General features: G+C 68.2%; 54 protein-coding genes (2 of these 54 only partly in view). 33 read left to right on the top strand and 21 right to left on the bottom strand.

Going from position 1 to position 55,729, the window contains the following annotated elements; translation table 11 throughout:
* The 9 genes from KIT25_16455 to KIT25_16415 form a co-directional block, all read left to right on the top strand.
* Positions 1-92 carry the 3' end of a hypothetical protein gene (locus KIT25_16455; GenBank protein ID UYN93636.1) on the top strand. The gene continues 841 nt to the left of window position 1, outside the view, so only the last 92 of its 933 coding nucleotides appear in the window; its start codon lies beyond the left edge, outside the window; the stop codon is at positions 90-92.
* Between the two features lie 7 nt (positions 93-99).
* Complete coding sequence (locus KIT25_16450; GenBank protein ID UYN93635.1) at positions 100-996, top strand: adenylate/guanylate cyclase domain-containing protein; 897 nt, start codon at positions 100-102, stop codon at positions 994-996.
* 31 nt (positions 997-1,027) lie between these two features.
* Positions 1,028-2,836: a protein kinase gene (locus KIT25_16445; protein ID UYN93634.1), complete on the top strand. Its 1,809-nt coding sequence runs from the start codon at positions 1,028-1,030 to the stop codon at positions 2,834-2,836.
* Positions 2,833-3,366 (top strand): hypothetical protein, encoded by a 534-nt coding sequence (locus KIT25_16440; GenBank protein UYN93633.1) that lies wholly within the window; start codon positions 2,833-2,835, stop codon positions 3,364-3,366. The genes KIT25_16445 and KIT25_16440 overlap by 4 nt, the downstream gene beginning before the upstream one ends.
* An 80-nt stretch (positions 3,367-3,446) precedes the next feature.
* Positions 3,447-4,301 (top strand): isocitrate lyase/PEP mutase family protein, encoded by an 855-nt coding sequence (locus KIT25_16435; GenBank protein UYN97965.1) that lies wholly within the window; start codon positions 3,447-3,449, stop codon positions 4,299-4,301.
* A complete protein-coding gene (locus tag KIT25_16430) occupies positions 4,298-4,582 on the top strand; it encodes a hypothetical protein (GenBank protein ID UYN93632.1) in 285 nt (94 codons plus the stop codon). The genes KIT25_16435 and KIT25_16430 overlap by 4 nt, the downstream gene beginning before the upstream one ends.
* A gap of 80 nt (positions 4,583-4,662) precedes the next feature.
* Positions 4,663-5,733, top strand: coding sequence for an HlyD family efflux transporter periplasmic adaptor subunit (locus KIT25_16425; protein ID UYN93631.1), 1,071 nt, complete (start codon positions 4,663-4,665; stop codon positions 5,731-5,733).
* Entirely contained in the window at positions 5,730-8,432 is a 2,703-nt protein-coding gene (gene rbbA, locus KIT25_16420; GenBank protein UYN93630.1) for a ribosome-associated ATPase/putative transporter RbbA, read from the top strand. Before KIT25_16425 ends, rbbA begins: the two co-directional genes overlap by 4 nt.
* Positions 8,433-8,435: 3 nt before the next feature.
* Positions 8,436-9,557: an ABC transporter permease gene (locus KIT25_16415; GenBank protein ID UYN93629.1), complete on the top strand. Its 1,122-nt coding sequence runs from the start codon at positions 8,436-8,438 to the stop codon at positions 9,555-9,557.
* Here KIT25_16415 and KIT25_16410 read toward each other — a convergent pair.
* From KIT25_16410 to KIT25_16400, 3 genes are read right to left on the bottom strand one after another with little or no spacing between them, the layout of a single operon-like run.
* A complete protein-coding gene (locus KIT25_16410; GenBank protein UYN93628.1) occupies positions 9,554-10,984 on the bottom strand; it encodes an FAD-binding oxidoreductase in 1,431 nt (476 codons plus the stop codon). The two genes, KIT25_16415 and KIT25_16410, sit on opposite strands and share 4 nt — an antisense overlap.
* Positions 10,981-12,450: an FAD-binding oxidoreductase gene (locus tag KIT25_16405; GenBank protein UYN93627.1), complete on the bottom strand. Its 1,470-nt coding sequence runs from the start codon at positions 12,448-12,450 to the stop codon at positions 10,981-10,983. The genes KIT25_16410 and KIT25_16405 overlap by 4 nt, the downstream gene beginning before the upstream one ends.
* Before the next feature lie 23 nt (positions 12,451-12,473).
* Positions 12,474-13,574, bottom strand: a complete 1,101-nt coding sequence (locus tag KIT25_16400; GenBank protein UYN93626.1) for a threonylcarbamoyl-AMP synthase — start codon at positions 13,572-13,574, stop codon at positions 12,474-12,476.
* Between the two features lie 686 nt (positions 13,575-14,260).
* Between KIT25_16400 and KIT25_16395 the strand changes: the two genes are divergently transcribed.
* Complete coding sequence (locus tag KIT25_16395; GenBank protein UYN93625.1) at positions 14,261-15,022, top strand: 5'-methylthioadenosine/S-adenosylhomocysteine nucleosidase; 762 nt, start codon at positions 14,261-14,263, stop codon at positions 15,020-15,022.
* On the opposite strand, the gene KIT25_16390 is transcribed toward KIT25_16395, so the two are convergent.
* Complete coding sequence (locus KIT25_16390) at positions 15,015-15,890, bottom strand: S-methyl-5'-thioadenosine phosphorylase (protein UYN93624.1); 876 nt, start codon at positions 15,888-15,890, stop codon at positions 15,015-15,017. The two genes, KIT25_16395 and KIT25_16390, sit on opposite strands and share 8 nt — an antisense overlap.
* Before the next feature lie 57 nt (positions 15,891-15,947).
* Here KIT25_16390 and KIT25_16385 point away from each other — a divergent pair, with 57 nt between their 5' ends.
* The gene (locus KIT25_16385) at positions 15,948-16,793 is read left to right on the top strand and encodes an SDR family oxidoreductase (protein ID UYN93623.1); all 846 of its coding nucleotides are present in this window, start codon (positions 15,948-15,950) and stop codon (positions 16,791-16,793) included.
* Here KIT25_16385 and rpiB read toward each other — a convergent pair.
* The 3 genes from rpiB to KIT25_16370 are packed head-to-tail and all read right to left on the bottom strand — an operon-like array spanning position 16,790 to position 18,987.
* Complete coding sequence (gene rpiB, locus KIT25_16380) at positions 16,790-17,236, bottom strand: ribose 5-phosphate isomerase B (protein ID UYN93622.1); 447 nt, start codon at positions 17,234-17,236, stop codon at positions 16,790-16,792. The genes KIT25_16385 and rpiB overlap by 4 nt on opposite strands.
* Entirely contained in the window at positions 17,233-17,733 is a 501-nt protein-coding gene (locus tag KIT25_16375) for a gluconokinase (GenBank protein UYN97964.1), read from the bottom strand. The genes rpiB and KIT25_16375 overlap by 4 nt, the downstream gene beginning before the upstream one ends.
* A gap of 12 nt (positions 17,734-17,745) precedes the next feature.
* A complete protein-coding gene (locus KIT25_16370; protein UYN93621.1) occupies positions 17,746-18,987 on the bottom strand; it encodes an LLM class flavin-dependent oxidoreductase in 1,242 nt (413 codons plus the stop codon).
* 69 nt (positions 18,988-19,056) lie between these two features.
* On the opposite strand from KIT25_16370, the gene KIT25_16365 reads away from it, so the two are divergent.
* Positions 19,057-19,788, top strand: a complete 732-nt coding sequence (locus KIT25_16365; GenBank protein UYN93620.1) for an SDR family oxidoreductase — start codon at positions 19,057-19,059, stop codon at positions 19,786-19,788.
* Positions 19,789-19,792: 4 nt separating this feature from the next.
* Here the strand turns inward: KIT25_16365 and arsB are convergent, their stop codons facing one another.
* Positions 19,793-20,818 carry an ACR3 family arsenite efflux transporter gene (gene arsB / locus KIT25_16360; protein UYN93619.1) on the bottom strand — a complete coding sequence of 342 codons (1,026 nt, stop codon included), beginning with the start codon at positions 20,816-20,818 and terminating at the stop codon, positions 19,793-19,795.
* Positions 20,819-20,879: 61 nt separating this feature from the next.
* Between arsB and KIT25_16355 the strand changes: the two genes are divergently transcribed.
* Genes KIT25_16355 through KIT25_16320 form a run of 8 tightly spaced genes read left to right on the top strand, consistent with a single transcriptional unit; the run spans position 20,880 to position 28,718 of the window.
* On the top strand, positions 20,880-21,731 hold the full coding sequence (locus KIT25_16355; protein UYN93618.1) for a metalloregulator ArsR/SmtB family transcription factor: 852 nt from the start codon (positions 20,880-20,882) through the stop codon (positions 21,729-21,731).
* Between the two features lie 11 nt (positions 21,732-21,742).
* Positions 21,743-22,786 (top strand): ArsJ-associated glyceraldehyde-3-phosphate dehydrogenase, encoded by a 1,044-nt coding sequence (locus KIT25_16350; GenBank protein ID UYN93617.1) that lies wholly within the window; start codon positions 21,743-21,745, stop codon positions 22,784-22,786.
* 1 nt (position 22,787) lies between these two features.
* On the top strand, positions 22,788-24,020 hold the full coding sequence (arsJ, locus tag KIT25_16345; GenBank protein ID UYN93616.1) for an organoarsenical effux MFS transporter ArsJ: 1,233 nt from the start codon (positions 22,788-22,790) through the stop codon (positions 24,018-24,020).
* 51 nt (positions 24,021-24,071) lie between these two features.
* A complete protein-coding gene (locus KIT25_16340) occupies positions 24,072-24,392 on the top strand; it encodes a helix-turn-helix transcriptional regulator (protein ID UYN93615.1) in 321 nt (106 codons plus the stop codon).
* 42 nt (positions 24,393-24,434) lie between these two features.
* A complete protein-coding gene (locus KIT25_16335) occupies positions 24,435-25,796 on the top strand; it encodes an NAD(P)-binding domain-containing protein (GenBank protein UYN93614.1) in 1,362 nt (453 codons plus the stop codon).
* The gene (locus KIT25_16330) at positions 25,796-26,893 is read left to right on the top strand and encodes a TauD/TfdA family dioxygenase (GenBank protein ID UYN93613.1); all 1,098 of its coding nucleotides are present in this window, start codon (positions 25,796-25,798) and stop codon (positions 26,891-26,893) included. Before KIT25_16335 ends, KIT25_16330 begins: the two co-directional genes overlap by 1 nt.
* The gene (locus KIT25_16325) at positions 26,890-27,477 is read left to right on the top strand and encodes a 2-hydroxychromene-2-carboxylate isomerase (protein ID UYN93612.1); all 588 of its coding nucleotides are present in this window, start codon (positions 26,890-26,892) and stop codon (positions 27,475-27,477) included. The genes KIT25_16330 and KIT25_16325 overlap by 4 nt, the downstream gene beginning before the upstream one ends.
* Entirely contained in the window at positions 27,477-28,718 is a 1,242-nt protein-coding gene (locus KIT25_16320) for an MFS transporter (protein ID UYN93611.1), read from the top strand. The genes KIT25_16325 and KIT25_16320 overlap by 1 nt, the downstream gene beginning before the upstream one ends.
* Positions 28,719-28,756: 38 nt before the next feature.
* On the opposite strand, the gene KIT25_16315 is transcribed toward KIT25_16320, so the two are convergent.
* The 4 genes from KIT25_16315 to KIT25_16300 all read right to left on the bottom strand — a co-directional run bounded on the left by KIT25_16315 (position 28,757) and on the right by KIT25_16300 (position 31,744).
* Complete coding sequence (locus KIT25_16315; protein UYN93610.1) at positions 28,757-29,002, bottom strand: type II toxin-antitoxin system prevent-host-death family antitoxin; 246 nt, start codon at positions 29,000-29,002, stop codon at positions 28,757-28,759.
* A 368-nt stretch (positions 29,003-29,370) separates the two neighbouring features.
* A complete protein-coding gene (locus KIT25_16310; protein UYN93609.1) occupies positions 29,371-30,321 on the bottom strand; it encodes an AAA family ATPase in 951 nt (316 codons plus the stop codon).
* 153 nt (positions 30,322-30,474) lie between these two features.
* A complete protein-coding gene (locus KIT25_16305; protein ID UYN93608.1) occupies positions 30,475-30,963 on the bottom strand; it encodes a hypothetical protein in 489 nt (162 codons plus the stop codon).
* A gap of 16 nt (positions 30,964-30,979) precedes the next feature.
* Positions 30,980-31,744: an SDR family oxidoreductase gene (locus KIT25_16300; GenBank protein UYN93607.1), complete on the bottom strand. Its 765-nt coding sequence runs from the start codon at positions 31,742-31,744 to the stop codon at positions 30,980-30,982.
* Positions 31,745-31,795: 51 nt separating this feature from the next.
* Here KIT25_16300 and KIT25_16295 point away from each other — a divergent pair, with 51 nt between their 5' ends.
* On the top strand, positions 31,796-32,587 hold the full coding sequence (locus tag KIT25_16295; protein UYN93606.1) for an SDR family oxidoreductase: 792 nt from the start codon (positions 31,796-31,798) through the stop codon (positions 32,585-32,587).
* On the opposite strand, the gene KIT25_16290 is transcribed toward KIT25_16295, so the two are convergent.
* The 3 genes from KIT25_16290 to KIT25_16280 are packed head-to-tail and all read right to left on the bottom strand — an operon-like array spanning position 32,588 to position 34,843.
* On the bottom strand, positions 32,588-33,142 hold the full coding sequence (locus KIT25_16290) for a dual specificity protein phosphatase family protein (protein UYN93605.1): 555 nt from the start codon (positions 33,140-33,142) through the stop codon (positions 32,588-32,590).
* 10 nt (positions 33,143-33,152) lie between these two features.
* Positions 33,153-33,890: a sulfite exporter TauE/SafE family protein gene (locus KIT25_16285; GenBank protein ID UYN93604.1), complete on the bottom strand. Its 738-nt coding sequence runs from the start codon at positions 33,888-33,890 to the stop codon at positions 33,153-33,155.
* On the bottom strand, positions 33,887-34,843 hold the full coding sequence (locus KIT25_16280; GenBank protein ID UYN93603.1) for an alpha/beta hydrolase: 957 nt from the start codon (positions 34,841-34,843) through the stop codon (positions 33,887-33,889). Before KIT25_16280 ends, KIT25_16285 begins: the two co-directional genes overlap by 4 nt.
* Before the next feature lie 143 nt (positions 34,844-34,986).
* Between KIT25_16280 and KIT25_16275 the strand changes: the two genes are divergently transcribed.
* The 3 genes from KIT25_16275 to KIT25_16265 are packed head-to-tail and all read left to right on the top strand — an operon-like array spanning position 34,987 to position 39,014.
* Positions 34,987-37,779: a glycosyltransferase gene (locus tag KIT25_16275; GenBank protein ID UYN93602.1), complete on the top strand. Its 2,793-nt coding sequence runs from the start codon at positions 34,987-34,989 to the stop codon at positions 37,777-37,779.
* A gap of 3 nt (positions 37,780-37,782) precedes the next feature.
* Positions 37,783-38,382, top strand: coding sequence for a ribose ABC transporter permease (locus KIT25_16270; protein ID UYN93601.1), 600 nt, complete (start codon positions 37,783-37,785; stop codon positions 38,380-38,382).
* A complete protein-coding gene (locus KIT25_16265; protein ID UYN93600.1) occupies positions 38,379-39,014 on the top strand; it encodes a CoA pyrophosphatase in 636 nt (211 codons plus the stop codon). Before KIT25_16270 ends, KIT25_16265 begins: the two co-directional genes overlap by 4 nt.
* Positions 39,015-39,299: 285 nt before the next feature.
* On the opposite strand, the gene KIT25_16260 is transcribed toward KIT25_16265, so the two are convergent.
* From KIT25_16260 to KIT25_16250, 3 genes are read right to left on the bottom strand one after another with little or no spacing between them, the layout of a single operon-like run.
* Positions 39,300-40,193, bottom strand: coding sequence for a Gfo/Idh/MocA family oxidoreductase (locus KIT25_16260; protein UYN93599.1), 894 nt, complete (start codon positions 40,191-40,193; stop codon positions 39,300-39,302).
* On the bottom strand, positions 40,190-41,464 hold the full coding sequence (locus tag KIT25_16255; GenBank protein UYN97963.1) for an LLM class flavin-dependent oxidoreductase: 1,275 nt from the start codon (positions 41,462-41,464) through the stop codon (positions 40,190-40,192). Before KIT25_16255 ends, KIT25_16260 begins: the two co-directional genes overlap by 4 nt.
* A 14-nt stretch (positions 41,465-41,478) precedes the next feature.
* Positions 41,479-42,858 (bottom strand): beta-lactamase family protein, encoded by a 1,380-nt coding sequence (locus KIT25_16250; GenBank protein UYN93598.1) that lies wholly within the window; start codon positions 42,856-42,858, stop codon positions 41,479-41,481.
* A gap of 62 nt (positions 42,859-42,920) precedes the next feature.
* Between KIT25_16250 and KIT25_16245 the strand changes: the two genes are divergently transcribed.
* From KIT25_16245 to KIT25_16235, 3 genes are all read left to right on the top strand, one after another.
* On the top strand, positions 42,921-43,769 hold the full coding sequence (locus tag KIT25_16245) for an SMP-30/gluconolactonase/LRE family protein (protein ID UYN93597.1): 849 nt from the start codon (positions 42,921-42,923) through the stop codon (positions 43,767-43,769).
* A 368-nt stretch (positions 43,770-44,137) separates the two neighbouring features.
* On the top strand, positions 44,138-44,542 hold the full coding sequence (locus KIT25_16240; protein ID UYN97962.1) for a DUF1428 domain-containing protein: 405 nt from the start codon (positions 44,138-44,140) through the stop codon (positions 44,540-44,542).
* 94 nt (positions 44,543-44,636) lie between these two features.
* Positions 44,637-44,918, top strand: coding sequence for a hypothetical protein (locus KIT25_16235; protein ID UYN93596.1), 282 nt, complete (start codon positions 44,637-44,639; stop codon positions 44,916-44,918).
* On the opposite strand, the gene KIT25_16230 is transcribed toward KIT25_16235, so the two are convergent.
* Entirely contained in the window at positions 44,915-46,711 is a 1,797-nt protein-coding gene (locus KIT25_16230; protein ID UYN93595.1) for a hydantoinase B/oxoprolinase family protein, read from the bottom strand. The two genes, KIT25_16235 and KIT25_16230, sit on opposite strands and share 4 nt — an antisense overlap.
* Positions 46,708-48,786, bottom strand: a complete 2,079-nt coding sequence (locus tag KIT25_16225; GenBank protein UYN93594.1) for a hydantoinase/oxoprolinase family protein — start codon at positions 48,784-48,786, stop codon at positions 46,708-46,710. The genes KIT25_16230 and KIT25_16225 overlap by 4 nt, the downstream gene beginning before the upstream one ends.
* An 89-nt stretch (positions 48,787-48,875) precedes the next feature.
* Here KIT25_16225 and KIT25_16220 point away from each other — a divergent pair, with 89 nt between their 5' ends.
* From KIT25_16220 to KIT25_16205, 4 genes are read left to right on the top strand one after another with little or no spacing between them, the layout of a single operon-like run.
* On the top strand, positions 48,876-49,892 hold the full coding sequence (locus tag KIT25_16220; protein UYN97961.1) for an ABC transporter ATP-binding protein: 1,017 nt from the start codon (positions 48,876-48,878) through the stop codon (positions 49,890-49,892).
* Between the two features lie 14 nt (positions 49,893-49,906).
* Positions 49,907-51,190 carry an extracellular solute-binding protein gene (locus KIT25_16215; GenBank protein ID UYN93593.1) on the top strand — a complete coding sequence of 428 codons (1,284 nt, stop codon included), beginning with the start codon at positions 49,907-49,909 and terminating at the stop codon, positions 51,188-51,190.
* A 52-nt stretch (positions 51,191-51,242) separates the two neighbouring features.
* A complete protein-coding gene (locus KIT25_16210) occupies positions 51,243-52,097 on the top strand; it encodes an ABC transporter permease (GenBank protein ID UYN93592.1) in 855 nt (284 codons plus the stop codon).
* 1 nt (position 52,098) lies between these two features.
* The gene (locus KIT25_16205) at positions 52,099-52,941 is read left to right on the top strand and encodes an ABC transporter permease (GenBank protein ID UYN93591.1); all 843 of its coding nucleotides are present in this window, start codon (positions 52,099-52,101) and stop codon (positions 52,939-52,941) included.
* A gap of 21 nt (positions 52,942-52,962) precedes the next feature.
* Here KIT25_16205 and KIT25_16200 read toward each other — a convergent pair whose 3' ends face one another.
* Positions 52,963-54,042, bottom strand: a complete 1,080-nt coding sequence (locus KIT25_16200) for an HNH endonuclease (protein UYN93590.1) — start codon at positions 54,040-54,042, stop codon at positions 52,963-52,965.
* Between KIT25_16200 and KIT25_16195 the strand changes: the two genes are divergently transcribed.
* Entirely contained in the window at positions 54,025-54,915 is an 891-nt protein-coding gene (locus KIT25_16195; GenBank protein ID UYN93589.1) for a polysaccharide deacetylase family protein, read from the top strand. The two genes, KIT25_16200 and KIT25_16195, sit on opposite strands and share 18 nt — an antisense overlap.
* Before the next feature lie 64 nt (positions 54,916-54,979).
* A protein-coding gene (locus KIT25_16190) for an ABC transporter substrate-binding protein (GenBank protein UYN93588.1) crosses the window boundary here: on the top strand, positions 54,980-55,729 show its 5' portion. The gene runs 828 nt beyond the window's last position; only the first 750 of its 1,578 coding nucleotides appear in the window; the start codon lies at positions 54,980-54,982; its stop codon lies beyond the right edge, outside the window.

The following is a 55,729-nucleotide window of genomic DNA, read 5'->3' as shown; positions in this document are numbered from 1 at the left end:
GACCGGCCGTGCTGCCGGCCGGCAAGCTCGCCGCCCAGAGCGCGAAGCAGCTCGCGGAGGGGCGCGAAATCGAGATTTGGCCGCTAAACTAGGATGATCATGGCCACCACGCAGCGCCGCCTCGCGGCCATCGTCCATGCCGATCTCGCCGGTTTCACCCGCATGATGGAGGGGGCGGAAACCCGCACGTTCCGGCATCTCAAGGCCGCCCAGATCGACGTCTGGCGCCCCGCCATCCAGGTGGGCGGCGGCAGGCTCGTGGGTACCGCGGGGGACGCCATGCTGGCCGAGTTCGGTTCGGCCGTGTCGGCGGTCGCCGCCGCCATCGACATTCAGGAGCGCATGGCCCGCTTCAACGACACGCTCTCCGAGGAGCAGCGCATGCTGTTCCGGGTCGGCGTGCATCTGGGCGAGGTCATCGTCGACGAGGAGGACCAGAACATCTTCGGTGACGGCGTGAACCTCGCCGCGCGCATCCAGGCAATGGCCGAGCCGGGCGGCATCGCCGTCTCGCGGGCGGTGCGCGACGTGGCCGAGCTCAAGGTCGAATATGCTTTCGTCGACGGCGGCGAGCACCAGCTCAAGAACGTCAGCCGGCCGGTCCAGATCTATCACATCCGCGTCGTGCGCGAGGCATCGGTCAAGACGACGACCAAGGTGCTGCCGCAGATCAACCTGCGCTTCGAGGGCGTCGATTCGATCGGCCAGAAGTTCGGCTTCGACGTTCCCCTCGACAAGCTCATGACGGCGGCCCAGGGGATGGTGATCGGCCGCTCGCCCGATCAATGCGACTTGGTCGTCGGCCACGCCACCGTTTCGCGTCGACATGCCCGGCTCACGCTGGCCGGCGGCGAGGCGCTCAAGATCGAGGACCTGGGATCGACCAACGGCACCGCCGTCAACGGCGCGGCGGTGCCGGCCGGTGCGGCGCTGCCGCTGCAGACCGGCGCCAAGGTCAAGGTCGGCGACGTCGAGCTCGTGATCCGGCAGCTATAGAAGCGGCGGCGATGCCCGATCGGTTTGCACCATGAGCGATACCCGCGATCCCTCCGCCGGCGAACCGGATGAGGAGGATTTCGTCGCACTCAAGCCGGGCCAGACGATCGGCCGCTACGAAGTGATCTCGGTTCTCGGGCAGGGCGGTTTCGGCATCACCTACCGGGCACGCGACGGCCAGCTCGGCCGCGAGGTCGCGATCAAGGAATATCTCCCCTCGGCGTTGGCCGTGCGCAAGGGCGACACGACGGTGCGGCCTCGCAACACGCGCGTTGCCGACGATTTCGGATGGGGACGCGACCGTTTCGTCTCCGAGGGCCGCACGCTCGCCACCCTGCATCGCGCGCCCGCCATCGTGCATGTCTTCGACTTTCTCGAGGCCAACGGCACCGCCTACATCGTCATGGAGCTGCTGAGCGGCGAGACGTTGGAGGATCGCCTCAAGCGCGACGGCCGGCTGGGGCCGGCCGACATCGACGGCATCCTGTGGCCGCTGCTCGACGGACTCGAGCAGGTTCATGCCGCAGGCTTCCTGCATCGCGACATCAAGCCGGCCAACATCCTGCTCGACACCAAGGGAGCGCCGACCTTGATCGATTTCGGTGCGTCGCGGGCGGCCATGGCAGACCGCACCACGGCAATGACGGCGATTTTCACGCCGGGCTACGCCGCCGCCGAACAGATGACGTCGGCGAAACAGGGTCCGTGGACCGACATCTACGGTCTGTCGGCGACGCTCTACCACGCCATCACGGGTTCGCCGCCGCCGAGCGCCTTCGACCGCCTGCTGAACGACTCCTATCGACCCCTGGCCAAGTCGGCTCCGGCGGGTTTCTCTCCCGGCCTGTGCACCGGAATCGACGCGGGGCTCGCGGTTTCCGCCGCGGAGCGGCCGCAGAACGTCGCGGGCTGGCGCGTGATGCTGGGCCTGGCGGTGGCGCCCGAGGGACAGGCGACGGTCGTCATGGGGCGGCCCGGATCGCCGTCGCCGTTGGCCGTCCCTGCGTCGGCGCCCGCGCCGGCCGAAGGCCCGAAGGGGAGGGGCGCATGGCTCGCCGTCGCGGCGGTCGTGGCGGCTGCCGCTCTGGGCGGCGGATACTATGCCTACTCCAACCGCGGCCCCGATCCCGAGACGATCAGGGCGCTCGCGCTCGCGGAAGCCGCGGAGGCGGCGCGGCTCAAGGCGGAACAGGATGCGGCGCAACTCCGGGCCGAGCAGGAGAGGCAGGCCCGCCAGCAGCAGGAGGCGGTCGAGCGCCGCCGGCTCGAGGAGGAAGCGGCTGAGCGCCAGCGTCACATCGAGGACGAACTGCGCCGCCGCTTCGAGGCCGAGCAGGCCGAGAAGAAGCGCCTGGAGGAGGAGGCCCGGCGCAAGCAGGAGGAGGAGATCGAGGCGAGGCGCCGGGCCATCGAGTTCGTCGAGGGTGACTTTGGCCATTTCGGCCGGACGCTTCTCATGATCGGGCTGGCCGGACGGCCCGACGAAATACGGCTGCAGGGCATCGACATCGTCAACGATCCGGCGTTGCGTCAGCTCGCGGCCAATGCTCTGGCATCGGAGCCGAGGCACCTGCGGTGTCGCCAGACTGATCGCCTGACCGACGGCACGCCGCTGTATCGCTGCCTGGTCACACCGCTCGGCGCCAGGGCGCCGGTTGGCCAGGTGCCGGACAGCGAGCGCGTGGATCTCGCCCTGGCCCTGGTGCGCAACGGTCTGGTGCTGGCCTCGTGCGATGCACCGAGAAGTTACGCAGACGCTGAAGACGAAGCCCGTGGCCGCGGCCAGTCCTTGTGGAGTAGGGTGAAGGTTCAGGAATACAAGCGGAGATGCACCAGATGACTGCCGTCCCATCCAAGATCGCGTTGCGGACCGCCGGCATGGCGGCTGTGCTCGTGCTGGCGACCGGCTGCATGACCGGTCGCGACGGCGGGCCATCCAACCAGACCATGGGCACCGTGTTGGGGGCCGGTATCGGCGGTGCGGTTGGCGGGTTGGCGTTCAATTCGGCAGGCGGTGTCATTGGCGGAGCTCTGGTGGGTGCCCTCGCCGGCAACCTCGTCGGTCGGGCGCTCGACGAGCAGGAGCGCCGGCGGCTGGCCGAGGCGACCCAGCGCGCCTTTGTCACCGACACCAACGAAGCCACCGTCTACACCGTCGAGCCGACGAGCGCGTCCTCGACGGGCGCTCGTTCATCGACGCCGGCGACGGTTGTGGCAGCCAAGCCGGTCGGCCCACGAGCGACGCGCACGGACGGCAGCACCTGCCGGCCGATCGAGCTCACGGCCACCAAGAACGGCCAGACCACGACCGAAACCACGACCTTCTGCCAGGCCGCCGGCTCCAACGACCTCAAGCCCGTGTCGGTCTGATTCGCCGAGGCCGCTTGCAACCTTCCCTCGGCTCGGGCGCAATAGAGTCAGGAACGGGAGGAAGGCACATGGCGGGAAACATCAAGGCGGCCCGGCTGCGCGAGCTGCTGTCGAGGGGCGAATTCATCCTGGCGCCGGGCATCTATGACGGCATCTCGGCGCGCGTCGCCGACGGCATGGGCTTCCCCGCCCTCTACATGACGGGCTACGGCGCCACGGCGTCGATGCTCGGCCTGCCGGACGCCGGCCTCGCCACCTATTCCGACATGGTGGGCCGTGCCGAGATGATCAGCGAGATCACGGAGACTCCCCTGATCGCCGACGCCGACACCGGCTATGGCGGCCTTCTCAACGTGCGACGCACCGTGCGCGGCTACGAGGCCGCGGGTGTCGCCGCCATCCAGATCGAGGATCAGGAGATGCCCAAGAAGTGCGGGCATACCCCGGGCCGCCGTGTCGTGCCCGCGGAGGACATGGTGCTCAAGATCAGGGTCGCGACCGAAGCACGCCGCCATTCCGAGACCATGATCGTCGCCCGCACCGACGCGCGCACGGCGCATGGGCTGGACGAGGCGCTGCGCCGCGCCCTGCTCTACGAGCAGGCCGGCGCCGACGTCATCTTCGTCGAATCTCCCGAGAGCGAGGCAGAGCTGGAACGCATCGGCCGAGAGGTCGACAAGCCGCTGCTCGCCAATATGGTCGAGTTCGGCAAGACGCCGAGGGTCGAGGTCGCGCGCCTGAAGAAGTGGGGCTTCGATCTCGCGATCTATCCCGGCCTGGGTTTCAGCGTGGCCGCCGAGGCGATGCGCCAGGCCTGGACGCACCTGCAGGCCCACGGCACGAGCATCAGCGTCGGCGTCCCGCAGTACAAGAGCATGCACGAGCTGATGGGTTTCCCGGAAGTCTGGGACTTCGAGAAGCGCTGGGCGCAATGACGTTCAAGCAGTTCATGGAGGTGCTGGCGCGCCTGCCGGCGCGGGTATGGCTGCAGGCGGCGCTCGGCCTCATCGGCTTCATCGTGCTGGCCGTGCTGGGATTCGCCGTCATCGCCGGCGTCGCGGCCGTGGCGCTGCTCGCCATCCTGGTCTTCAAGGCGAAGAGCTGGATCCGCAGCCTGTTCATCGGAAGGTCGGTCGCCGAACCGCCGCGCCACGAACGCAAGGTGATCGACGTGCAGTACGAGATCGTCGAGGAGAAGGACGACGACAGGCGCTAGACCGTTGATCCAGGTCAACGGAAGGCCGCGCAAACAGTGTAGCAATCGGGCGCTCGTAACCGAGTGTTCCCGACCCGATCATGACCCCGTGGCAATCGTGGCTTCCAAGGATCGCGCTGGCCGTGCTTGCCGCAGGCGTGGCCTTTGTCGCGTGGCAATGGCTGCGTCCGCAGCCGCTGCCACCCGGATTCGCCAGCGGCAACGGCCGCATCGAGGCCGTCGACATCGACATCTCTGCCAAACTGGCCGGTCGGGTAAAGGACATCCTGGTGAAGGAGGGGGACTTCGTGCGCGAGGGCCAGGTGCTGGCCAACATGGATACGCGGGTCCTCGAATCGCACTTGCGCGAGGTGCAGGCGGCGCGCGAACAGGCCCGCATCGCCATCGAGACCGCGCGCTCGCAGGTTGTCCAGCGCAAGGCCGAGAAACAGGCGGCGCTCGCCCTGGTGACGCAGCGGCGCACGGAGGTCGACGCCGCGCGTCGGCGCGTCGCGCGCTCGGAGGAGTTGACCCCCAAGGGCGCCACCGCCCAGCAGGTCCTCGACGACGATCGCGCCCGGCATGACGGGGCCAAGGCGGCACTTGCCGCTGCGGAGGCCCAGCTCGCGGCGGCCGATGCCGCCATCGGAACGGCCGAATCCCAGGTCGTCGGCGCCCAGGCGGCCTACGAGGCCGCGGCTGCCACCATCGACCGCATCCAGGCCGACATCGACGACAGCGCACTCAAGGCGCCGCGTGACGGCCGCGTGCAGTACCGCGTGGCCCAGCCCGGCGAGGTGCTGGGCGCGGGTGGCCGCGTCCTGAACATGGTCGACCTCAACGACGTCTACATGACGTTCTTCCTGCCGACCGAGGCGGCCGGTCGGATCGCGATGGGCAGCGAGGTCCGGTTGATCCTGGATACGGCGCCCGAGTACGTCATCCCGGCCAAGGTCACGTTCGTGGCCGACGTGGCGCAATTCACGCCCAAGACCGTCGAAACTTCCATCGAACGGCTCAAGCTGATGTTCCGTGTCAAGGCGAACATCGGCCCGGCGCTGCTCGACCGGCATATCGACCACGTCAAGACCGGCCTGCCGGGCGTCGCCTACGTCCGCACCGATTCGAAGGCGGAGTGGCCCGCCAATCTCGCGATCAAGCTGCCGCAATGACCGATCCGGTCGCGCGCCTGACCGGAGTCGATCTGCGTTACGGCAAGGTGACGGCCCTGGACGCCGTCGACCTCGAGGTCCCGGCCGGGATCGTCGTCGGCCTGATCGGCCCGGACGGCGTGGGCAAGTCGAGCCTGCTGTCGCTGATGGCCGGCGCGCGGCGCCTTCAGAAGGGCCGCGTCGAGGTCCTGGGCGGCGACATGGCCCGCGGTCGCCATCGCCGCCGTGCCTGCACGCGCATCGCCTACATGCCGCAAGGGCTGGGCCGCAATCTCTACCCTTCGCTCAGCGTCGCCGAAAACATCGACTTCTTCGCACGGCTGTTCGGCCACGGCCGCCGTGAGCGCGCGCGGCGTATAGCCGAGCTCACTCGGGCGACCGGCCTCGCGCCGTTCGTCGATCGTCCGGCCGGCAAGCTGTCGGGCGGCATGAAGCAGAAGCTCGGCCTGTGCTGCGCGCTGATCCACGATCCCGACCTGCTGATCCTCGATGAGCCGACGACCGGCATCGATCCGCTGTCGCGCCGCCAGTTCTGGGATCTGATCGCCCGCATCCGCGCCGCGCGGCCCGGCATGAGCGTGATCGTGGCGACCGCGTACATGGAGGAGGCGGCGAGATTCGACTGGCTGGTCGCCATGCATGCTGGCGGGGTGCTCGCCGCCGGCACCCCGGCCGACCTGCTGGCGCGCACCGCCACCGCGTCGCTGGAGGCGGCGTTCATTGCGCTCCTGCCCGAGCAACGCCTGCACGACTATCGCCCCGTCGAGATCCGGCCGCGCGATGGCGAGGAGAACGGCGAGGTCGCCATCGAGGCGCACGGCCTCACCAAGCGCTTCGGCGACTTCGTCGCCGTCGACCATGTCGACCTGCGTATCGACCGCGGCGAGATCTTCGGCTTTCTCGGCTCGAACGGCTGCGGCAAGACGACGACGATGAAGATGCTGACCGGCCTGCTGCCGCCGAGCGAAGGCGAGGCGCGGCTGTTCGGCCAGTCGCTCGATGCCCGGGATTTCGAGACCCGCCGCCGCGTCGGCTACATGTCGCAGTCGTTCTCGCTCTATGGCGAGCTGACGGTGCGCGAGAACCTCGAGCTCCACGCGCGCCTATTCCGCCTCCCCGAGGCGTCGATCGCCGTTCGGGTCGGCGAAGTTGCCGAGCGGTTCGAGCTGCTCGACGTCCTCGACGCCTTGCCGCCGACGTTGCCGCTCGGTCGGCGCCAGCGCCTGTCGCTCGCGGTGGCCGTGATCCATCGGCCGAATCTGCTGATCTTGGACGAGCCGACGTCCGGCGTCGATCCGATCGCGCGCGACTCGTTCTGGCGGATCATGATCGACCTGGCGCGCCAGGAACAGGTTACGATCTTCATCTCGACGCACCTGATGAACGAGGCGCAGCGTTGCGACCGCATCTCACTGATGCATGCCGGCCGCGTCCTGGTGACCGATAGCCCGGCGGCCATCGTCGCCAGGCGCGGCGTCGATACGCTCGAGGAGGCCTTCGTCGGATGGCTCCAGGACGCCGCGGCCGAGCAGGGCGACGGTCGGTCGGCGGAGTTGCCGGATGGCGCCAATCCGGCGCGGCGAAAGCATCGGCCGTTCGAGTTGCGCCGCCTGCTGGCCTACACTCGACGGGAGGCGATCGAGCTGGCGCGCGATCCCATCCGCGCCACCCTGGCGTTGCTCGGCAGCGTCATCCTGATGTTCGTCATCGGCTACGGCATCAACATGGATGTCGAGAATCTGAGCTTCGCCGTGCTCGATCGCGACGACACCACGACCAGCCGCGACTACGCCCTCAACCTCGCGGGCTCGCGCTATTTCAGCGAACGGCCGCCGCTCGCCGATCATGCCGACCTCGATCGCCGCATGCGGTCGGGCGAACTCAGTCTCGCCATCGAGCTCCCGTCCAACTTCGCGCGCGACATCGCGCGCGGCCGGCAGGTCGAGGTCGGCGCCTGGCTGGATGGCGCGATGCCGATGAGGGCGGAGACCGCCAAGGGTTATGTGCAAGGCATGCACGCCAACTGGCTGACGAGCATGGCCGCGGCCGAACCGGCAGCCACCGTAGAGGTCCGCTTCCGCTACAACCCCGACGTCCGCAGCTTGGTCGCCATGGTGCCGGCGGTCATTCCCATGCTGCTGCTGCTGATCCCCGCCATGCTGACCGCCCTCAGTGTCGTGCGCGAGAAGGAGCTGGGATCGCTCGTCAACTTCTACGTAACGCCGGTCAGCCGGCTGGAGTTCCTGATGGGCAAGCAGCTGCCCTACATCGCGCTCGGCATGGTGAACTTCCTTCTGCTGACCCTGCTCGCCGTCCTGGCCTTCGGCATCCCGCTGAAGGGCAGCTTCATGGCGCTCGCGGTCGGAGCGCTGATCTACGTCGCCGCCGCCACCGCGATCGGTTTGTTGTTCTCGTCCTTCATGCGCAGCCAGTCGGCGGCGATCTTCGGCACGACCATCGGCACCATGATCCCGGCGATGGAGTTCTCCGGCATGATCGATCCGGTGACCTCTCTCCAGGGTCTCGGCGGGGCGGTCGGCGAGGCCTATCCCATGACCCACTTCCTCACCATCGCACGCGGCACCTTCTCCAAGGCGCTCGGGTTCGCCGACCTGCAGGACGCGTTCTGGCCGCTCCTTCTGGCGGCGCCGGTGCTGATTGCCGTGAGCGCCCTGCTGCTGCGCAAGCAGGAGAGCTGAACCATGCGGCTCGCCAACATCATCGGTCTCGGCCTGAAGGAGCTGCGTGGCCTCGGCCGCGATCCCATGATGCTGGGGTTGATCGTGTTCGCCTTCAGCATCTCGATCTACACCGCCTCGACCTCGATGCCCGAGCAGCTCAACCAGACGCCGATTGCCATCGTCGACGAGGACCGCTCGCCGCTCTCCACGCGCATCGTCGACGCTTTCATGCCGCCGTATTTCATGAAGCCGCCGCTCATCTCCCCGCACGAGATGGATCGGCGGATGGATGCCGGCCTCGACACCTTCGCACTCGACATTCCGCCCGACTTCCAGCGCCACCTTCTCGATGGAGACCGGCCCTCCATCCAGCTCAATGTCGATGCCACGCGCATGAGCCAGGCCTTCGCCGGCAGCGGTTACGTGCAGAGCATCGTCAGCGGCGAGATTGACTCCTTCCTGCGGCGCTACAGGGGCAACACGCAGGCACCCGTCGAACTCGTCCTGCGCGCCCGCTTCAATCCGTCGCTGACGGTCTCGTGGTTCAGCGCCGTGGTCGAGCTGATCAACAACGTGACCATGCTGTCGATCATCCTGACCGGCGCGGCGCTGATCCGCGAACGCGAGCACGGCACCATCGACCATCTGCTGGTGATGCCGGTGACGCCGCTCGAGATCATGCTGGGCAAGGTCTGGGCGATGGCGCTGGTGGTGCTGGTCGCCTGCGCCTTGTCGTTGGCTTTCGTGCTGCAGGTGCTGCTGGCGGTGCCGATCGGCGGCTCGGTCGCCTTGTTCCTGGCCGGCGCCGCCATGCACCTCTTTGCGACAACATCGATGGGGATTCTGCTCGGCACCGTCGCCCGCTCGATGCCGCAGTTCGGCATGCTGATCGTTCTCGTGCTGGTGCCGCTCGAGATGCTGTCGGGCGGCCAGACGCCGCGCGAGAGCATGCCGGAGTTCATCCAGCACGTGATGCTGGCGGCGCCGACCACGCACTTCATCATGCTGGCGCAGGCCATCCTGTTCCGCGGCGCCGGTTTCGAGACCGTGTGGCCGCAGTTCATCTACATCGCTGCGATCGGCGCCGTGCTGTTCGCCCTGGCGGTCGCCCGCTTCCGCAAGGCCGTCGGCGAAATCGCCTAGATCCGGACGATCTTCCCCGGATTCATCAGGCCGTCGGGATCGAGCGCGCGCTTGATCGCGCGCATGACGTCGAGCTCGACCTTGCTGCGGTAGTGGGCGAGCTCGTCGACCTTGAGCCGCCCGATGCCGTGCTCGGCCGAGATCGAGCCGCCATAGCTCACCACCAGATCGTAAACCGCACCACTGATGGCGTCGCCATGGGCGAAGAATCGCTTCTTGTCCCAGCCGGGGGGTGACTGGCAATTGAAGTGCAGGTTGCCGTCGCCGACATGGCCGAACGGCACCGGTCGGCAGTCGGGCAGGGCCTTCATCATCGCCGCCAGGCCATCCTTCATGAAGGACGGGATCCTGCTCACGGCGACCGAGATGTCGTGTTTGATCGACGGTCCCTCGCGCTTCTGGGCCTCGGAGTGGTTCTCGCGCAGGGCCCAGAAAGCGCGGGCCTGCGCCTCGTTCTGGGCGAGCGCGGCGTCGAGCACCAGGCCTCTCTCCATCGCATCGCCGAGATAGACCTCCATCTTTTCGGACAGGTCCGACTGGTTGGCGCCATCGCGGCGCGGCCGGGTCGAGGACCATTCGAGAAGAACGTACCAGTCGTGCTTCCCGGCGAGCGGATCGATTGCGCCGGGAATGTGCTTCAGGACGAAATCCACTCCCTGGCGCGACATCAGCTCGCAGGAGGTGACGTTGTCCTCGCTCGCGGCATGGGCGGCGCTCAGCAGCTCGACGGCGGCTTCGGGCGAAGGCACGGCGATCCACGACGTCGCCACGTCCCTGGGCTTGGGCCAGAGCCTGAGCACCGCCCTGGTGATGATGCCGAGCGTGCCTTCCGCCCCGAGATAGAGATCGCGCAGGTCGTAGCCGGTGTTGTCCTTCTTGAGCGCGCGCAGCCCGTTCCAGATCTCGCCCCGGGGTGTCACGACCTCCAGGCCGAGCACGAGCTGGCGCGCGTTGCCGTAGTGCAGCACCTGCACGCCGCCGGCATTGGTCGAGAGGTTGCCGCCGATGGTGCAGCTTCCTTCGGCGGCGAGCGACAGCGGAAACAGCCGGTCGTGCTCGGCTGCTTTTTCCTGGATGGCCTTGAGCACGACGCCCGCCTCGACCGTCATCGAATAGCCGACCGTGTCGACCTCGAGGATGCGGTTCATGCGGGTGAGCGACAGCACGATCTGGCGACCCGTCTCGTGCGGCATGCCGCCGCCGACCAGGCCGGTGTTGCCGCCCTGCGGCACGATCTGGACCTTCTCGGCCGCACAGAGCCCGACCACGGCGGCAACTTCCTCGGTCGTCGCCGGCCGCACGATTGCCTCGGCCGTGCCGAGATAGTTCTCGCGCCAGTCGGTGAGGTAGGGGTGTTTTTCCTGCCCGTCGGTGATCAGCCCCTTGTCGCCGACGGTCGACCGCAGCTTGTCGACGAACGTGCTCACAGCCGAAGGATCTTGCCCGGGTTCATGATGTTCTTTGGATCGAGCGCGCGCTTGAGTGCCCGCATCGTGTCGAGCTCGACCTTGCTCCTGTAGTGCGCCAGCTCGTCGATCTTCTCGATGCCGATGCCGTGCTCGGCCGAGATCGAGCCCGCCATGGAGGTGATGAGATCGTTGACCGCGCGCGTGACGGCCGGCGCGTACTGTTGCAGGGTCTGCCGGTCCATGCCCTTGGGGGCGCCGAAGCTGAAATGGATGTTGCCGTCGCCGATATGGCCGAGCGGATGCGGCCTGAGGCCGGGCAGGATCTCGAGCGCCGCCTTGATGCCGCGGTCGATGAACTCGGGAACCTTGGAGATCGAGACGGAAATGTCGTAGCTGAGGCCCGGTCCCTCGGCGCGGCCGGCCTCGGCGACGCCCTCGCGGATGCGCCACATGTTGCGCGCCTGGGCCTCGTTCTGGGCAATCACGGCGTCGAGCACGCGGCCGGCCTCCATCTGGTCGGCGAGGAACTGTTCCATCTTCTCCGACATTCCTTCCGCGCCGTCGGCCTTGGCGCGCGAGGAGTTCCACTGCATCAGCAGGTACCACGGCGTGTCCGCCTTCAGCGGATCCTGCACACCCGGGATGTGGCGCAGCACCATCTCGGTCGCCTCGCGGCTCATCAGCTCGCATGACTCGACGTTGTCCTCGGAGGCCGAATGCGCTTCGGACAGGATTTCGATGGCCGCCTGCGGATCGCGCACCGCGAGCCACGCGGTCGCGCCGTCCTTGGAGGCGGGCCAGAGCTTGAGCACCGCCTTGGTGATGACGCCGAGCGTGCCTTCCGCGCCCATGAACAGGTGCTTGAGGTCGTAGCCGGTGTTGTCCTTCTTGAGCGACCGCAGCCCGTTCCAGACGTCGCCGTTGGGCAGGACGACTTCCAGTCCCATCACCAGGTTGCGCGCGTTGCCATAACGCAGGACCTGCACGCCACCGGCGTTGGTCGACAGGTTGCCACCAATTTGGCACGAACCCTGCGCCCCGAGGCTGAGCGGAAAGAAGCGGTCGTGCGCCGCCGCCGTCTCCTGCAGCGTCTGCAGGATGCAGCCCGCCTCGACCGTCATCGAGTAGCCGACCGGGTCGACCTCCAGCACCTTGTTCATGCGGCCGACCGACAGGAGGATGCCGCGGTGGCTCGGCCAGGGCGTGGCGCCGCCCATCAAGCCCGTGTTGCCGGCTTGCGGTACGATGGCGATGCCGTTGTCATGGCAGAGCCTGACGACCTTCGACGTCTCCTCGACGCTCGCCGGCCTCACGACTACCGCGGCGCTGCCCGAGCGCGCACCGCGCCAGTCGGTCACGAACGGCTTCTTGTCCTGCTCACCCTCGATCAGGCCCTTGTCGCCGACGATGGCGCGCAGCTTCTCCAGGGTCTCGGCGGTGACCGGTGTGGTCGGAATCGGCGGCTGGACGATGGTGTCGGGCATTGTTTCCTCGCGTTTGCGCCAGCTTAACGTCGGCGGCCTGACCCGTCATCCGCCGCCGCCCGACGCAGGCGGTCGTTGATCGCGAGGCCCAACCCCGCTTCCGGAACGGGCATGACCGCAATGCGGTCGATGTCGGGCCGGTCGAGGGCCCGCAGCATGGCGAACAGGTTGGCGGCGGCCTCGCCGACATCGGCGCCGGGACTGAGATTCAAGGTCAACATCGCTCCCGCCGGCACGTTCGGCCCGAAGGCGAGCAGTCCCTCCCGCGCGGTGGCACCGGCGGCGTTCAGGCGTACGGGCCGGGACGGCGCATAGTGACTCGCGAGCTGGCCCGGCGACTTGCGCGGCGACTTGCCGGCCGGAATCGCGTCGCTGACCTCGATCGGGCCGATTGCCGCCTCGATCGCCTCGCGCGTGACGCCGCCTGGCCGCAACAGGGTGGGCGATGCGGTCGTGAGGTCGAGGACGGTCGACTCCACGCCGACCTCGCACGGCCCGCCGTCGAGGATCATGCGGACTCGGTCGCCCAGCGATTCGGCGACGTGCTCCGGCCGCGTCGGGCTGACCGAGCCGCTGCGGTTGGCCGACGGCGCGGCGATCGGCCGGCCGGCGGCTTGGATCAGGGCCTGCGCCAGGGCGTGGGCGGGAGCCCGGATCGCGACGGTGTCGAGACCGGCCGTCGTCAGCAGAGCGATCGGGCAGGACGCGGCACGCGGCAGGACGAGCGTCAGCGGTCCGGGCCAGAAGCGCACGGCGAGCTTCTCTGCCGTCTCGTTCCAGCGCACCAGCCGAGCGGCCTCCTTGGCGTCGAGCACGTGGATGATCAGCGGATTGAAGCTCGGCCGGCCCTTGGCCTCGAAGATCCTTGCGACGGCGCGTTCGTTGGTGGCGTCGGCGCCGAGGCCGTAGACCGTCTCGGTCGGAAAGGCGACGAGCTCGCCGGCACGGATCAGGCGCGCGGCCTCCTCGATCTCCCGCGCCGTGCTCATCGCGCGTCCAGCGTGCGCGCGATGAAGTGCGGATTGGAGAATCGGGGCTTGCCGTAGGAGAGCGGCCGGCCGTCGGTGGTCACCACTTCGCCGCCCGCGGCCTCGAGCACGCCTTGGCCGGCGGCGGTATCCCATTCGTTGGTCGGGCCGAAGCGCGGATAGATGTCGGCCTTGCCTTCGGCGATCAGGCAGAACTTGAGCGACGATCCGGCCTGCAGCCGGTCGGCGACCTTGATGTCGTTGTTGCGGAACCAGATGTCGAGATCGCTGTAGATGGCGTGGCTGCGGCTGGCGCAGGCGACCAACCCTTGCGCGGGCGCCCGGCGCGTGGCGATGGTGCCGAACGGCCCGCCTTTCTCGCTCTTGTCGGCGCCGATCCCGGCGGCGCCGCGCCACAGCGTGTCCGGATCGGGCGCCAGCACGATCCCGAGGACGGGACGGCCCTCGTCGACGAGCGCGATGTTGACCGTGAACTCGCCGTTCTTCTTGATGAATTCCTTGGTGCCGTCGAGCGGATCGACCAGCCAGAATGGCCCGCCATTGAGCGTCGGCACGCGGCCGGCCGCCATCTCCTCCTCGGCGACCACCGGCATGCCGGGCGCGAGCGCGCGCAGCCCGGCGACGATGATCGCCTCGGCGGCATGGTCGGCGTCGGTGACGGGACTCTTGTCGGCCTTGTCGCGCACGCCGAGATCGCCGGCGTAGATGCGCATGATCTCGCGTCCGGCGTCGCGGGCGAGCAGGGTGCAGGAATCGCGCAGCGCCTGCAGGTCGATGGGGGCGATGGACATCGGGGCGGCGACCTTATAGCCCATTCGACCATGTCGAACAGGCTCCTGGGCGTCATATCGGCCCTGCCCGAGGAACTGGTCCACCTGTCGGACCGGCCCGGCAAGGTGCAGGAGATCGGCGGACTGGGTTTCTGGCGGGGCGTCATCGCGGGTCGCGAGGCGGTGTTCGTCGAATCGGGCGCCGGCAAGGTCAATGCCGGCGTGGCGACGTCGCTGCTGCTCGACCGCTTCGCCTGCCGCGCCCTGCTGGTCTGCGGCGTGGCCGGCGGCCTCGATCCGGCGCTCGACGTCGGCGATATCGTGGTTGGCGCCGGAAACCTCCAGCATGACTACAAGGTGCAGTACGAAGATGGGCTGCGTACGGTCCAGCCCGGCAGCCGCCGTTCGCTGGGCGAGGAGTGGACTCCGGGCTATCCGCTGTCGGATTCGGTGGTGGCGCGCCTGCGGATGGCGCTGGCGAGCCTGGTGCTGGAACCGCTTCCCGACGCGATCGTTCGCGGCGGACGCGTGCCGGGCATCCATTTCGGCACGATCCTCACGGGCGACACCTTCATCAGCTCCGATGAAGTGCGGCGGCGGCTGCACGCCGAGTTCGACGCGCTGGCCGTCGAGATGGAAGGCGGGGCGGTGGCGCAGGTCGCTCATCGCTGGGGCGGCGACATCCCCGTGGTCAACGTGCGCTGCCTCAGCGACCTTGCGGGCAGCGCGAGCCATCTCGACTTCAAGGTCTTCCTGCCGGTGGCCGCGCGCTACGCCTCGCTGGTCGCGCACCGGCTCGCGCCGGCTATCTAGCCTTCAGCACCCGGCCCGCGACCGCCTCGAGCTTCTTCGCCATGGCCGGAGCGCGCGCGTCGGGGGCGGTGATGAGCGCATGTTCCAGGGCATGGTCGCAGCCCGAGGGGCAGGGCGAGGGCCGCGCCTTCCTGAGCAGCGGCGCCACCATCTTGACCAGCGACTTGGCCCGTTCGGCGTTGTCGTGCAGGACGCGCACGATGTCGGTAACCTGGACGTGGCCGTGGTCCGGATGCCAGCAATCGAAATCGGTCACCATGGCGACGGTGACGTAGCAAATCTCCGCCTCGCGGGCGAGCTTGGCTTCCGGCATGTTGGTCATGCCGATCACGTCGCAACCCCAGCTGCGGTAGAGATTGGACTCGGCGAGGCTGGAGAATTGCGGACCCTCCATCACGAGATAGGTGCCGCCGAACTTGACCGGATATCCGGCATTGCGTGCGCAATCGTGGACGGCCCGCGCCAACCGGCTGCAGGTCGGATGGGCCATCGACACGTGCGCGACGAAGCCGTCGCCGAAGAAGCTCTTGTCGCGCGCGAAGGTGCGGTCGATGAACTGGTCGACGACGACGAAATGGCCGGGTGGCAGGTCCTCGCGCAGCGAACCGCAGGCCGACAATGAGAGAATGTCGGTGACACCCGAGCGCTTCAGCGCGTCGATGTTGGCGCGGTAGTTGATCGAGGTCGGTGAATGGCGGTGGCCGCGGCCGTGGCGCGGCACGAAGACGACGTCGAGTCCGTCGAGCACGCCGAACAGGAACTCGTCCGATGTCTCGCCGAACGGCGATGCGACCCGACACCATTTCGCGTCCTTCAAGCCTGCGATCTCGTAGAGGCCGCTGCCGCCCATGATGCCCAGCACCGTCATGCACTTCTCCTTGCTGGCGTTGGTGTATCATCCCTCCCGGACAAAGGGGAGACAGGCATGGGCAGGCTCGACGGCAAGGTCACCATCGTCACCGGCGCGACCAGCGGCATCGGCCGGCGCACCGTCGAGATCTTCGCGGCGCACGGCGCGAAGGTTGTGGCGACCGGCCGGCGCGAGGAGCTCGGCCGCTCGCTCGAGCGGGCATTGGGCAAGGACAAGTGCCTGTTCATCAAGGCGGATGCCACGCAGGAGGCCGAGGTGAAGGGCGTGATCGATTCTTGCCTCGCCAAATGGGGCCGACTCGACTGCCTGTTCAACAACGCCGGCGGGCCCGCGCCGGTCGGCGGCATCGAGACCGTGCCGGTCGAGGGCTTCGACGCCGCCATGGCGACGCTGGTTCGTTCGGTCATGCTCGGCATGAAGCATGCGGCACCGATCATGATGAAGCAGGGCGCCGGCAGCATCATCAACAACGGCAGCGTGGCCGCGCGCCGCGCCGGCTATTCGACCTCGATGATCTACGGCGCCGCCAAGGCGGCCGTCGTGCATCTCACGGTGTGCGCCGCCATGCAGCTCGGCGAGAAGAACGTGCGCTGCAACGCGATCTCGCCGGGCGGCATCGCGACCGGCATCTTCGCCAAGGCGCTCGGCCTGCCGCCCGACAAGGCCGACACCTATGCCGAAGCCGTGAAGGGAAGCATGGCGGCGCTGCAGCCCATTCCGCGCGCCGGCCTGACCGACGACATCGCCAACGCCGCCGTGTTCCTCGCCTCCGACGAATCGACCTTCATCAACGGCCACGACCTGGTGGTCGACGGCGGCGTGGTCGGCGGCCGGCTGTGGGGCCCGCACCAGCAGGGCGTTCAGGCGATGCGCAAGGCGTTCGGCGTGGCCGAGGGTTAGCGTCCGGCATCCATGTCGGCGAGCTTGGCGACGCGGCGGCGGAACTCTTCTGCGGTCGAGAACCTGGCGTCGAGATAGGCGACGATCAGGTCGCGGGCGAGCCAGGGACCGACGATCTGCGCGCCGATGCACATGACGTTGACGTCGTCGTGCTCGACCGACTGGTGCGCCGAATGGACGTCGTGGCAGACCGCGGCGCGGATGCCCTTCATCTTGTTGGCGCCGATCGAGGCGCCGACTCCCGTGCCGCACACCATCAGCCCGCGCTCGGCCTGGCCCGAGGTGATGGCCGCCGCCACCTTGCGTGCGATGTCGGGGAAGTCGACCGGCTTGGGGTCGAAAGAGCCGACATCCGTCACCTCGTGCCCGAGCTCGCGCAGGAACGGCAGCAGCTCGAGCTTCATCGCATAGCCCGCGTGATCGGAGCCGACGACGATCTTCATGGGTGCCTCCGCTTCAGCTCGCCGATGATCTCGGCCACGATAGCAGACGGGGCGGGGCCGACATCGACGATGATCGGCCGCTCGTCCCCGCCCGGTTCCTGCAGGATGGCGAACTGGCTGTCGAGCAGGGTGGCCGGCATGAAGTGCCCGCGCCGGGCCTCGAGACGCTGCTCGATCAGGGCACGGTCGCCCTTGAGATAGACCAGGGTCACGTCGGCTGCGCCGCCGGTCAGGACCTGGCGATAGGCGCGCTTCAGCGCCGAGCAGGTGACGACGCCCGAGCCGCCATTGGCCCGCCAGCCCGCGATCTCGGCGGCGACGCGCTCGAGCCACGGCCAGCGATCCTCGTCGGTGAGCGGCGTACCGCCCTTCATTTTCTCGACGTTGGCCGGCGGATGGAACGCGTCGCCCTCCTTGAACGGACAGCCCAATGCCTTCGCGAGCAATGAGGCGATCGTGGTCTTGCCCGACCCCGACACGCCCATCACGACGACCATGGCCACGTCAGGCTATTCGGCGGCTTCCTTGCCCTTGCCCAGGCCTGTCGGGACCTGCGCGCCGGCGGCGGCGAAGCGCGGGTTCTGCGTGACCTTGAGCGCCTCGGCGGCGTCCTTGTCCGCCATGATCTTGGCCATGATCGCCTTGTTGGCGCGCTCGAAGACGCCGCGATTGACCTGCAGGTGGCGCTCCGATTCGCGCAGCTTGGTCACGTAGCCGTTGATCTCCGGCATGACGTAGCGCGCCACCAGATCCCAGCTGCGGAAGGTGTTCTCCGGATTGGCCCAGTCGTGCACGAAGCCGACGACGGTGCCGAAGCCGCCGCTCTTGGCATGGACGTCCTTGATCAGCTTCACGAGATCGTCGGGCGTGCCGATGACGGCGGCCGAGCCCGGCGCGAACGCCGTCTGCTCGATGGCCTCGTCCTCGGTCTTGAAGGCGACGGCGCCCGGCCGCTGCAGGGTCGCCACGATGTATTCGTTGTGCCAGCGCTTGAGGCCGAACCGTGCCTGCTCGATCGCCTTCTCGCGCGTCTCGGCGATGTGCCAATTGAGGAGCACGCGCCAGTTCCGGCGATCGACGGTGGTGCCGTTCTCCTTGGCGGCCTTCTCGGCGAAGCCCCACTGCGTCGGCAGCGCCGTCAGGCCCTCGCTCGACATCGAGCCCAGCGAAATGATGCCGATGCCGTACTTGCCGGCCAAGGTCATGCCCGACGGGCTGATCTGCGAGGCGACCGCGAACGGCATCTCCTCCTGCATCGGCAGGAGCTGCAGGGCGGCGTCCTGCATCGTGAACCAGTCGCTCTGATGGGTGACACGCTCGCCCTTCATCAGGCGACGAATGACGCCGATCGCCTCGTCCTGGCGGTCGCGCTGGGTCATCGGGTCGATGGCGAGCGTGTAGGCGTCGGACGGCAGCGCACCCGGGCCCGAGCCGAAGATCGCCCGGCCGCCGGTCATCCAGTCGAGCTGCACCATGCGCTGGGCGACGTTGTAGGGATGGTGATAGGGCAGCGAGACCACGCCTGTCGCGAGCTTGATGCGCTTGGTGTGCTCGCCGGCCGCCGCGAGGAACATCTCGGGCGAGGCGATCATTTCCCAGCCGGACGAATGATGCTCGCCGCACCAGAATTCGTCGTAACCGAGATCGTCGAGGTGCTTGACGAAGGCGATGTCGCGCCGGAACTGCAGCAGCGGGTTTTCGCCGATCGGATGGTGGGGGGCGAGGAATGCGCCGAAGCCGAGACGCGCCATGAGGTGACCTCCTGAGTTGAGAAAAGGGCTAACATGCCGGCGCTGGCGGGTCGACCGGGAGAACGACGCATGACCGACCTCACGGGCAAGGTGGCGCTGGTGACCGGCGCCTCGCGCGGTATCGGCAGGGCGATCGCGATTTCGCTGGCCGAAGCGGGCGCCGCGGTCGCGGTGAACTACCTGAGCAGGAGAGAGGACGCGGAGCGGGTCGTCGACCGGATCCGCCAGTCCGGTGCGAGCGCCTGCGCGCTGCAGGCCGACGTTTCGAAGTCGGACGACGTGACCGGATTGGTGCAGACCGCGGTGCGGGCGCTGGGTGCCGTCGACATCCTGGTCAACAATGCCGGGATCGGGCTGGTCCGCTCGGTCGACGACCTCACCGAGGACGACTTCGACGTCACCATCGCAGCCAACCTCAAGAGCGCGTTCCTCTGCACGCAGGCCGTGGTCGCCGGCATGCGGGCGCGGCGCTGGGGCCGCATCGTCAATATCTCGTCGGGCGCGGCGCGCGGCGCGGGTGCGGTCGGGCCGCACTACAACGCCTCGAAGGCGGGCCTCGAAGGGCTGACGCGCGGCTATGCGGCGCGGCTGGTGAGGGACGGCATCACGGTGAACGCCGTGGCGCCGTCGCTGATCGAGACAGACATGGTGCGGGGCGGCGTCGCCGCGTCGCCGGCCCGCATCCCGCTCGGCCGCTTCGGCACGCCCGAGGAATGCGCGCAAGTGGTGATGATGCTGATCGGCAACGCCTACATGACCGGTCAGACCGTGGCGTTGAGCGGTGGGATGTCGTTTCTCTAGGCCTTCACGCGCCGCGCTCGTACCAGCCCTTACTGGCATTGACGATCTTCACCACCGACAACATCACCGGCACCTCGATCAGCACACCGACCACGGTGGCGAGGGCGGCGCCGGAGTCGAAGCCGAACAGGCTGATCGCGGTGGCGACGGCGAGCTCGAAGAAGTTGCTGGCGCCGATCAGCGCCGAGGGAGCGGCGACGCAGTGCGCTTCGCCGGCGGCGCGATTGAGGAAGTAGGCGAGGCCAGAGTTGAAATAGACCTGGATCAGGATCGGCACCGCCAGCAGGGCGATGATGAGGGGCTGGGCGATGATCTGCTCGCCTTGAAAGCCGAACAGCAGCACCAGCGTCGCCAGCAGCGCGACCAGCGACAGCGGCTGTAGCACGGCGAGCAGCCGGCCGAGCGCCGCCGCGCCACCCGCCGCCAGCACCCGCGTGCGCAACGCCTGGGCGATCGCCACCGGCACGACGATGTAGAGCACGACCGACAGCACCAAGGTGTCCCATGGCACCGTGATGGCCGACAGCCCGAGCAGCAGGCCGACGATTGGCGCGAAGGCGAACACCATGATGGTGTCGTTGAGCGCTACCTGCGTGAGCGTGAAGTGCGGCTCGCCGTTGGAGAGGTTGCTCCAGACGAACACCATGGCCGTGCACGGCGCGGCAGCCAGCAGGATGAGGCCGGCGATGTAGCTGTCGATCCTGTCGGCCGGCAGCCAGGGCGCGAACAGGTAGCCGAGGAAAAGCCAGCCGAGCAGCGCCATCGAGAACGGCTTGACCGCCCAGTTGATGGCGAGCGTCACGCCGATGCCGCGCCAGTGCGCCCCGACCTCGCGAAGCGCGGCGAAGTCGATCTTGGCCAGCATCGGGATGATCATAAGCCAGACCAGCACGGCGACCGGCAGGTTGATGCGCGCAATCTCGGCCGCGCCGATGGCATGGAAGACGCCGGGCAGGAAATGGCCCAGCGCGATGCCGGCGACGATGCAGAGGGCGACCCACAGCGTCAGGTAGCGTTCGAACGTCGTCATGACAGCGGATAGCTCCTACTTCTGTCATGCATATGACATACTTTTCGACTATTCTCGAATTATGGAATCTACAGGAGCCGCCGCCGGCTTCTCCGCCCTGGCACAGGAGACCCGTCTCAGCCTGATGCGGCTGCTGGCGACGCGCGGCGCGTCCGGTATGGCGGCCGGCGAACTGGCCAGCCATCTCGGCCAGCCGCCCTCGACGCTTTCCTTCCATCTGTCGGCGCTGGAACAGGCAGGCTTGGTGCAGTCGACGCGCCAGGGCCGCCACGTCATCTACGCCGTCCGCTTCGCCGGCCTGCGCGCGCTGTTCAGCTTTCTCACCGAGACCTGCTGCTCCGGCCGCCCCGAGCTGTGCGGCGACCTTGCACGCCTCCTGCCGGAAGACCCTACGGAGGATGATCACATGACTGCCTCCTTCAGCGTGCTCTTCCTGTGCACGCACAATTCGGCGCGCTCGCTGATGGCGCAGGCGATCCTCGAGCAAGTCGGACGCGGCGAGTTCAAGGCCTACTCGGCCGGCTCCGAACCGGCAGCGCAGCCCATGCCCGAGGTCCTCGATAAGCTGCGGGCGTTTGGCCACGACGTCTCGCACCTGCACTGCAAGTCATGGAACGAGTTCGCCGGCCCCGACGCCCCGCGCATGGATTTCGTCATCACGCTCTGCGACACGCTGCGCGGCCAGGACTGTCCGGATGTCGGTGACCGGCTGGTGACGGCGTCGTGGCCGCTGCCCGATCCGGCCAAGTTCACCGGCTCGCCGACAGAGCGTGCCACGGTGATCAACGAGCTCTATGGCATGATTCGCCGCCGGCTCGAGATCTTCATCAACCTGCCCTGCACCTCGCTCGATCGCATGGCGCTCAAGAAGAGGCTCGACGAGATCGGCGACCATACTCGGGCACCGGTCTGAGGGAGCGCCGCATGAGGGTCGGCATCAACGGCATGGGGCGCATGGGCCGGCTGGTGCTGCGGGCGGCGATGGGCGGTGTGTTCCGGCCGCAGGACGATCCCGGCCGGGACCATCGGCTGGACGTCGTGCACCTGAACGAGATCAAGGGCGGCGCGGCGGCGACGGCACATCTGCTGGAATTCGACAGCGTGCATGGCCGCTGGCACACCTCCTTCGAGGTCGATGGCGAGAAAGGCATCGCGGTCGGCGGCAAGCGACTCGGCTTCAGCGCCGAAGCCTCGCCCGGCGAGGTGGCGTGGGGCGACCTCGGCTGCGAGATGGTGCTGGAATGCACCGGCAAGTTCCTCAAGCCCGAGCAGATCGACGCCTACTTCCAGCGCGGCGTGAAGCGCGTGATCGTGGCGGCCCCGGTCAAGGACGAGCGCGCGCTGAACGTCGTGGTCGGCGTCAACGACAGTCTCTACGACCCCGAGCGACACCGGCTGCTCACCGCGGCGTCGTGCACGACCAATTGCCTGGCGCCCGTGGTGAAAGTCGTGCACGAGGCGATCGGCATCAGGCACGGCCAGATCACGACCATCCACGATCCGACCAACACCAATGTCGTGATCGATGCGCCACACAAGGACCTGCGGCGTGCGCGCTCGGCCATGCTGTCGCTGCAGCCGACGACGACGGGCAGCGCCACGGCGATTGCGCTGATCTACCCCGAATTGAAGGGCAAGCTGAACGGCCATGCCGTGCGCGCCCCGGTGCTCAACGCCAGCCTGACCGACTGCGTTTTCGAGATGAAGCGCGCGACGACCGAAGCCGAGGTCAACGACCTCTTCGCCGGGGCGGCGCAAGGACCGCTCGCCGGGATCCTGGGCTACGAGAGCCGGCCGCTGGTGTCGGCCGACTATTGCAACGACACGCGCAGCTCGATCGTCGACGGTCCGAGCACGCTGGTGACCGACGGCACGTTGCTCAAGGTCTATGCCTGGTACGACAACGAGATGGGGTATGTCTGCCGCATGGTCGATCTCGCCAACAAAGTGATCGACGCGGAGCCTTGAGATGGCGCCGGCGGTCCGCGACTATCTGATCGTGACGGCCTCCTACTGGGGCTTCACCCTGGTCGACGGCGCGTTGCGCATGTTGGTCCTGCTGCACTTCTTCCAGCTCGGCTACTCGCCCTTCACGCTCGCCTTCCTGTTCCTGCTCTACGAGTTCGCCGGCATCGTCGCCAACCTGCTTGGTGGCTGGCTGGCCGTGCGCTTCGGCATTCCGCGCATGTTGGCCGTCGGCCAGTTCCTCCAGATCGCCGGCCTCGTCATGCTGTCGGCGCTCGATCCGTCGTGGACCGCGGCCGCCTCGGTGGTATGGGTGGTGGCCGCCCAAGGTATCGCCGGTCTTGCCAAGGATTTCACCAAGACGGCATCGAAGTCGGCGATCAAGGCGACGGCGGCCGAGGACTCGGGACAGCTCTTCAAGTGGGTCGCCTGGCTCACCGGTTCGAAGAACGCGATGAAGGGACTGGGCTTCTTCGTCGGCGGCCTGCTGCTGGAGGTGATCGGCTTCGCGCCGGCGCTGTGGCTGATGGCGGCTCTGATCGGTGCGATCCTGCTGGCTGGCCTCGTGCTGTTGCCGCGCCAGTTCGGCAAGGCGAAGGCATCGAAGACCATGCGCGAGCTGTTCGCCAAGTCGCGCGGGGTGAACTTGCTGGCGACGGCGCGCATCTTCCTGTTCGGCGCGCGCGACGTCTGGTTCGTGGTCGGCCTGCCGGTGTTCCTCTACGCCGCCGGCTGGCGCTTCGTCGAGGTCGGCGCCTTCCTCGCCGCCTGGACCATTGCCTATGGCGGTGTGCAGTCGGTGGCGCCGGCGCTGGTGACGCGCAGCGCTGACGGCCTGAGCCGCGAGGTCCCGAATGCGCGCCTGTGGACGGGCCTGCTCGTCGCCGTCCCGGTGGCGCTGGCGGCGCTGTTGCAGGATCCCAACCTCTGGCGCCCTGACCTCGTGCTGGCGATCGGGCTCGCGTTGTTCGGCCTGCCGTTTGCGGTGAACTCCGCGCTGCACTCCTATCTGATCCTGGCCTATGCCGGTTCGGAGAAAGCCGCCGAGGATGTCGGCTTCTACTATGCCGCCAACGCTGTCGGCCGCCTGATCGGCATCCTGCTCTCTGGCGCGCTTTATCAAGTGGGCGGCGTGACGGCCTGCCTGTTGGGTTCGGCCGCCATGCTGATCGCCTGCTGGGTGATCAGTTTCCTGCTGCCCGGCCAAGTGGGCAGAGGTGCGTCTCGCTATTTCTAAATTTCTAGAAATACGGTTGACAGTGCTTGCTTCGCCGCCTATCTGGATGGCATGAAGCTCGACGATGCCGCCGCCCGCCTAGAGGCCTTGGGTAATCCGACCCGGCTCAGGATCTACCGCACGCTGGTACGCGCTGGGGCGGAAGGGCTTTCGGTCGGCCGTCTCCAGGCCAAGCTCGACATCGCGGCGTCGACGCTGTCGCATCATTTGAAGAGCTTGGTGGTGGTCGATCTGGTCACGCAGACGCGCGAAGGCACCACGCTGGTCTGCCACGCCAACTACGATTCCATGCACGACCTGCTGGGCTACATGGCCGAGGAGTGTTGCGCCGAGGGGACCTGCCCGCCGGTCGCGCTGCCCAAAGTGGCGTGACCTTTTTTTGACCAACTATTTCGATGTTTCTAGGAGGATGAGATGAGTGAGGCAGTTGCCACTAAGACGGTCGCCATCTTGGGCGCCGGGCCCGTCGGCCTGGCCGCCGCGGCCCATGTTCTCGAGCGCGGCATGGAGCCGATCGTTCTGGAGGCGGGACCGACGGTCGGCCATGCGGTGCGCCAGTGGAGCCACGTCCAGGTCTTCTCGCCCTGGGAGTACAACATCGACAAGGCGGCTGAGCGGCTGCTGGCCGAGACCGGCTGGAACAAGCCGCAGCCCGACCACTACCCGACCGGCGCCGAACTGCTCGAACGATATCTCGAGCCGCTGGCCACGCGCACCCGGCTCAAGAATCACATCCGCACCAGGAGCCTGGTGACGGGCATCGGTCGCGTCGGCTTCGACAAGGTCAAGAGCAAGGGCCGTGAGGCCGCGCCGTTCGAAATCCGCTACCAGAACGGCCGTGGCCCGGAGCGCCTGCGCGCCGATGCCGTGATCGATGCGACCGGCACCTGGTTCTCGCCCAACCCGGCCGGTGCCAACGGCCTGCCCGCGGTCGGCGAGCACCAGGCCCAGGAACGCGTTTCCTACGGCATGCCGGACGTGCTCGGGCGCGAGCGCGCGCGTTATGCCGGCAAGGTGGTGGCGGTGCTGGGCTCGGGCCACTCGGCGATCGGCACGCTGATCGATCTCGCCAGGCTCAAGGACGCCGAGCCCGACACCGAGCTGCTGTGGCTGCTGCGTGGCGATGCGCCGGAAAAGGCGTTCGGCGGCGGCGCCAACGACCAGCTCGCCGCGCGCGGCGCGCTCGGCACCGCCTTCGCCGCTCTCGTCGGCAGCGGCAAGCTGAAGGTCGAGACCGGCTTCCGCGTCTCGTCGATCAGCCGCGAGGGCGATCGCCTGCGCGTCGCCTCGGCCTCGGCCTGCTGCGAGCAGTCGGTGACGGTCGACGAGCTGGTGGTGTCGACCGGCTTCCGGCCGGACCTCGACTTCCTGCGCGAGCTGCGGCTGTCGCTCGATCCGGCGCTCGAATGCCCGCCCGAACTCGCGCCGCTGATCGATCCCAACCTGCACAGCTGCGGCACGGTGCGACCGCACGGCGCGAAGGAGCTCGCCCAGCCCGAACCCGGCTTCTACTTCGCCGGCATGAAGAGCTACGGTCGCGCGCCGACCTTCCTCATGCTGACGGGCTACGAGCAGGTGCGCTCGATCGCCGCCGAGATCGCGGGCGACCACGAGGCGGCGCGCAAGGTCGAGTTGGTGCTGCCCGAGACCGGCGTGTGCAACGGTCCCGGTCCGTCGCTTGACGGCAAGGAGGTCGCGTCGGGCTGCTGCGGTCCGGCGGTCCAGCCCGTCGAGCCGGTCAGCGGCTGCTGCGCGCCCGGCAAGCAGGCCGTGTGATGGAGGGCTCGACGCGTCCCGTCCCGGCGATGCCGCCGGGGCCGATCGGCGGCTCCTTCGCCTGGTCGGCGAGCGCCTATCACGACTACGACTCCTGGGCCTTCCATTTGAGCGCCCAGGAGGTCGACGAAATCGAGCGTGCGGCCGCGGCGACAAAGTCGGCCGGCCTCGACATCCGCCGGATCGAGAAGGGCGACTTCCCGCTGCCCGGTCTCGCGCCTCGCCTCGCCGGCCTGCGTCGGCGGGTGCTGGACGAGCTGGGCTTCGGTTACCTGCGCGGGCTGCCGGTCGAGCGCTGGGATCCCGACTTCCGCATGCGCGTCTACTGGGGCCTGTCGCGCCACATCGGCGATCCGGTGGCGCAGAACCGCAACGGCCACCTGATCGGCCATGTCATCGACATCGGCACCTCGGTCGCCGACGTCAACAAGCGCATCACCCAGACCAACGCCGAGCTCTCCTTTCACGTCGATTCCTGCGATGTAGTCGCGCTGCTCTGCCTCGCCACCTCGCAGTCGGGTGGCGAGAGCGCCATCGTGAGCGGCGTCGCCGTGCATGACGAAATGATGCGCACGCGGCCCGACCTCTGCGCCGCGCTCTACGGGCCGATCCCGATGGACCGCCGCGGCGAGGTGCCGGCGGGCGGCCAGGGCTGGTACGAGATGCCATTGTTCCATTGGCACAAGAGTTCGTTCACCGGCTTCGCCCCGGTGCGCCAGTACGTCGAATCGGTGCAGCGCTTTCCCGAGGCGCCCAAGGTGACGCCGCTGCTCGCCGAGGCGCTCGACGTCTTCTACGCGCTCTGCGACGACCCGCGTTTCTGCCTCAAGATCCCGTTCCAGCCCGGCGACATCCAGTACCTGCACAACCACGTCGTGTTCCACGCCCGCACCGCCTATGTCGACCATCCGCCGCCGCGGCCGAGACGCCACCTGATGCGGCTCTGGCTGTCGGCATCCGACGGCCGCGAGCTGCCGCCGGCGCTGCTCGCCAAGTGGCCGGCGATCGAGCGCGGCCAGCGCCGCGGCGGTGCCGTGATCGCGCCCGACAAGGAGTGGATCGTCCCGCTCGAGCCGGAGACGCCGGCCTACGGATGACGGGCGTAGTCGACTTCCATTTCGACTTCGCCTCGCCCTATGGCTTCCTGACGGCAATGAAGGTCGATGCCGTTCTCCCGCGCGACCGCGTCAGGTGGCGGCCGTTCCTGCTCGGCGCCGTCTACAAGAGCGTCGGCCAGTCGCCGCTCGAGCACCCTCTGAAGCGGCGCTACGTGATCGAGATCGACGTACCGCGCCTCGCGCGACGCGAAGGCCTGACGATCAAGGTGCCGGCCGGCTTCCCCGAGCATTCGCTTCCCGCGGCGCGCGCCTTCTACTGGATCGAAGCGAGGGCGTCCGAGAAGGCGCCGGACTTCGCCAAGGCCGCCTACCGGAAATTCTGGCTCGACGGGCGCAGCACCGCCGATCCCGAGGTTGCCCTCGAGGCCGCCGCCATGCTGGGGTTCGAACGCGCAGAGGTGCGGGAAGGGCTGCAGGACGAGGCGGTGAAGCAGAGGTTGGTCGCGGAAAACGAGCACGCGCTCGCCAGGGGCGTGTTCGGCTCGCCGTTCTTCATGGTCGATGGTGAGCCGTTCTGGGGCAGCGAGTGGCTGGTCGATGTCGTGGAGCGGCTTGTCGCCTGATGGACAAGCGTTCCGCCGCCCGCCTCGTCGCCATCGTCTGCGCCGCGCAGGTCTTCGTGCAGCTCGGCGCCGGCTACTGGCCGGTGCTGCTGCCGGAGATGATGGAGCGCTGGCAGCTCACCAACAGCGAGGCCGGCTGGATCACGTCCTCGTTCTACGCCACCTACATGGTCTCGGTGCCGGTGCTGGTGACTCTCACCGACCGCATCGACGCCAAGCGTGTCTACCTGTTCGGCGTCGGCTGCACCGCCGTGGCGCATCTCGCCTTCGGTTTGCTGGCCGAGGGTTTCTGGTCGGCGCTCGCCTTGCGCGGCCTGGCCGGCATCGGCTGGGCCGGTACCTACATGACCGGCCTGAAGCTTCTGGCCGACCAGGTCGACGCCAGGATGATGTCGCGGGCCGTCACCGGACATGCCGCCTCGATCGGCATCTCGGGGGCGGCGTCCTATGTGTTGGGCGAGCTCATCGCGCAGCACTTCGGCTGGCGCCTCGCCTTCGCCAGCGCCGGCCTCACCGCGGCCATTGCCTGGCTCACCGTGACCCTCGCCGTTCCCGGCCGTCCGCCGCCGGCCAGGCCCGCCGCGAGCCAGGGCAGGCCGGCGCCGGCGCTGTTCGACTTCCGGCCCGTGCTCGCCAACCGATCGGCCTTCGCCTATTCGCTGGCCTACTGCGTGCACACGCTCGAGATGAACGCGCTGCGCGGCTGGGGTGTCGCCTTCCTCGCCTGGGTCGCGGCCCGCAGTGGCCAAGCCGGCGACCTCGTCTCGCCCGCCGTGGTCGTCACCGTGCTGGGGCTGCTCGGCACGCTCACCTCGGTGCTGGGCAACGAAGCCTCGATCCGCTTCGGCCGCCGCCGCCTGGTGGCGACGGCGATGACGCTGTCGATCCTGGTCGGCGCCTCGGTCGGCTTCCTCGGCTCGATGGGCTACTGGATCGCGGTCGGGCTGATCGTCTTCTACGGCGTCGTGATCTGGCTCGACTCGTCGTCGCTCACCGCCGGAGCCGCCGGCGCCGCCGATCCCGCGCGCCGCGGCGCCACGCTCGCGGTGCACTCGATGCTGGGCTACGCTGGCGGCTTCGTCGGCCCCTTGGCGATCGGCTGGACGCTCGATCTCTCGGGCGGCATGTCGCCGCTCGGATGGGGCCTGTCGTTCCTCGTGATCGCCGTGCTGATGGCGGGCGCGCTGGTGGCGTTCCTGATCATCCGGCCGAGGGAGCTGGAAGGGGATCGAGGCAGGTGAAATTCAGTCGTGCTCATCACGATCTCACCGATCGTCCCTCACCGATCATCTTCGTAGAGCTCGTCGCGCCTCCATCGTCTCGTGAGCGGTGCAGGCTGCTTTTCGAGGCGGGACAGCAACCTCGTCCGCGCACCGGCTGCCACCCCATCTTGTTTACTTGCGGGGACCAGCCGTGCAATGGGCTTCCCGCGGCTGGTCACAACGTAACTTTTTCCCTTCCGAATCCGGCGCAGAAGCAGACGGAACTTGCGGCTGGCGTCAGCGGCTGAGACAGGCTCATCCATGGTGGACTCCAGAATGCATGCTCACCACCAAGGGCAGCCTTAGTTCTATCTTGGGTGGGAAGCCCTGCCTTGAGCCGTATGTCCGCCAGTATCGAGCGTGCGGCGCAAGGTGCGCACCATCCGTTTGATGCGCCTACGGCGGCGACTCAGCATCCTCGAAACCAGTTCCAAAAAACTTGCGATGTCCGCTCATGCCAAGCCTTCTCGGATCGGTAAACTAACACGCTATGGGATAGGCCACAATCAAGAGGTGTGTTGCCAATCGGCCGCAGAGAACCTGGCGGACTGAAGACAGCTTTGAGCGATTGAGTGTCGGCTACGAGCGCTGGCGCGGGAACCGCACCATAGGTGCCGCGATGTATCCGAGACTAGCGCCTCTCAATCAACCCCATCTCCATCGCCCGCTTGCGCATCCGGTAGGTCGTGGCGCGCGGGATGCCGAGTTCCCTGGCGATCTGGTTGGGATTGAGGCCGTCCTTGAGCAGGGCGGCGACGCGGTGAAGGTCGCTGATGTGTGCGGGCTGCCAGCACCAGCGCAGCACGCCGGCCTCGTCGGTCTCCACGCGCGCCTCGATCGGTTCGGCGGCTTCGCCATGCAGGCCGCGCGCTTTCTCGAAATGCAGCTCGAAGCGCGCGCCTTGCTCGGGCTGCCAGTCGCCCGGCCGCCGCAGGCCGATGACGATGTCGAGCAGGTCCTCGCGCCGGCTGGTGCCGCGCGGGCGGCCCTGCTTGTTGGCGTGATGGATCATCAGCACGGCCATGCCGAGGCGCCGCAGCTTCAGGAGCCAGCGCTGCAGCCCGGTCCAGCTGTCGACGTCGTCGTTGCGTATGCCGACAAGGCTCGCGAGATTGTCGAGCACCAGCAAGTCGGGGCGCGCGCCGTCCCAGCTCTCCTCAAATTGGTTCTGGCCTTCTTCCTGGCTGAGGTCGGGAAGGGGGCCACGGTTGAGATCGGCCAGCATGAACTCGAGCATCGGCGGCGCCGCGCCGAGATGGGCGAGCCGCTGCTGGATGTCGCCCACCGCCATCTCGCCGTCGACGTAGAGCACGCGGCGCGGCTGCGGGGCGCGCCACTTCAGGAAGCTTTCGCCCGAGGCGGCGGCCCAGGCGATGCCGAGACCGAGGAAGGTCTTGCCGATGCCGCGCGGCCCGTAGACGAGCGCCAGGCTCTTCGACGACAGCACCGGCTCCAGGATCATCGCTCGCGGCGGCAGGGCACGCGCGATCAGATCGTTGGCAGCGACGCGCTTGATGGGGGCTGGATGGCTGCGGAATCGCGGGTGCCTTGGGGGCCAAATGTTCTCGTTTTGTTCGGACATCGGCGTACCCTAGACCTTTGCGGTAATTCCGGCAATTCCGGCGGCCCCGCGCGAGGCCCGCCTGATGTCTCAATGAGACATTTGACGATTAATATAGTTATATCAATGGCTTAACGTGTCTCAGGCAGTGAGACATCGGTGAGACATGTATGCCTACTCCCGCACCGACTGTCCTTCGAGCGACAGCGGCGCGTCGGCGGGCGGCTTCAAGCCCTCGCCCAGGCGCGCGCAGCCGGCATTGAGGCCGTCGCCCGGCGGCTTCTCGACCGGCGCGATGAACAGGGCGGAGAGCTTCAACTCGCCGACGTTCAGGCGGGCTTCGACCAGCCAGCGTGCGGCACGGATCGAGGCGCCCGCCTTGTCCATGCGCAGCCAGCCGCAGAGCGTGGTGCGCTCGCCGGCGGAATCGATGCGGACATAGGCGGTGTCGCTGCCGGTGAAGGTTCCGGCCGGGCTGGTGACCCGCCATTCGAAGGGTACGGCGCGATAGGCCTTGGCGTCCTCGGCCGAGACATCGACCGTGCCGACATAGTCGGCCGGGGCGAGCGAGGGATCGCGCAGCCAACCCATGTGGGCGGCGAAACCGAAACCGATCAGACCCGCGAACAGCAGCCAGATCGACCAGCGCGGCAGGCCGCTCATGCCGGCGTCCCGCCGCTCAGGCCAGCACGACGCTCAGGCCGCCATCGACCACCAGCGTCTGGCCGGTGATGTAGGCGCCGGCCTCGGAGGCGAGCAGCAGCAGCGCGCCGCGCAGATCCTCCGGCTTGCCCCAGCGATGCGCGGCGGTGCGCCGCTCGAGCATCTGGTTGAACTCCGGGTTCTGCTGCAGGCCGACGTTGATCTCGGTGCGGATGTAGCCCGGGCAGATGGCATTGGCGGTGACGTCAGGCCCGAACTCGGTGGCGAGACTCTTGGTCAGGCCGACGATGCCGTGCTTGGCCGAGACATAGCCCGAGACCTGGGCGCGGGCGATGATCGCCAGCACCGAGGCGATGTTGACGATGCGGCCGTACCTCCGCTTCAGCATGTGACGGCCGACCTCGCGGCTGAGCACGAAGGGCGCGATCAGGTCGGTCTCGACGGTGCGGCGGAACGACTCGGTGGAGAGATCGACGATCGGCTCGCGGCTCAGCACGCCGGCGTTGTTGACCAGCACGTCGATGCGGCGGTGCCGGGCGACGATCGATGCAACCTGCTCGCGCACCGCGGCCTCATCGGTGACGTCGAGCGGCACGACCTCCGCCTTGCCGCCCTTCTTCTGGATGGCCTTGGCCGTCGCCTGAAGCTGCTTCACGGTCCGGCCGGCGCACAGCACCGTTGCCCCCGCGGCGCCGAGCGTGAGGGCCATGTCGCGGCCCAGGCCGCGCGACGCACCGGTCAGCAGAACGATGCGGTTCTTCATCGAAAACAGGTCTGCCATGGGATGCGATCCTAGCCTAGAAAGACGGCCGGGACCTATCGGGAGGAATGCATGGCCAAGGTGGCAATCGTGACCGGCTCGGCGACGGGACTGGGCGCGGCCTGCGCCGTCGATCTCGCGGCGCGCGGCTGGAACGTCGCGATCAACTACACCAAGAGCAAGAAAGAAGCCGACGAGACCCACGCCGCCGTCAAGGCCAAGGGCGTCGACGCCATCCTGGTGCAGGCCGATATGGGCCAGGACGCCGATTGCCGCAAACTCGCCGCCGAGACCCTGAAGAAGTGGGGTCGCATCGACGGGCTGATCAACAACGCCGGCACCACCAAGTTCCAGAGCCAGGGCGACCTCGAGGGCGTGACGCCGGAGGATTTCGACCGCATCCTGCGGGTCAACGTCACCGGCCCGTACATGATGAGCCGCGCCGTGTGGCCGACCATGAAGAAGCAATGGGACGACAGGGGCGACCGCGGCTCGATCGTCAACATCTCCTCGATCGCGGGCGTCATGGGCGTCGGCACCTCGATCCCCTATGCCGCGTCGAAGGGCGCGCTGAACACGCTCACCCTGTCGCTGGCGCGCTGGTTCGGCCCGGCGGTCCGGGTCAACACGGTGTGCCCGGGCTTCATCCAGACGCGCTGGCTGCTCGGCGCGCTCGGCAAGGACGACTACGAGAAGCTCAAGGCGGCGCAGGAGCAGACCACACCGCTGCGCCAGGCCGGCACGCCCGAGCAGATGGCGGAAGCGGCGATCTTCTTCCTCACGAGCGCGTCGAACATCACCGGCGAGTTCCTGATCGTCGACGCCGGCACCCATCTCGGCGGCCTGCCGATGAAGGGGCGGTAGTCAGCGCGGCAACTCGTGGCCGCGGCCGATGTTGCGGATGATCTCGCTGAGATGCGGTTTCTCCTGCAGGAGCGCGCGGCGATAGGCGACGAGGCCGCGCATCAGCGCGCCGTCGCGCCCCAGCAGCCGATCGGCGAACTCGACCATGCGCGTGTTGGGCCACCCGTGCTTGCGCAGCTTCAGGAGCCTGAGGAAGGCCGCTTCCTCCTCGCCGGGCGCATGCTGCGCCATCAGGATGGCGGCGGCCGCCGTCGAGCGCGACACGCCGGCATGGCAATGGACAAGCACGTGGCCGCTGGGCCGGAGATGCACGCGCTCGCCGAACGCCAGCACCTTCTCGATGTGTGACGGCGTGCAGGCCTCGAAGCCGGGATACTCCGCCACCACGTCGTCGAAGCGGATCAGTTCATGATCGACCTCGACGTAGCCGTCGAGCGCCGACGGCCGCGGTTCGTGGGTGTCGATGATCGACAGCACATGGCTCACGCCCGCGCCGCAGTGCTGGGCGAGCTCGGGAATGCCGCAGATCGTCAGGCGATGGGTCGGCAGGGGCATGAGTGGACTCTTACAGCAGGCGCGTCGACATGTGCAGCCCGATCGCCAGCAGGCCGAACAGGAAGACCCTGCGGAACATCTCCGGCGAGAAGCGGCGACGCAGCTTCTGGCCGAGCCACACACCCAGGAAGGTCGGCGCTATGGCGGCAGCGCTGCCCAGGGAGTTGACGGCGGTCAGCACGTTCTGCTGCGCCAGCGCCACGGCGAGCGCGCCCATGATGAAGATGAACATGATGCCGAGGCCCTGCACCAGCTCGTCGCGCGCGATCTGCAGCGATTGCATGTAAGGCAGGAACGGCATGGCGGCGATACCGGTCAGCCCGGCGACCGCGCCGCTGGCGATGCCGACCAGCGGGTTGGCCCACGCTTCGGCATCGCGCGGCACGGTCGGCCTCCAGGCCACCAGCGCCAGCCCGGCATAGAGCACGAGCAGCAGGCCGAGCCAGCCGATCATGGCCGGTGCGCCGAGCTGGCCAAGGATCACCGCGACGCCGATCACGCCGGCGATGGCGGCCGCCGCCATCGTTCCGAAGCGGCGCAGCAGCGTCACGAAGCGCCCCCCGTAGAGGGCCTGGAAGAGGTTGGTCGTGATGGTCGGCAGGACGACGAGCGCCAGGGCGTCGCCGAGCGGCACGGCCAAGGTCATGAGCCCGATGGCGATTGGCGGCAGGCCCATGCCGACCGCGCCCTTGGCGACCCCGGCGACGAGGAAGGCGGCCAGGGCGACCAGGACCTGCTCCGCCGTCATTGCGCGAAGCGGTCGAAGGCCTGCCAGAACCGGTCGCGCAACGGGTCGGTCTCCATCAGGATCTCGTGCTGGGCGCCGTCGACGACCACCAGCTCGCAGCCGCGAATGCGGCTGGCGACCGATCGGTGCGAGGTGGCGTCGACCACGCGGTCGCCGTTGGCGCTGACCAGCAGCACCGGCAGATCGATGCGCTCGAGCGAGCCGGGCGTGGCCAGCCGGTCGATCGAGCGCAGCGCCTGGCGCAGCCAGCCCACGGTCGGCCCGCCCAGCCGCAGCCGGCGGTCGGCGTCGAACCAGGCATCGGTGAACCGGTAGCGCCGCTCGTCCCTTGTGACGTCGTTCGTCGCGAAATTGCGGTGCTGGCGGTCGTAGGAACCCGTTCCGACCATGTATTCGCCGTCGCGCCAGCCGAACGGGCTGAGCAGGGTGGTCAGCGCGCGAATCGCTCCGCCGCGGCAGAGTGCGGTCATCGGCGAGACGAAGACCGCCGACCCGAAGGGCCCCGAGCCGCGCTCTGCGAGGTAGCGCAGCACGACGTTTCCGCTCGTCGAATGGCTGAGCGCCACGATCGGGCGAGGCGCCATGGGGGTGACGACGGCGGAGAGGAACGCGTCGAGGTCGGCGACGTAGGTGGCGAAGTCGTCGACATGGCCCTTGTCGTGGTCGGGCAGGGGGCGGTCGCTCAGGCCCTGGCCGCGCAGATCGACGGCGAACACGGAAAGGCCACGGGCGAGCAACTCGCCCACCACCTCGGTGGCGTACTTCTCGATGAATTCGGCCCGGCCCTGCAGCAGCACGACGGAACCGCGCGCGGTTCCCGGGGCGTTCCAGCAGGCGTAGCGCAGGCGCGCGCCGACGCGCTCGCAGAAGCCGTAACGGTCGGCCGGACGGTAGGTCGGGACGCAGTCGGGCGGCACGCCGGTCGGGGCCGCCTTGGGGTCTGGGTCGGGCATGCAGCCGGAATTTGACATTTTGGCCACGATTGCGCGCGGACTCTTTACCGTTGTTGGCGCCGCGCGCTATAGAGCCAGCGGTCGCCGAATCGCCTGACGCGAGCGTAGATTCACCGGCGGCTCGCCGGAGCGATCGCGACTTCATGATCCGTCTGGGTCTGGTTCTTCTGGTCACGGCCGCGGCCACCGTCGCCGGCTGGCGCCTGCTCGATTCGACCGAGCGCGCCGCCGCCGTCGTCCTGCCGCTGCACGGAGTCACCTACGCGCCGTGGGCCAAGGATCAGGACCCGATCGCCGCGCGCGAGAGCGGCGTCTTTTCCTTTCTGCGCACCGCCTTCACCGATGAGCCGCCGCCGCAGGTCAAGCCGCACAAGGAGCAGATCGAGCGCGACTTCGCCCTGCTCTCGGGCAAGGTCAACCTGGTCCGCACCTATCGCGCCACCGACGGCGGCGCCTGGATGCCGGAGATCGCCCGGCGTTACGGGCTGAGGCTGGTGCCGGGCGCTTGGATCTACAGCGCCAGCGAGGCCAAGCAGCAATTCGGGCGCGACGCGCGCGACGTCAACGCCGAGGAGACGCGCGCCCTGATCCGCATGGCCAACCAGAACCCGAACGTCGAACGGGTGCTGGTCGGCAACGAGAACATCCTGCGCTGGGACGGCCAGAAGGAGGTGCGCGACCCCAACGCCACCAGCCCGGCCCAGCTCATCCGCGAGATCAGGAACGTCAAGCGCAACGTCAAGGTGCCGGTCAGCACGGCCGAGCCGTGGCACGTCTGGCTGCACTATCCCGAGCTCGCGCGCGAGGTCGACTATCTCGCCGTTCACATCCTGCCGTACTGGGACGAGCAATCGAGCGAGACGCCGCTCGAATATCTCGAGAACAAGATCGCGCTCCTGCGCCGGGCCTATCCGAACAAGAACATCATCGTGACGGAGGTCGGTTGGCCGTCGAACGGCGCCTCGCGCCGCAGCCCGGCCACCGGTTACGTCAAGCACGCCACGCCGGCCGAGCAGGCTAGGAACGTCCGCGACATGGTGGCGTGGCTGCGTTCGCAGAACATCGAGTATTTCGTCGTCGAGGCCTTCGACCAGCCGTGGAAGGCGTACGACCTCGAAGGCAAGGCCGGCGGCTACTGGGGCCTGTGGAACGCCGACCGCGAGCAGAAGTTCGCCTGGACCGGGACGATCCAGACCTTCCCGCAATGGCTCGCCTGCGCCGCCTGGTCGCTGGCCGCTGCGCTGCCGCTGGCGCTGCTGTTCCTGTGGTATCGGCGCGATCTCGCCGCCACCGGACAACTGGTCTTCTGCGGTCTCGTCGCGCTGTCGGCCAGCGCGCTGGTGTTCGGCGCGGCGGTCGCGGCCGGCACCTACATGGTGACGGCCGAGATGGTCGGCTGGGGCGTGCTCGCCTTCTTCCTGACGATCAGCCTCGCCATGGCGCTGGTCCAGGCGCTTGAGCTCGTCGAGACGGTGTGGCGCCGGCGCTGGACTCGCGAGGCGCTGCCGGCCGCCGAGATGATCGCGCGCCAGCCCGCCGATCGCGCCTGGCCGAAGGTCTCGCTGCATCTCGCCATCTGCAACGAGCCGCCGGCCATGGTGATCCAGACGCTCGATTCGCTGGCCGCTCTCGACTATCCGGACTTCGAGGTCATCGTCATCGACAACAACACCAAGGATCCGGCGGTGTGGCGCCCGGTGCAGGACTACTGCGCCCAGCTCGGCGAGCGCTTCCGCTTCTTCCACTTCGACATCATGAAGGGCTTCAAGGCCGGCGCGCTCAACTACGTGCTGAACCAGACCGCGCCCGACGCCCGGGTGATCGGCGTCATCGACAGCGACTACACGGTGCGCAAGGACTGGCTCAGGGCGGTGGTGCCGTATTTCGACGATCCGAAGATCGCCTACGTGCAGGCGCCGCAGGACCATCGTGACTGGACCGGCGACCGCTTCAAGGAAATGCTCAACTGGGAGTATGCCGGCTTCTTCGACATCGGCATGTGCCTGCGCAACGAGTACGACGCCATCATCCAGCACGGCACCATGACCTTGGTGCGCCGCGACCGCATGGAGGAGATGGGCGGCTGGGCGACCTGGTGCATCACCGAGGACACCGAGCTCGGGCTGCGCCTGATGGAGAAGGGCTGGGGCGCGATGTACAGCCGCGAGCGCTTCGGCCACGGTCTGACGCCCGACCATTTCGCCGGCTACAAGAAGCAGCGCTTCCGCTGGGCCTACGGCGCCATGCAGATCTTGAAGGCGCATGCCGGCAGGATGCTGTCGAACACGACCCGGCTCACCTCCTGGCAGAAGTACCACTTCGTCGCCGGCTGGCTGCCTTGGTTCGCCGACGCGCTCAACCTGCTTTTCACCTGGGCAGGCCTCGCCTGGGCTGCCGCCGTGGTGCTGCCGCCGCTGTTCGGCATCAAGCCGGTCGGCCTGCCGCCGGCCGAGTTCATTGTGCCGACCATGGGCATCTTCGTCTTCAAGCTGGCCTATTCCTTCGGCCTCTACGCCGATCGCGTGAAGTGCAGCTTCCGCCAGAGCCTGGGCGCGTCGCTCGCCGGCCTGGCGCTGACCTACACGGTGGGCCGCGCCGTGATCTACGGCCTGGTCACCAGCCGGCTGCCCTTCATGCGCACGCCCAAGATGGACGAGCGCGCGACGCTCGGCATGGCGCTCGGCATGGCGCGCGGCGAGGCCGTGCTGGCGCTGCTGCTGTGGCTCGCCGCCCTAGTGCTGTGGAACGGCGTCGGCGTGGTCAATCCCGAGGCCCGGCTGTGGGCGGCCTTCATGGTCGTGCAGTCGCTGCCCTTCGCCGCCGCCGTGACGGTGTCGATGGTCAACGCCCTCGAGCAGATGCGCCAGGCGCATCCGGTCTTCGAAACGCCCCCCGCGCCGGCGGTTGCCACGCCCGCGATGCAACCCGCACAATAGGCAATGCCCGCCCCGCAGATCGCCGGGACCGCCCTGTTCGTCAGGCGCTGGCTGCGCCGGCCATTCGCCATGGGCGCGGTCGTGCCGAGCGGCCGGCTGCTGGCCGAGGCGATGGCGCGCGCCACGGTCGAGGCCGTGGCCGGAAAGCCGGGCCATGTCGTCGAGCTCGGCGCCGGAACCGGGCGGGTGACGAGGGCGCTGCTGGGCGCCGGCATCGCTCCGCACGAGCTGGTCCTGGTCGAGCGCGATCCCGAGCTCGCCGCCTTCCTGCGCGGCAATTTCGTCGGCCCGCAGATCATCGAAGGCGACGCCGCGACCCTTCCCGGACTGCTGGTCGGTCACGGCATCGGCCGCGTCACGGCGGTCGTCTCCAGCCTGCCGCTGCTGTCGCTGCCCGCCGACGTCGTGAACGGCATCGTGCAGAGCGTGTTCGAGGCTCTGCCGCGCGACGGCGTGCTGGTGCAATTCACCTACGGTCCCAGCCCGCCGATCCCGCGGCCGCTGCGCGAGCGGCTGGGTCTGGTCGGCGCCAGCGGCCGGCGCATCTGGCGCAACGTGCCGCCCGCCGTGGTCTGGACGTTCACGAGGCGCGCCGCCGCGTGACCGACTTCCGCTTCGACGAAGACCTGCGCTCTGTCATCGCGGCCAATCTCCGCCGCTTCGAGGTGCGCCGCCGGCCCGATCCGGGTTCGCTCAAGCATGCCGCCGTCGTCGTGCCCGTGATCGCCGCCGAGGGCGGCCGAGGTCAGGCGGCGTTCGTGATCACCAAGCGCACGCCCCGCCTGCGCGCGCATGGTGGGCAATGGGCGCTGCCGGGCGGCCGCGTCGATGCGGGCGAGACGATCGAGCAGACCGCGCTGCGCGAACTGCACGAAGAGCTGGGCGTGCTCGCCTCGACGGACGACGTGCTGGGCACGCTCGACGATTATCCGACGCGCTCGGGCTATCTCATCGCGCCCGTCGTGGTGTGGCTGCCGGGCGTGGTCGAGATCGTGCCCAATCCCGGCGAGGTGGCAGCGGCCTACCGCATCGGTTGCCATGAGCTGTTCCGCGACGGCTCGCCCGAGATCGTGGCGATCGAGGAGTCCGATCGGCCGATCATCCGCCTGCCACTGCCCGTCGCCACGGTGAACGCGCCGACCGCCGCCATCCTCTACCAGTTCCGCGAGGTCGCGCTGGCCGGTCGCGACACCCGTGTCGACCACTACGAGCAGCCGGTGTTCGCCTGGCGCTGACCGTCGCAGGATCTCGGCCCGTCTCGGTCGAATGCGTCGCGGAAACCTCGCAAACCTCCGGTGGGGTGTCGCCGGACAATCGACGTCGCGGGCACCCGCCCGAGACGCCCTCAGGGTGGTGTGCCTACTCTCTGCCGGAATGCGTTGCGCAAACTGCGGGAACTGCGGAAACCTCCGGTCACGTGTCGGGAGGACGGGTCGGCGGGCGATTAATCGGATCGATGGATTCCGTCCGATGCCGATGGCATCTGCATCGGAAGGCGATTCGATCCCCCGATTCCGGCGTCACGCGCGAATCTGACTCTCCCGCAGCGCGAGGCGCGTCTCGTCCGCGAGCGCCAGGGCCTCGACGGCGCGCTCGGCGTCGAGCAATGCAGGGTCGGCCCGGCCACGCAGGCAATCGACGAAATGGCCGAGCTCGACCTCGTAGGGGTTGCGATCCTCGAGCGGCACGTCGAACGTGGTGCGCGGAGGACCGTTTCCCTCGAACACACAATTGAACTCGAACGTCGCGCTTTCGAAGCGCGCCCTGAAGCCCGAAGTGAAGGGCGTGCCGAGCGGCATCAGGCCGCTGGCCGCCACGCTGGCGCTGCGACCGTCGTTCCAGCCCAGCCGCGCCTCCACTTCGTCCGTGCCGGCCGCCTCCAGTCGATCGGGCCGGCCCATCAGCCAGTTCACCGCATCGAAGTCGAAGGCCATCAACTCGAGCATGACGTCGCCGTAGTGCGACTTCCGGCCGGGCGCATCGGGCCGCAGGTACGAACTGCGCCGCCAGGTCGCGAACTCGACAAGCCGTCCCTGCGTGCCGGCTTCGGCCATTCGCTTGACGTGGCGATAGGCCGCCACGGCGCGCATCAGCAGGCCGACCTGCAACAGGCGCCGACTGCGACGCGCGACCTCCGCCATCGCGCGCGCCCGATCGGCCGAAGGGGCGAGCGGGGTCTCGCAGAAGACGTGCTTGCCGGCCGCCAGCGCGGGCAACACGAAGTCGGCATGCGCCTCGGTCGGCACGCAGACGTCGACCGCGTCGATCGTACCGTCGTCGAGCAGCCGGGGAAATTCCCTCGCGAGCGCAAGGCGCGGCAGGGGACCGATCGTCTCGACGCCGGGCAGCGCGGCATGGGCCGCGGCATGCGTGCGGCCCATGGTGCCGGCGCCGAGGATGGCGATGCGGATCACGGCCGCGCCAGGCCGAGATGGTCGCGCAGGGTCCGACCCGTGTAGTCGGCGCGGAACAGCCCGCGCTCCTGCAGGATGGGCACGACACCGTCGGCGAAGGCGTCGAACTGGCCGGGGAAGAACGGCGGCATGACGTTGAAGCCGTCGGCGGCGCCCGCCTCGAACCAGCGCTGCAGCGTCTCGGCGGCCTGGAGCGGCGTGCCGACCAGCAGCAGGTGCCCGCGCGCCGCGGCGACGCGATGGTAGAGGTCGCGCAGGGTGAGATTGTCGCGCCGCGCCATCTGCAGCAGCAATGCCGCGCGGCTCTTGAGATGCTCGGTCTCCGGCACGTCGGGCACCGGCCCGTCGAGCGGATGGACCGACATGTCCGCGCCGAGCCGCTCGGAGAGCACGGTGAAGGCCTGTGCCGAGTCGATGCGCCGGTTGAGCCCGGCGAAGAGCTCGCGCGCCTCGGCCTCGCTGCGGCCGAGCACCGGCATGACGCCCGGCATGACGAGCGCGCTGTCGGGCGCCCGGCCGAACCGGCCGAGTTCTGCCACCAGGCCCCGGCGGAACGCCAGCGCCTCGTCGAGATCGTTCTGGGCGGTAAAGACGACGTCGGCGATGCGCGCGGCGAGCGCCTGGCCGGGACCCGACGAGCCGGCCTGGATCAGCACCGGATGGCCCTGCGGGGCGCGCGGCACGTTGAGCCCGCCCTCGATCGTGAAGTAGCGGCCCTTGAAGCCCGGGAAGTGCAGGCTGCCCGGCCGCACGAAAGCGCCCCGTTCCTTGTCGGCGACGAAGGCGCCGTCCTCCCAGGTGTCCCACAGCAGGCGGCAAGCGGTGACGAATTCCTCCGCCATGGCGTAGCGCTCGGCGTGCGGCGGGTGCGGGCGGCCGAACACGGTGGAAGACTTCGCATAGGCGGTCGTCACCACGTTCCAGGCCGCGCGGCCGCCCGAGAGATGGTCGAGCGAGGCGAAGGCGCGCGCCACGTGGTAGGGCTCGGCGTAGGTCGTCGACCCCGTGGCGGCCAGGCCGAGCCGCGACGTCGTCATGGCGAGCGCCGCGAGCAGGGTCAGCGGCTCGAACTTGCCGATGGTCGAGGGATGCTCGCCGTAGCCGGTGGCGAAGCCGTCGCCCAGGAAGAACATGTCGAACCTCGCCGCCTCGGCCTTGGCGGCGATGTGCTGCATCAGTTTCAGGTTGGGCCAGTGGTCGATCACGGCATCGGGATGCCGCCAACCGCCGACATGATGGCCCGGCGTCTGCACGAACACGCCGAGCCGCATCTGGCGTCGGGTGTTCACGAACGGCGCTTGCGTTCGAGGCGGCGCTTCATCTCGCCGACGGCACGGCCGCGGCCGACGGTGCGTGTGGCGCCCAGCCAGACCTCGACGACCCTGCCGGCCTTGTCGCGCACGCGGCGCACGCCCTCGCCGTAGCTGCCGTATCCGGTCGCGGCGATGATGCGGCCCTTGTCGCGGCCGGTCAGGTCGAACTCGGTGGTGTCGGCGAAGGGAAGCCAGGCATAAGGCGATCCGACGACGATCTTGTTCCCCATGGGCACGAGATCGAGGCCGCCATACATCGTCCACCAGCGCCCGCGCCATCCGGCGACCCGTCGCGACGGCGGGCCGTTGGTGGCGAAGGTGCGGAAGATCGACAGCAGGCCTTCCATCCAGGGATGGGCCCAGCCGTCGCTGGCGTTGGCGCACACCGTCACGGTGAGATCCAGATCGGGAACCGTCAGCGTCCGCGAGACATAGCCCGGCAGCGAGCCGCCATGGCCGAACCAGCTCCAGCCCGCCGAGGTGCCGCTCATCGTGCCCAGCCCGTAGTAACCTTCGACCACCGATCCCGGATTGCGCCACAGCCGATGGGTCATCTCGCGCCGGCTGGCCGGCGAGAGGATCGACTGGCGCGTCTTCGGGGAGAGTTGGTTGAAGAAGAGCGCGGTGTCCGACGCGGTGGCGACGAAGCCGCCGGCCGGGGCGACGGCCGCCATGCGATAGTCGCCGCGGATCGGGACGCGGCGTCCGAGCGGCAGGTGCATGGTGTGGCCGCGCACGAAGGGCGTCCCGCGCGGCAACGGCATGTCGGTGGTCGTGGCGCGAAGGCCGGCCGCCGCGACGATCTCGCGCGACATCCATTTGGCATAGGACTCGCCGGCGATCGCCTCGATCAGCATGCCGAGCAGCGCGTAGCCTCGATTCGAGTATTTCAGCCGCACGCCGGCATCGATGATCGGGGCCGCGGCGAATTCGGCCCTGAGCTCGTCCGTGCCGGGGAACGGGTGGCGGCCGTCGAAGGCGCCCGAATCGGCGCCGTCGCGGACGAGGCCGGCGCTGTGCGACAGCACCTGCCGCACGGTGACCTGTGCGGTCTTGCGGTGCAGGCCGGGCACGAACCGGCCCACCGGATCGTCGAGCCGCAGTTTGCCTTGCTCGTGCAGCTTCAGGATTCCGGCGGCGGTGAAGGTCTTGGAATGCGAGGCGATGCGGAAGCGATGCCGCGGCGTCAGCCTCTCGCCGCTGCCGGTGTCGGCCTGGCCGGCGGCGCATTCGAGCACCACCTTGCCGCGCTGCACGACGGCCGCCAGCGCGCCCGGCTGCTGGCCGTGCTCGACCTGGTACGACAGCCATGACGGGATGTACTCCAGCGCGGCGCCCAGCCAGCGGTCCATGTCGCTTGCTCCTGTTGGAGGCAGACTGTAGCAGAACCGCAGAAGCGAACGGAGGAAACGCCATGGAACGCATCGCGACGGGCTACGGATTGATCGAGGGACCGGTCTGGGATGCGACGCGCGGCCTCTATTTCAGCGACGTGCTGAACGGCGGCGTGTTCCTGCTCGATCGCGCGGGCAAGGTCTCGCAGGCGGTGCCCAAGCGCCGCGGCATCGGCGGCATGGCGCTGCACGGATCGGGCGGGCTGGTCGTGGGCGGCCGCGACATCGCGCTGGTGTCGCTGAAGGACGGATCGACGAAGACCTTGCTGGCGCTCGACGCCATCCCCGGCGCCACCGGCTTCAACGACCTGACGACCGACGCGGCCGGCCGCATCTATGTCGGTTCGCTTGCCTTCAAGGTGTTCGGCGGCGAGACGCCCAGGCCCGGCCACCTGCACGTGATCGACCCCGACGGCACCATGCGGACTCTGTCGGACGGAGTCATGCTGACCAACGGGCTCGGCTTCTCGCCCGACGGCCGACGGCTCTATCACAGCGACGCGCGCGCCGGCATCGTGCGCGTGTACGACGTGCAGGAGGATGGTGCCGTGAGTCCGTGGCGCACGTTCGCCCACCTCGGCGAGGGCCGCGTGCCCGACGGGCTGAAGGTGGCGAGCGACGGTTCCGTCTGGGTAGCCGACGCCCATGGCGGCCGCGTCGCCGTCTATGCCGCCGACGGCTCGCATCGCCGGGACATTCCCGTGCCGCTGCCGATGGTGACCAGTGTCTGCTTCGGCGGCGACGACTTGCGCGACCTCTTTATTGTCACCGGCTCGCGCGGCGGCCCGAGCGAGAATTGCGGCAGCATCTTCCGGATGCGCGCCGACGTGGCGGGGCTGGCCCTGTCGCCGGCGTTGACTCGTCCCTGAATGGATTGATATCAATCTATATCGCCCGTACCCGATCCGACAGGAGAGACGCCATGACCTATGTCGAGGGATTCGTCGCCGCCGTTCCCGCCGCCAACAAGGAGGCCTATCGCAAGCATGCCGCCGACGCGGCGCCGCTGTTCAAGGAGTTCGGCGTCGTCCGCATGGTCGAGAATTGGGGCGACGACGTGCCGGACGGCAAGGTCACCGACTTCAAGGGCGCGGTGAAGGCCAAGCCAGACGAGGTGGTCGTGTTCTCCTGGCTGGAGTTCCCCAGCAAGCAGGTGCGCGACGCCGCCGGCCAGAAGATGATGAACGACCCGCGCATGAAGGAGATGGGCGCGGCGATGCCGTTCGACGGCAAGCGCATGATCTTCGGCGGCTTCTCGCCGATCCTCGACGAGCGAGGCACCGGCGAAACCGGCTATGTCGACGGCTTCCTGGTGCCGGTGCCGGAGGACAGGAAGGACGACTACCGCAAGCTCGCCGCCAAGGTTGCGGTCAAGTTCAAGGAACTCGGAGCGGTGCGCGTGGTCGAGGCGTGGGGCGACGACGTGCCCGACGGCAAGATCACCGACTACAAGGGCGCGGTGAAGGCCGCGGACGGCGAGAAGGTGGTCTATTCCTGGATCGAGTGGCCGTCCCGACAGGTGCGCGACGACGCCTGGAAGAAGATGATGGCCGACGAGAGCATGAAGCCGGAGGGCGAGATGCCGTTCGACGGCCGGCGCATGATCTGGGGCGGTTTCGCGCCAATCCTCGACACCAAGTAGGCCGTTTTCGCCGACGCGCCCCCTAGGCCGCCGCCCAGGTCAAGGAACGGCAGCGGTCGATCCGCGTAGAGAGGGGAGAGACGGAGGATCGACCATGTCGGAAGCCCGTACGAAGACGCTGGAGCGTTTCCAGGACCGGCTCGCTCGCCTGGAGGCGCTGCGCCAGGAGATGCCCGCACGCTGGCAGCTCTACCATCTGCACGGCGCGCTCGATTCGCTGGAGAACGACCGCGACGACGCCGACCTGCATCTCGACGAGTTCGACCGGCACCAGCTCGAGAAGGAGTATCCCGAGCTCGCGGCGGACCGCGTCCCGTCGGTCGACGAGATCAGAGCCCGCTTCGACCTGCTGGGCGCCCGCACCGGCGGCGTCTAGCGCCGGGCTCGCAAGGCCTCGGTCGCCTCGGCATCGACGACGCCCTTGGACGAGACGACGACGCCGTAGTCGCGTCGCGCCGTCTCGATCGAGATGACGCCGTCCAGCACGTCGTCGGCGACCTTGGCGGGATCGCGCTCCAGAGGATTGCCGTAGCCGCCGCCCGCGGGGCCGTAGCAGATGAAGCGGCCGTCGCGCGCGACGTTCATGTGCGGCACCTTGGAGGGCAGGGCCCTCGGCGCCAGACCGCCCGGCAGGACGAGGTCGAGCTTGGCCGGCACGCCCTCCTGGCCGCCCAGGAAGCCCCAGGGGCGGTAGCGATGTCCCTCGCCCTCGACCGAAGCGCCGCCGTCGGACAGGAAGGCGAACTCGCGCACCGAGCCCAGCCCGCCGCGCCACTTGCCGGCGCCGGCGACGTCCTCGCGCAGCTCGTAGCGCAGCACACGCAACGGCAGATGGGTCTCGATGTCCTCGATCGGGTTGTTGCGCGTGTTGGCGTAGAGCGTGTCGACGGCATCCATGCCGTCCTTGCCCCGACGGCCGCCATAGGAGCCCTCGAAGATCTCCATGTGCACCCAGTGCGTCTCGTCCCTCAGGCCCGAGAAGGCGATGACCTTGAGGTTGCCGATGCCGGCCGAGACGTTGCCCGGCATGGCCGCGCTCAGCGCCTTCATCACGGTGTCGGCGAGCTGGTTGCCAGGACAGAAGCGGGCGATGGTCGGCGCCGGGAAGGTCGGGTTGGCGAGGCAGCCCTTGGGCGCCACGATGGTGATGGGGCGGATCAGGCCGGCATTCACCGGGATGTGGCCGTGCACCGCCGTGTCGAGCAGCACCGAGCGGATGGTGAGCCAGATCGCGATGTCGGCGGTGCCCTCGAGCGGCATGTTGATCGGCCGGTCGGGCACCTGCGGCGCCGTGCCGGTGAGATCGACGACGAGCGAATCGTCCTGCTTGGTGATGGTGACGACGATCGGCAGTTCCTTCTTCTTCGGATCGTCGCTGTCGAGATAGCCGTCTATGGCCGTCTCGGCGCGCCAGACGCCGTCGGGCAGCCGGGCGATGGCCTGGCGCATCAGCCGCTCGGCATGGTCCATCAGAGCGACGCAGGCGAGATCGAAGGTCGCGAGCCCGTAGCGCTCGACCAGCTCGGCCATGCGCTCGGCGCCGATGCGCGCCGCCGCCACCTGGGCGTCCATGTCGCCGACCACGAGGTCGGAGGCACGGATGTTGTCGCGCACGATCTGCCACACCGCCTCGTTGCGGACGCCGCGGTCGTAGACCTTGATCGCCTTGAACTGCAGGCCCTCGGCATAGGCGTCGATCGCCTCGACGATGCCGCACGAGCCGGGCGACAGCGCGCCGATGTCGAGATGGTGTGCCGTGGTGGCGGCGAAGCCGATCAGCTTGCCGGCGACGAACACCGGCACGATGAAGGCGACGTCGGGCCCGTGGCTCGCGCCGGAATAGGCGTCGTTGTGCATGACCACGTCGCCCGGCTGGAACGCGTCGCCGCGCTCCTTCAGGATGCGCAGCACGCCGCGCACGTAGCCCGGGATCGGGCCCGACTGCAGCGGCGTCGACTGCGCCGATTCCGCAAGGCCGCGGCCTTCCGCATCGACGAGCGCGGCCCCGAAATCCTCCGATTCGCGGATGATCGAAGAGTAGCTCATGCGCATCAGCTTGTAGCCCATCTCGACGGCGATGTTCTCGAGCGCGCCCTGGATGACGCTGGTCGTGATCGGGTCGATGCGATCGGGCCTGCCGGCGGGCTGGCGGATGGCGGCGGTGCTCATTGGGGGAGCTCCTTGCGGATGACGAGGTTGCCGGCGGTGTCGGCCTCGAAACCATGCCGCGGCGGCACGACGGTGGTGGTGTCCATCTGCAGCACGACGGCCGGGCCGGGGATCTTCTCGCCGACCGGCAGCAGGTCGCGGCGATAGAAAGTCGTCGGATAGTCCGTGAGCCTGCCGTCGACGCGGAAGGTGCACGTGCCCTGACGCACCACCGCTTCCGCAAGCGGCTTGCCGGCGGCCGTGGCGGGCCTGGCGATGGTGGCGGCGCTGGCGGCGCCGACCAGGCGCAAGTTGACAATCTCGATGCCCGACTCGGCGAAGTGGTGGCCGTACTCGCGCCGATGCACCTCGTGGAAGGTGTCGAAGGCCCCGGCGAGCGCCGCGTCGTCGATCGTACCGTCAGCGAACGGTACCTTGAGCTCGTAGCCCTGGCCGACATAGCGCAGATCGCCGCGTCGCTCGAACGTGACCCTGGCGAGGTCGACGCCGTCGGCGATGAAGCGGTCCTCGAGCTCCTTCCGCATAGCGGCGAAATCCGAATTGATGCGCGCGAGGTCGGCCGCGCCGGAGACCTGGAAAGACGTGCGGATGGCGTCGTAACGCAGGTCGCTGATCAGCAGCCCGACCGCCGAGGTGATGCCGGGATGGGGCGGCACGATCACCTCGGGGACGCCCAGCATGTCGGCGACTTCGGCGCCGTGCAGCGGCCCCGCGCCGCCGAAGGCGACCAGCGCGTAGCTGCGCGGGTCGATGCCTTTCTGGACGGTCCGCGAGCGGATGGCGTTGGCCATGTTGGCGTTGATCACGGTGATCACGCCTTCGGCCGCCTCGAGCTCGCTCATGCCGAGCTCGCGCGCCAGATCGCCGACGACGCGCCGCGCCGCCACCTCGTCGAGCGACATCGAGCCGCCGAGGAAGTTGCCACGGTCGAGGCGGCCGAGCACGACGTTGGCGTCGGTGACGGTGGCCTTGGCGCCGCCGCGGCCGTAGGCGGCCGGACCGGGCACGGCGCCGGCCGAACGCGGGCCGACCTTGAAGGCGCCGGCCTGGTCGACGAAGGCGATCGAGCCGCCGCCGGCGCCGATCGTGTGCACGTCGATCATCGGCACCAGAACGGGGAAGCCCGCGATCCAGGTGTCGCGCGCCGTCGCCTCGCCGAAGCCGCCCTCGGTGACGATGCCGATGTCGGCCGAGGTGCCGCCGACGTCGAAGGTGATGAGATTGCGCCTGCCCGAGAGCGCACCCGCCCAGTCGCCGCCGATCACGCCGGCGGCGGGGCCCGACAGCAGGGTGAGGACGGGCCGCTCGGCCACCATCGAGGGCGTCGCCACGCCGCCGTTGGAAGCCATGATGCGCAGATCGGCTTTGAAGCCGGACGTCTCGATCTCGCGCTCGAGGCGCGTCACGTAGTTGCGCACCTTCGGTCCGACGAAGGCGTTCATCGCCGTCGTCGTGAAGCGCTCGAACTCGCGGAACTGCGGCGACACCGACGACGATGTCGTGGCGAAGCACTCGGGATACTCCTCGCGCACGATCTCGAGCGCCCGCGCCTCGTGCGCGGGCTCGAGATAGGAGAAGAGGAAGCAGATCGCGATCGCCTGGACGCCCGAGTCCCTGAGTTCGCTCACCGCTTGCCGCACGCCCGCCTCGTCGAGCGGCTCCAGCACCTCGCCGCTGGGTGGCACCAGCCGCTCCCTCACCGTCTTGCGATGGCGTCGCTTGACCAGCGGCCGGTCCTGCCAGGGAATGTCCTGCATGATCGAGTAGTGCTGCGGGCGCTGGTGGCGGCCGATATGCAGGATGTCGCGATAGCCGCCGGTGGTGATCATGCCGGTGACGGCGCCGTCATGCTCGAGGATCGCATTGGTGGCGATGGTTGTGCCGTGGAACACCACGTCGATCGTGTCGCGCGGGATGCCGTATTTGTCGCAGAGTGCGGCCAGGCCGGCAACGACGCCGCGCGAGGGATCGTCGGGCGTGGTCGAGATCTTGTGCACGCCTGTCTCGCCCGCCTCGGTGTCGGCATAGACCAGGTCGGTGAAGGTTCCGCCGACATCGACGCCGATCAACCGCATATCTCGCCTCCCTCGACGGGGCAGTGTAGCAAGAGACGCGCCAGCATAAACTTCGTCGCTGGCATGGAGCTTGCTTTGCGATGACCGACATGGCCCTGAAGCCCGACATCGAGCTGGTTGCCGTCACCAAGCGCTATGGTGACACGGTTGCCGTCGATCATGTGAGTCTCAAGATTCCCGCCGGTTCGTATTGCTGTCTGCTCGGGCCCTCGGGTTGCGGAAAGACCACGACCTTGCGCATGATCGCCGGCCACGAGGAGACGACCGGGGGTGACGTCATCCTGGGCTCGGAGAACATCACCCGCCTGCCGCCGGCCGCGCGCGGCACGGCGATGATGTTCCAGAGCTACGCGCTGTTTCCCCATCTCGACTGCGTCGACAACGTCGCCTTCAGCCTCAAAATGCGCGGCGTCGACCGCGAGACGCGCCGCGGCCGCGCGCTCGACATGCTGCGGCGCGTGCAGATGGAACCCTATGCAGGCCGGCTGCCGGCCCAGCTCTCGGGCGGGCAGCAGCAGCGCGTGGCGCTGGCCCGCGCGCTGATCACCGATCCGCAGGTGCTGCTGCTCGACGAGCCCTTGTCGGCGCTCGATCCGTTCCTGCGCGTCAGGATGCGCGAGGAGCTGAAGAGCCTGCAGACCCGGCTCGGCATCTCCTTCATCCATGTCACGCACAGCCAGGACGAGGCGATGGCACTGGCCGACCTCGTCGTGGTGATGAACCAGGGCCGGATCGAGCAGGCCGCGCCGCCGCGCCATGTGTTCAACCGGCCGGCGTCGGCATTCGTCGCCAGGTTCATCGGCGGGCACAACGTGCTGCCGGCGGCGGTGGCGCGGGCGAGCGGCGGCGCCGAGTACGTCGCCATTCGCGCCGATCGCGTGACGGTGCGGCCGGGCGGCGAGGCGCGCGACGCGACCTCGCTCTGCGGTGTCGCGCGCTCGGTCGAGTATCTCGGCCCGACGGTCCAGGTCGGCATCGATGTGGCCGGTCTCGAAACCCTGTTCGCGGTGGTGCCGGAGTCGCGCTTCGACGCGTCGCCCGTGGCGCCCGGCCAGCCGGTAGTGATGTCTTGGCAACCCGAGGACGTGCACGTTCTCGGACATTGAAGGAGGAGTGGGAGATGGCTCGCACGAACAGCAAGGGTCTGGGCCGCCGCAAGGTCCTGAAAGGTGCCGTCGGCGTGGCCGGCGCGCTCGCCGGCACGACGCTCGGCGCGCCGACGATCTGGGCGCAGGCCACCAGGAACATCACCCTGCGCCAGATCGGCACCGGCGTGTCGGCGATCAACGAGATCGCCGAGAAGTGCAAGGCCGATCTCGGCATCACGCTGCAGATGACGGCGCTCGATTCCGACGCGGTCGTGCAGCGCGTCGTCACCCAGCCCAACTCGTTCGACATCGGCGACATCGAGTACTGGATGTGCAAGAAGGTCTTCCCGGCGAACACGCTGCAGGCGATGAACGTCAAGAAGATCAAGTATTTCGACAAGATCGTGCCGATCTTCACTTCGGGCAAACTCAAGCCCGATTCGGTGATCGCCCAGGGCACCGCGCCCAACACCGTGAGCTTTGTCGAAGGCGCCGGCTCGACCAAGTTCGCCAAGGGCCAGACCGAGTGGTTCACGATGATCCCGACGATCTACAACGCCGACACGCTCGGCATCCGCCCCGACCTGGTCGGCCGCAAGATCGAGAACTGGAAGGACATCCTCGACCCCAGGTTCAAGGGCAAGACGTCGATCCTCAACATCCCGTCGATCGGCATCATGGACGCCGCGATGATCTGCGAATCGGCCGGCATCGTGAAGTACGGCGACAAGGGCAACATGACCCGCGCGGAGATCGACAAGACCATCGATTTCCTGATCAAGACCAAGAAGGAAGGCCAGTTCCGCGCCTTCTGGAAGACCTTCGACGAGTCGGTGAACCTGATGGCGTCGGGCGAGGTGGTGATCCAGTCGATGTGGTCGCCCGCGGTGACGGCGGTGCGTGCCAAGGGCATCCCCTGCGTCTACCAGCCGCTCAAGGAAGGGTACCGCGCCTGGGGTGGCGGCCTGTCGCTCGCCAAGCACCTGCAGGGCGCCCAGCTCGACGCCGCCTACGAGTACATCAACTGGTACCTCTCCGGCTGGGTCGGCGCCTTCCTCAACCGCCAGGGCTACTATTCGGCGGTGCTCGAGACGGCCAAGGCCAACATGACCGAGGACGAGTGGGGCTACTGGATGGAAGGCAAGCCGGCCAAGGGCGAGATCAAGAACCCGCAGGGCGTCGTCATGGAGAAGCCCGGTGCAGTGCGCGACGGCGGCTCGTTCTACGATCGGATGGGCGCCGTCTCGTGCTGGAATGCGGTGATGGACGAGGATCGCTACATGGTCCAGAAGTGGAACCAGTTCATCGCCGCCTAGTTCCGGGACCGCACCGGAGGCGCCGTCGTGCGGCGCCTCCGTCGCAGAGACAATGAATCGGATCAACGTCTGGGTCACTTACCTGCAGGTGGCGCCGCTCGCGCTGGTCTTCCTGCTGTTCCTGGTCGTGCCGATCGTCACGATCGTGGTGGTCAGCTTCTTCGACTACAACACCACGCAGATCATCCCGGCGTTCCTGATCCAGAACTACGACGAGCTGCTGAGCTCGCCGGTCACCTGGCAGACCTACCTGCAGACCCTGCAGTTCGCTGCAATCACCTGGGCGATCACGCTGGTCGTGGGCTTCGTCGTCGCCTACTTCCTCGCCTTCCACGTCAGGTCCGCGACCTGGCAGACCGTGCTGTTCCTGGTCTGCACCATCCCGTTCTGGACCTCCAACATCATCCGCATGATCTCGTGGATCCCCTTCCTCGGGCGCAACGGGCTGCTCAACACCACACTGATCGGCATGGGCATCATCGACCGACCGCTCGAATTCCTGCTGTTCTCGCCCTTCTCCGTGGTGCTGGCCTACGTCCACCTCTACACGCTGTTCATGGTGGTGCCGATCTTCAACTCGATGATGCGCATCGACCGCTCGCTGCTCGAGGCGGCGCGCGACGCCGGCGCCACCGGCTGGCAGACGCTGTGGAACGTCGTCGTGCCGCTGTGCAAGCCCGGCATCGCCATCGGCTCGATCTTCGTCGTCACCATCGTGATGGGCGACTTCGTCACCGTCCGGCTGATGAGCGGCGGCCAGAGCGCCTCGGTCGGGCTGATGATGATGAACGCCATGTCGCTGCTGCAGTACCCCGCCGCCGCCGCCAATGCGGTGATCCTGCTGCTGCTCGTGCTGCTCACCGTCGCCGCCATGATGCGGCTGGTCGACATCCGCAAGGAGCTGTGACGTGAGCAACGCGCGCCGAGGCCCCGCCTTCTGGTTCCTCGCCGGATTCTTCGGCCTGTTCGTGCTGTTCCTCTACGGCCCGACCATCACCATCACCGTGCTGTCGTTCCAGGGACCGACCGGCGGCCTCACCTTCCCGATGAACGGCGTGTCGCTGCACTGGTTCGGCAACCTGTTCGAGAAGCAGATGGTCGGCGACTTCTACGGCTCGTTTCGCCGCTCGATGGTCCTCGGGCTGCTGACCATGGCAGTGACCGTGGTCGCGTCGTTCATGGCGGGTCTCGCCTTCCGCCGGCGCTTCCCCGGCGCGAACGTGATCTTCTACCTTGCCATCGCCAGCCTGATCGTGCCGTCGATCCTGATCAGCCTCGGCATCGGCCTGCTGTTCCGGGTGCTCGGCCTTGACACCGCCTGGTACAGCTCGGCTTTCGGCGCGCACCTGACCTGGACGTTGCCGTTCGGCCTGCTGATCATGTTCGCCGTCTTCAACCGCTTCGACCGGCGTTACGAAGAGGCGGCGCGCGATCTCGGTGCCACTTCGTGGCAAACCACCCGGCACGTCGTGGTCCCGATCCTGCTGCCGAGCCTGATCGGCGTCGGCCTGTTCGGCTTCACGCTCTCATACGACGAGTTCGCCCGCAGCCTCTACGCTTCGGGCACCTTCAACACCTTGCCGCTCGAGATCTACGCCATGACCACCAACGTCACGACGCCGGTGCTCTACGCGCTCGGCACCGTGACCACAGGCGTGTCGTTCCTCGTGATCGCCCTCGCCCTGGTGTCGACCACGATCCTGCGGCGGCGTCGCGCCCGCCACGGCAGCGATGCCGGCAAGGCGGCATGAGCGGCGACACAAGCCGGCGCTTCAGGGAACGTAGACTTCGCTCCGATGGTAGGAGAGATAGTCGCGCTGCCCGGGCGTAAAGGCTCCGTCGTCCTGCCATGCCATGGGCGCCTCGGAGAAGCCGAGCTGTCGCCACGCCGACTCGCCGAGGCCCAACCGACGCAGGTCGTCCTGGTCGAAGCGCGGCGATACGCGCATCTTGCCGTCGTCCTCGAAGGTGATGACCCCCCGATCGAAGAGCAGATCGGCGTCGGGTGTCAGCAACAGGCCGTTCATGCCATCCAGGCGCTGCTGCGACGTTTCGCATGACCGCCATGGCCGGATATGGCTGGCGATCAGCAACGTCGGATTCGTGACCCCGGTCAATCGACACGACTTCTCGATCTTCTCGACGTTGGAACGAAACGCTCCCTGACCCCGTCGTGCCTGGATCACGCTTTGTCGTTCCGTGCCGTCGAGACCAATGTCGTCGCGGATGATCCGTTCGACGCGGTCCTCGAGCTGCTCCTTGACGGCATGAAACGTCAGGCTGTTGGCTCCGCCCCGAAGGAGCAGGGCGTAATCCACGGCGCCGGCGGCGACGATGGTATCGAAAACTTCCCGAGGAATACTCGCGAGATACACCGATTGATTGCCATCGCCGGTCTCCGGCCGGATCGGCGAGTACTTCCTGGGCAACGAAGGTCGCAGCACGTCGATAAGAGCCTTCGGATGGACGGCCGGAACCAGGGGAGTCCAATAGACGGGCAGCAGCCAACCCTCGTTCAGCCAGTACGCACCCGTGTTCCCGAACTCTGAAGGTTTCGGCGCCGTGAAGGCGAACTCCGCGACGCGACCCACCGCGGCGACGACTCGGTTCGCATAAGACAAGACGAGATCGCCGGGATCGGCCAATCGCATGTTGTCATAGAATCGATTGCGCGCCCCGTTCCTGTTGGTTTTCGGCGACCACAGGTACTGGTTCTCGATTTCCTGCGTCGCAGTCTGCTTGTGGTTGACCCACCAATACCGCGTCATCTCGCGGAAATTGTACCGGCTGGCTGGCCGATAGCCCATCGGCACTTTGGGCGCTACGCTTTCGCCATGAACCTCGAGACCCACGGCCGCTACGACTATGTTCCCTTGCGCGGGCGCCCCGACTATTCGTGGCCCGGCGGCAAGCGCCTGGCGGTCTATTTCGCACTCAACCTCGAGCATTTCTCGTTCGGCGAGGGATTGGGCGCCGAGCTTGCACCGGGCGGCCCGCCGCCCGACGTGCTGAACTACGCCTGGCGCGACTACGGCAACCGGGTCGGCGCGTGGTACCTGCTCGATGCGTTCGACGCGCTGGACTTGCCGATGGCGACACTGGTCAACAGCGCGATGTACGACTATGCGCCGCAACTCGTCGCGGCCTGCCGGGCGCGGGGCGACGAGATCGTTGGACACGGGCGTACCAACGCCGAGCGCCAGGGCGTGCTCGACGAGGCCACCGAACGGGCGTTGATCGTCGAGGCGACGGCGAGGTTGACGAAGGAGGAGGGCGGGGCACCCGAGGGCTGGCTCGGGCCATGGATCTCGCAGAGCCAGTGCACGCCCGACCTGCTCGCGGAAGCCGGCTATCGTTACACCCTCGACTGGTGCATGGACGACCAGCCGGTCCGGTTTCGCTGCCGCGGCGGGCGGCGCCTGCTGGCGGTTCCCTATCCCCAGGAACTGAACGACATTCCGGCGATCGTCGCGCGCAAGGCCGGCGCGGCGGAGTTCGCCGACATGATCGTCGACCAGTATGACGAGATGCGCGACCTTTCCGCCACGCGGCCCCTGGTGTTGGGGGTTGCGCTGCACGCCTACATCGTCGGCCAGCCGCACCGCCTGCGGCACTTGCGGCGGGCGCTGCGCCACATCGCCGTCGACCGCGCCGCGGTCTGGCTGACGACCCCGGGGGCGATCGCGCGCCATTGCAGGTCACTGCCGGACGGCGTCGTTCCCTAGCGACGCTGGACAACCGGCCGCGCTCCTTCGCATACTCGACGCTTCATTCCTTCGAGGGGAGAGCATGTTGCTCAGAGTATTCGCGATCCTGTTGGCGCTCGCCGCTCCGTTGACGGCGATGGCCCAGGAGAAGGTCCTGCGCGCCGTCATGCACGCCGACGTCCGCGTCATCGACCCGATCTGGACCACCCAGACCATCGCCAACATCCACGGCATGCTGGTCTACGACACGCTGTTCGGAAACGACCGCGAGATGAAGCCCAGGCCGCAAATGGTCGGCAAGTACGAGATCAGCGACGACAAGCTCACCTACACCTTCACCCTGCGCGACGGGCTCAAGTTCAGCGACGGCTCGCCGGTCACCACCCGGGATGTCATCGCCTCCCTCGCGCGCTGGGGCAAGAAGGACGGCGTCGGCATCCGCCTGATGTCGTTCGTCGACAAGATGGAGCCGGTCGACGACAGGACGTTCCGCATGGTGCTGAAGCGGCCCTACGGCATGGTGCTGGAGTCGCTCGGCAAGACCAATTCGTCGGTCGCCGTCATCATGCGGGAGAAGGAAGCGCAGACCGATCCGCAGCAGCAGGTCAAGGAGTCGGTCGGCTCGGGCCCGTTCATGTTCGCCAAGGACCAGTGGGTGCCGGGCAGCAAGGCGGTCTACGTGAAGAATCCCCACTACGTGCCGCGGCCGGGCAACGAGCCGCCCTCGTCCTTCTCCGGCTCGAAGATCGCCGGCGTCGACAGGATCGAGCTGGTGTGGATCTCCGATCCGCAGACCGCCATGTCGGCACTGATCAACGGCGAGATCGATTTC

The sequence above is a fragment of the Enhydrobacter sp. genome, assembly GCA_025808875.1.
Lineage (GTDB): Bacteria > Pseudomonadota > Alphaproteobacteria > Reyranellales > Reyranellaceae > Reyranella.
Note: the sequence above shows the minus strand (reverse complement) of the source record. Positions and strands in the feature narration are given on the sequence as shown.

Bases quoted from the DNA above. Each gene is read 5' to 3' on its own strand.
- rpiB (UYN93622.1), bottom strand. From the start codon at position 17,236: ATGAAGATCGTCGTCGGCTCCGATCACGCGGGCTATGCGATGAAGCTC.
- KIT25_16300 (UYN93607.1), bottom strand. From the start codon at position 31,744: ATGGCAGACCTGTTTTCGATGAAGAACCGCATCGTTCTGCTGACCGGT.
- KIT25_16275 (UYN93602.1), top strand. From the start codon at position 34,987: ATGATCCGTCTGGGTCTGGTTCTTCTGGTCACGGCCGCGGCCACCGTC.
- KIT25_16365 (UYN93620.1), top strand. From the start codon at position 19,057: ATGACCGACCTCACGGGCAAGGTGGCGCTGGTGACCGGCGCCTCGCGC.
- rbbA (UYN93630.1), top strand. From the start codon at position 5,730: ATGACCGATCCGGTCGCGCGCCTGACCGGAGTCGATCTGCGTTACGGC.
- KIT25_16230 (UYN93595.1), bottom strand. From the start codon at position 46,711: ATGAGCACCGCCGCCATCCGCCAGCCCGCCGGCAGGCCCGATCGCATC.
- KIT25_16285 (UYN93604.1), bottom strand. From the start codon at position 33,890: ATGACGGCGGAGCAGGTCCTGGTCGCCCTGGCCGCCTTCCTCGTCGCC.
- KIT25_16450 (UYN93635.1), top strand. From the start codon at position 100: ATGGCCACCACGCAGCGCCGCCTCGCGGCCATCGTCCATGCCGATCTC.
- KIT25_16305 (UYN93608.1), bottom strand. From the start codon at position 30,963: ATGAGCGGCCTGCCGCGCTGGTCGATCTGGCTGCTGTTCGCGGGTCTG.
- KIT25_16210 (UYN93592.1), top strand. From the start codon at position 51,243: ATGAATCGGATCAACGTCTGGGTCACTTACCTGCAGGTGGCGCCGCTC.
- KIT25_16310 (UYN93609.1), bottom strand. From the start codon at position 30,321: ATGTCCGAACAAAACGAGAACATTTGGCCCCCAAGGCACCCGCGATTC.
- KIT25_16245 (UYN93597.1), top strand. From the start codon at position 42,921: ATGGAACGCATCGCGACGGGCTACGGATTGATCGAGGGACCGGTCTGG.
- KIT25_16385 (UYN93623.1), top strand. From the start codon at position 15,948: ATGGGCAGGCTCGACGGCAAGGTCACCATCGTCACCGGCGCGACCAGC.
- KIT25_16440 (UYN93633.1), top strand. From the start codon at position 2,833: ATGACTGCCGTCCCATCCAAGATCGCGTTGCGGACCGCCGGCATGGCG.
- arsB (UYN93619.1), bottom strand. From the start codon at position 20,818: ATGACGACGTTCGAACGCTACCTGACGCTGTGGGTCGCCCTCTGCATC.
- KIT25_16415 (UYN93629.1), top strand. From the start codon at position 8,436: ATGCGGCTCGCCAACATCATCGGTCTCGGCCTGAAGGAGCTGCGTGGC.
- KIT25_16255 (UYN97963.1), bottom strand. From the start codon at position 41,464: ATGCGGCTCGGCGTGTTCGTGCAGACGCCGGGCCATCATGTCGGCGGT.
- KIT25_16320 (UYN93611.1), top strand. From the start codon at position 27,477: ATGGACAAGCGTTCCGCCGCCCGCCTCGTCGCCATCGTCTGCGCCGCG.
- KIT25_16425 (UYN93631.1), top strand. From the start codon at position 4,663: ATGACCCCGTGGCAATCGTGGCTTCCAAGGATCGCGCTGGCCGTGCTT.
- KIT25_16225 (UYN93594.1), bottom strand. From the start codon at position 48,786: ATGCGGTTGATCGGCGTCGATGTCGGCGGAACCTTCACCGACCTGGTC.
- KIT25_16220 (UYN97961.1), top strand. From the start codon at position 48,876: ATGGCCCTGAAGCCCGACATCGAGCTGGTTGCCGTCACCAAGCGCTAT.
- KIT25_16195 (UYN93589.1), top strand. From the start codon at position 54,025: ATGAACCTCGAGACCCACGGCCGCTACGACTATGTTCCCTTGCGCGGG.
- KIT25_16295 (UYN93606.1), top strand. From the start codon at position 31,796: ATGGCCAAGGTGGCAATCGTGACCGGCTCGGCGACGGGACTGGGCGCG.
- KIT25_16330 (UYN93613.1), top strand. From the start codon at position 25,796: ATGGAGGGCTCGACGCGTCCCGTCCCGGCGATGCCGCCGGGGCCGATC.
- KIT25_16375 (UYN97964.1), bottom strand. From the start codon at position 17,733: ATGGTCGTCGTGATGGGCGTGTCGGGGTCGGGCAAGACCACGATCGCC.
- KIT25_16445 (UYN93634.1), top strand. From the start codon at position 1,028: ATGAGCGATACCCGCGATCCCTCCGCCGGCGAACCGGATGAGGAGGAT.
- KIT25_16215 (UYN93593.1), top strand. From the start codon at position 49,907: ATGGCTCGCACGAACAGCAAGGGTCTGGGCCGCCGCAAGGTCCTGAAA.
- KIT25_16370 (UYN93621.1), bottom strand. From the start codon at position 18,987: ATGGCGCGTCTCGGCTTCGGCGCATTCCTCGCCCCCCACCATCCGATC.
- KIT25_16395 (UYN93625.1), top strand. From the start codon at position 14,261: ATGTCGAACAGGCTCCTGGGCGTCATATCGGCCCTGCCCGAGGAACTG.
- KIT25_16335 (UYN93614.1), top strand. From the start codon at position 24,435: ATGAGTGAGGCAGTTGCCACTAAGACGGTCGCCATCTTGGGCGCCGGG.
- KIT25_16390 (UYN93624.1), bottom strand. From the start codon at position 15,890: ATGACGGTGCTGGGCATCATGGGCGGCAGCGGCCTCTACGAGATCGCA.
- KIT25_16315 (UYN93610.1), bottom strand. From the start codon at position 29,002: ATGGATGAGCCTGTCTCAGCCGCTGACGCCAGCCGCAAGTTCCGTCTG.
- KIT25_16400 (UYN93626.1), bottom strand. From the start codon at position 13,574: ATGGGATACCGCCGCCGGCCAAGGCGTGCTCGAGGCCGCGGGCGGCGA.
- KIT25_16270 (UYN93601.1), top strand. From the start codon at position 37,783: ATGCCCGCCCCGCAGATCGCCGGGACCGCCCTGTTCGTCAGGCGCTGG.
- KIT25_16240 (UYN97962.1), top strand. From the start codon at position 44,138: ATGATCTTCGGCGGCTTCTCGCCGATCCTCGACGAGCGAGGCACCGGC.
- arsJ (UYN93616.1), top strand. From the start codon at position 22,788: ATGGCGCCGGCGGTCCGCGACTATCTGATCGTGACGGCCTCCTACTGG.
- KIT25_16290 (UYN93605.1), bottom strand. From the start codon at position 33,142: ATGCCCCTGCCGACCCATCGCCTGACGATCTGCGGCATTCCCGAGCTC.
- KIT25_16350 (UYN93617.1), top strand. From the start codon at position 21,743: ATGAGGGTCGGCATCAACGGCATGGGGCGCATGGGCCGGCTGGTGCTG.
- KIT25_16340 (UYN93615.1), top strand. From the start codon at position 24,072: ATGAAGCTCGACGATGCCGCCGCCCGCCTAGAGGCCTTGGGTAATCCG.
- KIT25_16250 (UYN93598.1), bottom strand. From the start codon at position 42,858: ATGGACCGCTGGCTGGGCGCCGCGCTGGAGTACATCCCGTCATGGCTG.
- KIT25_16280 (UYN93603.1), bottom strand. From the start codon at position 34,843: ATGCCCGACCCAGACCCCAAGGCGGCCCCGACCGGCGTGCCGCCCGAC.
- KIT25_16430 (UYN93632.1), top strand. From the start codon at position 4,298: ATGACGTTCAAGCAGTTCATGGAGGTGCTGGCGCGCCTGCCGGCGCGG.
- KIT25_16355 (UYN93618.1), top strand. From the start codon at position 20,880: ATGGAATCTACAGGAGCCGCCGCCGGCTTCTCCGCCCTGGCACAGGAG.
- KIT25_16405 (UYN93627.1), bottom strand. From the start codon at position 12,450: ATGCCCGACACCATCGTCCAGCCGCCGATTCCGACCACACCGGTCACC.
- KIT25_16235 (UYN93596.1), top strand. From the start codon at position 44,637: ATGTCGGAAGCCCGTACGAAGACGCTGGAGCGTTTCCAGGACCGGCTC.
- KIT25_16325 (UYN93612.1), top strand. From the start codon at position 26,890: ATGACGGGCGTAGTCGACTTCCATTTCGACTTCGCCTCGCCCTATGGC.